Annotated in this window: 53 protein-coding genes and 1 pseudogene (1 of these 54 only partly in view); 32 read left to right on the top strand and 22 right to left on the bottom strand. The window is 63.5% G+C overall.

All coding sequences use genetic code 11. The features are described 5' to 3' along the window. The 3 genes from B0E48_RS06555 to ugpC all read right to left on the bottom strand — a co-directional run. A protein-coding gene (locus tag B0E48_RS06555) for a ParB/RepB/Spo0J family partition protein (RefSeq protein WP_168170304.1) crosses the window boundary here: on the bottom strand, window positions 1–8 show its 5' portion. Its footprint begins 862 nt before the window's first position; 8 of the gene's 870 nt are visible here — the first part of the coding sequence; the start codon lies at window positions 6–8; its stop codon lies off the left edge, out of view. A 3-nt stretch (window positions 9–11) separates the two neighbouring features. Then, window positions 12–881, bottom strand: coding sequence for a ParA family protein (locus B0E48_RS06550; protein ID WP_077517194.1), 870 nt, complete (start codon window positions 879–881; stop codon window positions 12–14). 69 nt (window positions 882–950) lie between these two features. After that, entirely contained in the window at window positions 951–2,042 is a 1,092-nt protein-coding gene (gene ugpC, locus B0E48_RS06545; RefSeq protein WP_077517250.1) for a sn-glycerol-3-phosphate ABC transporter ATP-binding protein UgpC, read from the bottom strand. Window positions 2,043–2,176: 134 nt separating this feature from the next. Here ugpC and B0E48_RS06540 point away from each other — a divergent pair, with 134 nt between their 5' ends. Further along, window positions 2,177–3,532, top strand: coding sequence for a GH1 family beta-glucosidase (locus B0E48_RS06540; protein ID WP_077517193.1), 1,356 nt, complete (start codon window positions 2,177–2,179; stop codon window positions 3,530–3,532). A gap of 11 nt (window positions 3,533–3,543) precedes the next feature. On the opposite strand, the gene rsmG is transcribed toward B0E48_RS06540, so the two are convergent. Both rsmG and B0E48_RS06530 read right to left on the bottom strand, forming a co-directional pair. Continuing rightward, window positions 3,544–4,173, bottom strand: coding sequence for a 16S rRNA (guanine(527)-N(7))-methyltransferase RsmG (gene rsmG, locus B0E48_RS06535; RefSeq protein ID WP_077517192.1), 630 nt, complete (start codon window positions 4,171–4,173; stop codon window positions 3,544–3,546). A 168-nt stretch (window positions 4,174–4,341) separates the two neighbouring features. After that, window positions 4,342–4,800 (bottom strand): SPFH domain-containing protein, encoded by a 459-nt coding sequence (locus tag B0E48_RS06530; protein WP_077517191.1) that lies wholly within the window; start codon window positions 4,798–4,800, stop codon window positions 4,342–4,344. A 681-nt stretch (window positions 4,801–5,481) separates the two neighbouring features. Between B0E48_RS06530 and B0E48_RS06525 the strand changes: the two genes are divergently transcribed. From B0E48_RS06525 to B0E48_RS06490, 8 genes are all read left to right on the top strand, one after another. Beyond that, entirely contained in the window at window positions 5,482–6,528 is a 1,047-nt protein-coding gene (locus B0E48_RS06525) for a LacI family DNA-binding transcriptional regulator (RefSeq protein WP_077517190.1), read from the top strand. A 39-nt stretch (window positions 6,529–6,567) separates the two neighbouring features. Then, window positions 6,568–9,600 (top strand): TonB-dependent receptor, encoded by a 3,033-nt coding sequence (locus B0E48_RS06520; RefSeq protein WP_077517189.1) that lies wholly within the window; start codon window positions 6,568–6,570, stop codon window positions 9,598–9,600. 120 nt (window positions 9,601–9,720) lie between these two features. Further along, entirely contained in the window at window positions 9,721–11,244 is a 1,524-nt protein-coding gene (locus tag B0E48_RS06515) for a tryptophan halogenase family protein (protein WP_077517188.1), read from the top strand. 80 nt (window positions 11,245–11,324) lie between these two features. After that, window positions 11,325–12,794, top strand: a complete 1,470-nt coding sequence (locus B0E48_RS06510) for a glucoamylase family protein (RefSeq protein ID WP_077517187.1) — start codon at window positions 11,325–11,327, stop codon at window positions 12,792–12,794. Window positions 12,795–12,835: 41 nt separating this feature from the next. Next, window positions 12,836–14,122: a sugar ABC transporter substrate-binding protein gene (locus B0E48_RS06505; RefSeq protein ID WP_077517249.1), complete on the top strand. Its 1,287-nt coding sequence runs from the start codon at window positions 12,836–12,838 to the stop codon at window positions 14,120–14,122. Next, the gene (locus B0E48_RS06500) at window positions 14,119–15,006 is read left to right on the top strand and encodes a sugar ABC transporter permease (protein ID WP_077517186.1); all 888 of its coding nucleotides are present in this window, start codon (window positions 14,119–14,121) and stop codon (window positions 15,004–15,006) included. The genes B0E48_RS06505 and B0E48_RS06500 overlap by 4 nt, the downstream gene beginning before the upstream one ends. Continuing rightward, window positions 15,003–15,824: a carbohydrate ABC transporter permease gene (locus B0E48_RS06495; RefSeq protein WP_077517185.1), complete on the top strand. Its 822-nt coding sequence runs from the start codon at window positions 15,003–15,005 to the stop codon at window positions 15,822–15,824. The genes B0E48_RS06500 and B0E48_RS06495 overlap by 4 nt, the downstream gene beginning before the upstream one ends. Before the next feature lie 91 nt (window positions 15,825–15,915). After that, a complete protein-coding gene (locus tag B0E48_RS06490) occupies window positions 15,916–16,428 on the top strand; it encodes a gluconokinase (RefSeq protein ID WP_077517184.1) in 513 nt (170 codons plus the stop codon). A gap of 3 nt (window positions 16,429–16,431) precedes the next feature. On the opposite strand, the gene B0E48_RS06485 is transcribed toward B0E48_RS06490, so the two are convergent. The 3 genes from B0E48_RS06485 to xth all read right to left on the bottom strand — a co-directional run bounded on the left by B0E48_RS06485 (window position 16,432) and on the right by xth (window position 18,826). Continuing rightward, entirely contained in the window at window positions 16,432–17,265 is an 834-nt protein-coding gene (locus B0E48_RS06485) for a pirin family protein (protein ID WP_077517183.1), read from the bottom strand. Between the two features lie 119 nt (window positions 17,266–17,384). Beyond that, the gene (locus B0E48_RS06480) at window positions 17,385–18,062 is read right to left on the bottom strand and encodes a YecA family protein (protein ID WP_077517182.1); all 678 of its coding nucleotides are present in this window, start codon (window positions 18,060–18,062) and stop codon (window positions 17,385–17,387) included. Next, window positions 18,059–18,826: an exodeoxyribonuclease III gene (gene xth / locus B0E48_RS06475; protein ID WP_077517181.1), complete on the bottom strand. Its 768-nt coding sequence runs from the start codon at window positions 18,824–18,826 to the stop codon at window positions 18,059–18,061. Before xth ends, B0E48_RS06480 begins: the two co-directional genes overlap by 4 nt. A gap of 335 nt (window positions 18,827–19,161) precedes the next feature. Here xth and B0E48_RS06470 point away from each other — a divergent pair, with 335 nt between their 5' ends. Then, on the top strand, window positions 19,162–19,371 hold the full coding sequence (locus B0E48_RS06470; RefSeq protein WP_007809889.1) for a cold-shock protein: 210 nt from the start codon (window positions 19,162–19,164) through the stop codon (window positions 19,369–19,371). Between the two features lie 116 nt (window positions 19,372–19,487). Here B0E48_RS06470 and B0E48_RS06465 read toward each other — a convergent pair whose 3' ends face one another. Then, window positions 19,488–21,545 (bottom strand): M3 family metallopeptidase, encoded by a 2,058-nt coding sequence (locus tag B0E48_RS06465; RefSeq protein ID WP_077517248.1) that lies wholly within the window; start codon window positions 21,543–21,545, stop codon window positions 19,488–19,490. Between the two features lie 142 nt (window positions 21,546–21,687). Between B0E48_RS06465 and B0E48_RS06460 the strand changes: the two genes are divergently transcribed. Together B0E48_RS06460 and B0E48_RS06455 are read left to right on the top strand one after the other, a co-directional pair. Then, window positions 21,688–22,221 (top strand): gamma carbonic anhydrase family protein, encoded by a 534-nt coding sequence (locus B0E48_RS06460; RefSeq protein WP_077517180.1) that lies wholly within the window; start codon window positions 21,688–21,690, stop codon window positions 22,219–22,221. Then, the gene (locus B0E48_RS06455; RefSeq protein WP_077517179.1) at window positions 22,221–22,550 is read left to right on the top strand and encodes a low molecular weight protein tyrosine phosphatase family protein; all 330 of its coding nucleotides are present in this window, start codon (window positions 22,221–22,223) and stop codon (window positions 22,548–22,550) included. The genes B0E48_RS06460 and B0E48_RS06455 overlap by 1 nt, the downstream gene beginning before the upstream one ends. Window positions 22,551–22,564: 14 nt before the next feature. On the opposite strand, the gene B0E48_RS06450 is transcribed toward B0E48_RS06455, so the two are convergent. The 3 genes from B0E48_RS06450 to aroE form a co-directional block, all read right to left on the bottom strand. Next, window positions 22,565–23,119 (bottom strand): energy transducer TonB, encoded by a 555-nt coding sequence (locus B0E48_RS06450; protein ID WP_077517178.1) that lies wholly within the window; start codon window positions 23,117–23,119, stop codon window positions 22,565–22,567. 111 nt (window positions 23,120–23,230) lie between these two features. Then, the gene (locus tag B0E48_RS06445; protein WP_305793698.1) at window positions 23,231–23,488 is read right to left on the bottom strand and encodes a YkgJ family cysteine cluster protein; all 258 of its coding nucleotides are present in this window, start codon (window positions 23,486–23,488) and stop codon (window positions 23,231–23,233) included. Between the two features lie 5 nt (window positions 23,489–23,493). Then, window positions 23,494–24,324: a shikimate dehydrogenase gene (aroE, locus tag B0E48_RS06440; protein WP_077517176.1), complete on the bottom strand. Its 831-nt coding sequence runs from the start codon at window positions 24,322–24,324 to the stop codon at window positions 23,494–23,496. A 229-nt stretch (window positions 24,325–24,553) separates the two neighbouring features. Between aroE and B0E48_RS06435 the strand changes: the two genes are divergently transcribed. Continuing rightward, the gene (locus tag B0E48_RS06435) at window positions 24,554–24,811 is read left to right on the top strand and encodes a hypothetical protein (RefSeq protein WP_077517247.1); all 258 of its coding nucleotides are present in this window, start codon (window positions 24,554–24,556) and stop codon (window positions 24,809–24,811) included. An 18-nt stretch (window positions 24,812–24,829) separates the two neighbouring features. On the opposite strand, the gene B0E48_RS06430 is transcribed toward B0E48_RS06435, so the two are convergent. Beyond that, window positions 24,830–26,314: a RimK family protein gene (locus tag B0E48_RS06430; RefSeq protein WP_077517175.1), complete on the bottom strand. Its 1,485-nt coding sequence runs from the start codon at window positions 26,312–26,314 to the stop codon at window positions 24,830–24,832. A 262-nt stretch (window positions 26,315–26,576) separates the two neighbouring features. Here B0E48_RS06430 and B0E48_RS06425 point away from each other — a divergent pair, with 262 nt between their 5' ends. Both B0E48_RS06425 and B0E48_RS06420 read left to right on the top strand, forming a co-directional pair. Further along, window positions 26,577–27,050 (top strand): N-acetyltransferase, encoded by a 474-nt coding sequence (locus B0E48_RS06425; RefSeq protein WP_077517174.1) that lies wholly within the window; start codon window positions 26,577–26,579, stop codon window positions 27,048–27,050. 143 nt (window positions 27,051–27,193) lie between these two features. Further along, the gene (locus B0E48_RS06420) at window positions 27,194–28,693 is read left to right on the top strand and encodes an efflux transporter outer membrane subunit (protein ID WP_077517173.1); all 1,500 of its coding nucleotides are present in this window, start codon (window positions 27,194–27,196) and stop codon (window positions 28,691–28,693) included. 27 nt (window positions 28,694–28,720) lie between these two features. On the opposite strand, the gene B0E48_RS06415 is transcribed toward B0E48_RS06420, so the two are convergent. Beyond that, a complete protein-coding gene (locus tag B0E48_RS06415) occupies window positions 28,721–29,410 on the bottom strand; it encodes a hypothetical protein (RefSeq protein ID WP_077517172.1) in 690 nt (229 codons plus the stop codon). Between the two features lie 118 nt (window positions 29,411–29,528). Between B0E48_RS06415 and B0E48_RS06410 the strand changes: the two genes are divergently transcribed. The 8 genes from B0E48_RS06410 to B0E48_RS06375 all read left to right on the top strand — a co-directional run bounded on the left by B0E48_RS06410 (window position 29,529) and on the right by B0E48_RS06375 (window position 36,172). Further along, window positions 29,529–29,708, top strand: a complete 180-nt coding sequence (locus B0E48_RS06410; protein WP_077517246.1) for a lipoprotein — start codon at window positions 29,529–29,531, stop codon at window positions 29,706–29,708. A gap of 13 nt (window positions 29,709–29,721) precedes the next feature. Beyond that, the gene (dapF, locus tag B0E48_RS06405; RefSeq protein WP_077517171.1) at window positions 29,722–30,570 is read left to right on the top strand and encodes a diaminopimelate epimerase; all 849 of its coding nucleotides are present in this window, start codon (window positions 29,722–29,724) and stop codon (window positions 30,568–30,570) included. A 93-nt stretch (window positions 30,571–30,663) separates the two neighbouring features. Then, window positions 30,664–31,353: a DUF484 family protein gene (locus tag B0E48_RS06400; protein WP_077517170.1), complete on the top strand. Its 690-nt coding sequence runs from the start codon at window positions 30,664–30,666 to the stop codon at window positions 31,351–31,353. Between the two features lie 6 nt (window positions 31,354–31,359). Beyond that, entirely contained in the window at window positions 31,360–32,262 is a 903-nt protein-coding gene (locus tag B0E48_RS06395; RefSeq protein WP_077517169.1) for a tyrosine recombinase XerC, read from the top strand. Between the two features lie 169 nt (window positions 32,263–32,431). After that, window positions 32,432–33,472 carry a glycosyltransferase family 9 protein gene (locus B0E48_RS06390; protein WP_254423886.1) on the top strand — a complete coding sequence of 347 codons (1,041 nt, stop codon included), beginning with the start codon at window positions 32,432–32,434 and terminating at the stop codon, window positions 33,470–33,472. 69 nt (window positions 33,473–33,541) lie between these two features. Next, entirely contained in the window at window positions 33,542–34,078 is a 537-nt protein-coding gene (gene hslV / locus B0E48_RS06385) for an ATP-dependent protease subunit HslV (protein ID WP_077517167.1), read from the top strand. A 78-nt stretch (window positions 34,079–34,156) separates the two neighbouring features. After that, complete coding sequence (gene hslU, locus B0E48_RS06380; RefSeq protein ID WP_077517166.1) at window positions 34,157–35,500, top strand: ATP-dependent protease ATPase subunit HslU; 1,344 nt, start codon at window positions 34,157–34,159, stop codon at window positions 35,498–35,500. A 51-nt stretch (window positions 35,501–35,551) separates the two neighbouring features. Continuing rightward, complete coding sequence (locus tag B0E48_RS06375; RefSeq protein WP_077517165.1) at window positions 35,552–36,172, top strand: hypothetical protein; 621 nt, start codon at window positions 35,552–35,554, stop codon at window positions 36,170–36,172. Between the two features lie 38 nt (window positions 36,173–36,210). Here B0E48_RS06375 and B0E48_RS06370 read toward each other — a convergent pair whose 3' ends face one another. After that, a complete protein-coding gene (locus tag B0E48_RS06370; protein WP_077517164.1) occupies window positions 36,211–36,900 on the bottom strand; it encodes a glutathione S-transferase N-terminal domain-containing protein in 690 nt (229 codons plus the stop codon). Between the two features lie 179 nt (window positions 36,901–37,079). Between B0E48_RS06370 and B0E48_RS06365 the strand changes: the two genes are divergently transcribed. The 3 genes from B0E48_RS06365 (at window position 37,080) to B0E48_RS17735 (ending at window position 38,847) form a co-directional block, all read left to right on the top strand. Then, window positions 37,080–37,520, top strand: coding sequence for a hypothetical protein (locus tag B0E48_RS06365; RefSeq protein ID WP_139350185.1), 441 nt, complete (start codon window positions 37,080–37,082; stop codon window positions 37,518–37,520). A gap of 114 nt (window positions 37,521–37,634) precedes the next feature. Then, the gene (gene rbsK, locus B0E48_RS06360; RefSeq protein WP_077517162.1) at window positions 37,635–38,528 is read left to right on the top strand and encodes a ribokinase; all 894 of its coding nucleotides are present in this window, start codon (window positions 37,635–37,637) and stop codon (window positions 38,526–38,528) included. Then, window positions 38,491–38,847 carry a hypothetical protein gene (locus B0E48_RS17735; protein WP_168170303.1) on the top strand — a complete coding sequence of 119 codons (357 nt, stop codon included), beginning with the start codon at window positions 38,491–38,493 and terminating at the stop codon, window positions 38,845–38,847. Before rbsK ends, B0E48_RS17735 begins: the two co-directional genes overlap by 38 nt. Here B0E48_RS17735 and B0E48_RS06355 read toward each other — a convergent pair. The 7 genes from B0E48_RS06355 to rpmH all read right to left on the bottom strand — a co-directional run bounded on the left by B0E48_RS06355 (window position 38,757) and on the right by rpmH (window position 47,690). Then, a complete protein-coding gene (locus B0E48_RS06355) occupies window positions 38,757–39,962 on the bottom strand; it encodes a restriction endonuclease subunit S (RefSeq protein ID WP_077517161.1) in 1,206 nt (401 codons plus the stop codon). The two genes, B0E48_RS17735 and B0E48_RS06355, sit on opposite strands and share 91 nt — an antisense overlap. After that, entirely contained in the window at window positions 39,959–42,373 is a 2,415-nt protein-coding gene (locus B0E48_RS06350) for a DEAD/DEAH box helicase family protein (protein ID WP_077517160.1), read from the bottom strand. Before B0E48_RS06350 ends, B0E48_RS06355 begins: the two co-directional genes overlap by 4 nt. A 99-nt stretch (window positions 42,374–42,472) precedes the next feature. Beyond that, a complete protein-coding gene (locus B0E48_RS06345) occupies window positions 42,473–43,705 on the bottom strand; it encodes a tyrosine-type recombinase/integrase (protein ID WP_077517159.1) in 1,233 nt (410 codons plus the stop codon). A 216-nt stretch (window positions 43,706–43,921) separates the two neighbouring features. Next, window positions 43,922–45,268 carry a tRNA uridine-5-carboxymethylaminomethyl(34) synthesis GTPase MnmE gene (mnmE, locus tag B0E48_RS06340; protein ID WP_077517158.1) on the bottom strand — a complete coding sequence of 449 codons (1,347 nt, stop codon included), beginning with the start codon at window positions 45,266–45,268 and terminating at the stop codon, window positions 43,922–43,924. Between the two features lie 78 nt (window positions 45,269–45,346). Then, complete coding sequence (yidC, locus tag B0E48_RS06335; protein ID WP_077517157.1) at window positions 45,347–47,074, bottom strand: membrane protein insertase YidC; 1,728 nt, start codon at window positions 47,072–47,074, stop codon at window positions 45,347–45,349. Between the two features lie 86 nt (window positions 47,075–47,160). Next, on the bottom strand, window positions 47,161–47,541 hold the full coding sequence (gene rnpA, locus B0E48_RS06330; RefSeq protein ID WP_139350184.1) for a ribonuclease P protein component: 381 nt from the start codon (window positions 47,539–47,541) through the stop codon (window positions 47,161–47,163). Between the two features lie 14 nt (window positions 47,542–47,555). Next, window positions 47,556–47,690, bottom strand: a complete 135-nt coding sequence (gene rpmH, locus B0E48_RS06325; protein ID WP_008211413.1) for a 50S ribosomal protein L34 — start codon at window positions 47,688–47,690, stop codon at window positions 47,556–47,558. A gap of 190 nt (window positions 47,691–47,880) precedes the next feature. Between rpmH and dnaA the strand changes: the two genes are divergently transcribed. From dnaA to B0E48_RS18170, 6 genes and pseudogenes are all read left to right on the top strand, one after another. After that, window positions 47,881–49,212: a chromosomal replication initiator protein DnaA gene (gene dnaA / locus B0E48_RS06320; protein WP_077517156.1), complete on the top strand. Its 1,332-nt coding sequence runs from the start codon at window positions 47,881–47,883 to the stop codon at window positions 49,210–49,212. Window positions 49,213–49,465: 253 nt separating this feature from the next. Further along, on the top strand, window positions 49,466–50,566 hold the full coding sequence (gene dnaN, locus B0E48_RS06315; RefSeq protein ID WP_077517155.1) for a DNA polymerase III subunit beta: 1,101 nt from the start codon (window positions 49,466–49,468) through the stop codon (window positions 50,564–50,566). Between the two features lie 95 nt (window positions 50,567–50,661). Next, window positions 50,662–51,741 (top strand): DNA replication/repair protein RecF, encoded by a 1,080-nt coding sequence (gene recF / locus B0E48_RS06310; RefSeq protein WP_077517154.1) that lies wholly within the window; start codon window positions 50,662–50,664, stop codon window positions 51,739–51,741. Window positions 51,742–51,837: 96 nt separating this feature from the next. Then, window positions 51,838–54,270: a DNA topoisomerase (ATP-hydrolyzing) subunit B gene (gyrB, locus tag B0E48_RS06305; protein ID WP_077517153.1), complete on the top strand. Its 2,433-nt coding sequence runs from the start codon at window positions 51,838–51,840 to the stop codon at window positions 54,268–54,270. Between the two features lie 253 nt (window positions 54,271–54,523). After that, window positions 54,524–55,810, top strand: coding sequence for a tetratricopeptide repeat protein (locus B0E48_RS06300; protein WP_254423885.1), 1,287 nt, complete (start codon window positions 54,524–54,526; stop codon window positions 55,808–55,810). A gap of 201 nt (window positions 55,811–56,011) precedes the next feature. Further along, window positions 56,012–56,256: pseudogene (locus tag B0E48_RS18170) on the top strand (energy transducer TonB); the annotation flags it as partial.

The raw sequence follows: 56,256 nt of genomic DNA, 5'->3' as shown, positions 1-56,256 counted from the left end.
GCAGCCATGCTTTATTCCTGATGGTTGGCGGCCGGCGCCTTGAGCGTCGGGCCGCTGTCGCCGTGCGCGGGTGCTGCCGCGGGCGGTTCAATGTCTTCGACCGGATCGGTGCGGGTCAGCGCACGCTCGCGCCGGATGATTTCGCCGGCCAGACCGATGTAGGCAATCGCTCCACGCGAACTGCGGTCGTAAAGATGGATCGGCTGCCCGTGGCTGGGCGCCTCGGCCAGGCGCACGTTGCGCGGGATGATCGAACGCAGCACCTTGTCGCCGAAATGCTGGGTGAGCTGGGCGGAGACCTCGTTGCCGAGGTTGTTGCGCACGTCGTACATGGTGCGCAGCAGGCCCTCGATCTCCAGCGTTGGATTCAACCGGTGACGTACCGCCTTGACCGTGTCCAGCAGGCTGGACAGACCCTCCAGCGCGAAGTACTCGCATTGCACCGGGATCAGCACGCCATCGGCAGCCGTCAGCGCATTCAGGGTGAGCAGGTTCAGCGACGGCGGGCAATCGATCAGGATGGTGTGGTAGTTCGCCGAGATCTTCGCCAGCAATTCCTTCAGCCGGTGCTCGCGCGCCAGCGCATCCATCAGCTTCAGCTCGGCGGCGGTGAGATCGCCGTTGCCCGGCAGCAGGTCGTAATGCGCATCGGTCGGCACGATCGCCGCGCTGATCTCCACTTCCTCCAGCAGCACCTCACAACCACCCGGCTTGGCATCGCGCTTGTTGATGCCCGAGGCCATCGTCGCATTGCCCTGCGGATCCAGGTCGACCAGCAATACCTTGCGCTTCGCGGCGGCCAGCGCAGCGGCGAGATTGACGGCAGTGGTGGTCTTGCCGACGCCGCCTTTCTGGTTGGCGACAGCGATGATGCGGGCCATGGATGGATAGCTACCGTACGCAGGAGAGGGTTTAGTGTAATGCCTCACTCCGCCGAGTGCCGGCCGCCCTCAGGCGTCGATCCGCGCGCCGCTGGCGGCATCGAACAGGTGCAGCCGCGGCGCCACCAAACCCAGCGGTACCGTGCTGCCCGGCTCGGGCAAGGCCCGCGGCGACACCCGTGAAACCAGCGCCTGCGCACCATGGCGCAGGTTGAGGAAAATCTCGTTGCCGACCGGCTCCAGCACCTCCAGCTGGGCGCTGAATGCGGCATCGCTGGCGTCCCGCGGCTGCAGATCCTCCGGGCGGATCCCCAGCACCACCTTACGGTCGCGCCACGGTTCCCAGGCCGATGCCTGTGGTGGTTCACCCAGCACGATATCGCCGTGTGCGGTGGCCAGCACCCAGCCGCGATCGTGGCGCAGCGTGCCGGACAGCAGGTTCATCGCCGGACTGCCGACGAAACCGGCGACGAACAGGTTGGCGGGTTTCCCGTAAAGATTCATCGGCGTGTCGATCTGCTGGATCACCCCGCCATCGAGCACCACGATGCGCTGCCCCAACGTCATTGCCTCGATCTGGTCGTGGGTGACGTAGATCATGGTGGCCTTGAGCTGGCGATGCAGCCGCGCGATCTCCACCCGCATCGACAGCCGCAGCTTGGCGTCCAGATTGGACAGCGGTTCGTCCAGCAGGAAGACCTTGGGGTCGCGCACCAGCGCCCGACCCAGCGCCACGCGCTGACGCTGTCCACCGGACAGTGCCGCCGGACGCGAGCTGAGCCGCGCCTCCAGCTCCAATGTCTTCGCCGCCGCAGCCACCCGCTGATCGATGTCGGCCTGCTTGTGCCCACGCAGCTTCAGGCCGAAGCCGAGGTTCTCGGCCACCGTCATGTGCGGGTACAGCGCATAGTTCTGGAACACCATGGCGATGTCGCGATCCTTCGGCGCCACCTCGTTGACCACCCGACCATCGATGCTGAGGGTGCCCCCACTTATCGTTTCCAGCCCGGCGATCATCCGAAGCAAGGTGGTCTTGCCACAGCCGGAAGGCCCCACCAGCACCAGCAGTTCGCCATCGGCGATAGCGAAGCTGGCCCCGGCCACACCGACGTTGCCGTTCGGGTAGACCTTGCGCAGCTGATCCAGGCGTACGGCGGCCATCGACATCTCCGGTGCAGTTGGCCACGATGGCCCGCCCTCGCCGGAGCATGCGCTTGTCTGCACAGCGGCGGGGCATTGGGCTATTCTGCCCGCGTAATCGTTTACATCAAGCACTTCGAGTTGCAGGGAGCACCATGACACGCCGCAGTTTCCGCTTTCCAGACGGCTTCCACTGGGGCGCTGCCACTTCGGCCTATCAGATCGAAGGCTCGCCGCTGGCCGATGGTGCCGGCCCCAGCATCTGGCAGCGCTTCGCGCATACGCCGGGCATGATGGTCAACGGCGATACCGGCGATGTCGCCTGCGATCACTACCGCCGCTACAAGGACGACGTGCAGCTGATGAAGGCGCTGGGCCTGCAGGGTTACCGCTTCAGCATCAACTGGGCGCGCGTACTGCCCGAAGGCACCGGTCGGATCAACCCGAAGGGGTTGGACTTCTATTCGCGACTGGTCGACGAACTGCTGGAAAACGGCATCGCGCCGAACGCCACGCTGTTCCACTGGGATCTGCCGGCCGCACTGGACGACCGCGGCGGCTGGCTCAACCGCGACATCGCACACTGGTTCGCCGAATACGCCGAGGTGATGTTCAAGGCGCTGGATGACCGTGTGCCGCGCTGGTCCACCCTCAACGAGCCGTGGGTGGTCACCGATGGCGGCTACCTGCACGGTGCGCTGGCGCCGGGTCATCGCAACAAGTTCGAGGCGCCGATCGCTGCGCACAACCTGATGCGCGCCAGCGGCGCCGGCATCCAGGCGTATCGCGCGCACGGCAAGCACGAGATCGGCGTGGTGTTCAACATCGAGCCGAAATATCCGCATTCGGACAGCGCCGAGGATCTCGCCGCGACCCGTCGCGCGCACGCCTACATGAACCAGCAGTTCGCCGATCCGGCGCTGCTTGGCAGCTACCCGCCCGAGCTGCAGGAAATCTTCGGCGAAGCGTGGCCGGATTTTCCGCAGGATGATTTCAAACTGACGAACCAGAAAGTGGATTACGTCGGCATCAATTACTACACCCGCGCTGTCGTGAAGCACGACCCGAAGGCGTATCCGCTGAAGGCCGTGCCGGTGCGCCAGCCGAACCGGACCCATACCGAGACTGGATGGGAAGTGTTCGAGCAAGGCCTCACTGACACGTTGACCTGGTTCAAGCAGCGCTATGGCGACATCCCGCTGTACATCACCGAAAACGGTTCCGCTTTCTACGATCCGCCGGTGGCCGAGAACGGCGTGCTCGACGATCCACTGCGCACCGGCTATCTGCGCAAGCACCTCAAGGCGCTGCACCGCGCGATCGACGCCGGAGTGAACCTGAAGGGTTATTACGCCTGGTCGTTGATGGACAACCTGGAGTGGTCGCTGGGTTTCTCCAAGCGCTTCGGGCTGTACCACGTCGACTTCGCCACCCAGCAGCGCACGCCCAAGGCCAGCGCGAAGCTGTATGCGCAGGTGATCGAGAGCAACGGCTGCGTGCTGGACGAATAACGCGTTTCAGATCAAACGCGACCGAGCACCAGCAGATGACGCTCGGCCGGCAAGCCCGGCACCGCCAGTTCATGCGTACTACGCACCACGAACCCCGCCGGGATGCCCGCCAACTCGTCATCCGGCCGCTTGCCCTTCATCGCCAGCCAGATCCCGCCCGGCGCCAGCAGATGGCCGCCCCAACCGAGCATGTCGGCGAGACTGGCAAACGCACGCGCGGTGACGCAGTCGTACTGGCCCTCGATGTCTTCCACCCTCGACTGCACGGCGCGCACACCTTCGAGCTTGAGCGCACGGATCGCCTCGCGCAGGAAGCGCACCTTCTTGCCATTGGAATCAACCAGCAGAATCTCGCGCCCCGGCGCGGCGATCGCCAGCGGAATGCCGGGGAGGCCCGGTCCGGTGCCGAGGTCGGCCAGCGTGGCGCCTTGCACATACGGCAGGATCGCCAGCGAATCGAGCAGGTGGCGGGTGATCATTTCCGCCGGATCGCGCACGGCGGTGAGGTTGTAGGCCGCATTCCAGCGTTCCAGCAAGGCCTGATAGTCGAGCAGCCGTGGTACCGCCTCAGCCGGCAGGGTGAGTCCCAAGGTGGCGATGCCTTGTTCCAGCCGAGCCTGCAAGGCGTCACGCGCTGCCATGGTGCTTCCTCTGTGTGATCCGGGGCCGGCAGTATCCGCGCCGGAGCGCGACGATGCCAGCGGCATCACGCCTGAAATTGGCAAAAGAAAACCCGCCGTAGCGGGTTTCAAGGCTCTCAAATCCCCTGTGGCGCGGACGCTCTCGGGCGCCCTGGCGCGATTCAATACTCAGGCTACATCCAGTTCGACCCGGGTCACCATCATGCCGCGTTCGCGCAATGCATGATTCAGCGATTGCTTCAGGCGTGCACCCAGGTCACGACGATCCGCGCGTTCGACTTCCGGCTCGTCATGCAAGGCATCGTGAGTCCCGCGGCGGATCAGCTGATCGACCTGTTCGAACACGGCATCGGCGCGTTCCGGCTCCAGCACCTGCCAGTACACCGTTCCGCGCACGTCATGCGCATCGGCCAGTGGCTCCTCGAAGCGCAGCATCTGACCAGACAGGTTGATCTTGTGCGCGACCCGATCCAGCAGCGGCAGCACCACGTGGATGCCCGGCTGCAGCAGCCTGGAGGGTTTGCCTCGGCGATACAGGCTGTACACCTGACCAGCCGGCACATGCCTGAGCGCGCTGGCGAGCAGCACGGCTAGAAGCGCAAAAAGCAGGGTCAGGAGGGTCATCATGGTATTTAAAAACAATAACTTGTCTGTAGTTTGTTCACTTGCTGCAGGAGGTTAAGGATACAGTCGCTTGAGTCTACAAATATTAACCCAGATTTAACGGCCTGACGGATTTTTTAACTATTCGGCAAATCCGCTGCGCCCGGAGGTGACCTTTTTTGTCTCATCAGGCTTCATCGGGTCAGTCCAGGCAGGGAAAACTGCCGTTTTGGAACCCAATGCCGCGCACATTGCGAGACCTGTTGTTGAGGAAGCATCAACCTTGCCAAAGCACGCCGATGCCGCTCCCTCTCAACGGGCCTGATCGACAAGGCAAGTCGATGGGCTATCGAAAAGCTGTCACTGGATCACTACGACGACGCGCCCGACGCGAACCGCATAGCTGGGTCGCGGAACGCGACATGGCGGCCGGTTATTCGCGACTGGCTCAACCATCCGGTTAACAAAGGTCGCGTCGGCATGACCGCGGCTTCTGCTCAGTTGCTGCGTCGCCGCAACCCTATTTCTCGGCTTTGATCGCTCTCCAGCCACGTATCCGGCGGCTTGCCCACTGCGCTTCCGGGTGGTATGCGAAAACCTTTTGCGCCGCAACAAAACTCTTGTTTACGAGTGCTTTACAACACGCCATGAAAACGATTACGTTGGCGCGGCGGCAGGGTTTCGATTCCATCGGACGACCCATTTATGGCGGCAACAACCATCAAAGACGTGGCGCGCGAGGCCGGGGTTTCCGTGGCCTCCGTTTCGCGTGCATTGAATGGCGGCGGCGGGGTCACCGCGGAAACCGGCCAGCGCATCCGCGAGGTTGCGAACCGCCTGCGCTATGTACCGCATGCGGCCGCGCGCACCCTGATCACCCGACGCACGCACACCATCGGTGCGCTGTTGCCGGATCTGCATGGCGAGTTCTTTTCCGAGCTGATCCGCGGCATCGATCTGGCGGCGCGCACGCGCGGGCTGCATCTGCTGGTTTCCAGTTCGCACGACGGTCTCGAGGATGCCGCCGCCGCCTTGCGCGCGATGCAGGGCCGCGTCGACGGCATGCTGATCCTCTCGGCACGCGTGGATGCGGCTTTCCTGCATGCCAACCTGTCGGCCGCGGTGCCCGCTGTACTGCTCAACAGCGCGGTGAAAAGCAGCGCGTACTCCGTTCTCAACATCGACAACCACGGTGGCGCGTGCGCGATGGTGCGACATCTGCTTGATGCAGGTCACACCCGCATCGCGCATATCGCCGGTCCGGCGGGCAACTTCGATGCACAGCAGCGCGAGCAGGGTTATCGCGAAGCGATGGCTGCCGGTGCACCGAACGAACCGCGGAATGTCATCGCTGGCGACTTCAGCGAGGAATCCGGCTATCGCGCCGGTCAGCAGCTGCTGGCGCAGAAGACACGCCCACATGCCGTGTTCGCGGCCAACGACATGATGGCGGTGGGCTGTTTGTACGCGTTTCGGGAGGCCGGCGTGAACGTGCCGCGGGACATCGCGCTGGCCGGGTTCGATGACATTCCTATCGCGCGCTACGTCACCCCGACGCTCAGTACGGTGCGCGTGCGCATCGCGGAGCTGGGCCGAAGCGCGCTGGAACATCTCGCCGAGCGGCTCGAAAGCACCGAACAGCCACCCACATCCGCGCAAACGCTCGGCTGCGAAATCGTCGTCCGCGAAAGTTGCGGCGCGAATCTCACCAAAGTGTCATCCGCACACACGCATCGTTCGTCAAAAAAGTAGCTACCGAAAACAAGTCAGTTGATATCCGGGAGGGGAACCATGAACACGCCCATGAACTTCAAGAAGAAACTGCTCGCCAACCTCATCAAGGCATCGGTAACTGCGCTCGCCGTCAGCACCTCGGTGCTTTCGATTGCGGCAAGCTCCGACGCCAACTTGCGCGGTCACGCCACCGCTGGCGCTGTGGTGACGGCCAAGCAGATTTCCACCGGTGCGGTAAGACGCACCAAGGCCGACACCGACGGCAGCTATGCGCTGGTCGGCCTGCCACCTGGCACCTATACGGTGGATGCCGGGCCGGGTACCGAAAGGACGGTCACGCTCAGCGTGGCCTCTACGGCCACCCTTAACTTGACCAATGCGCCAGCAGCATCGGCAACCAACGCGACCAACCTCAAGGCGGTGACGGTCTCCGCCTCCGCAATCAGCCTGCAGGAAGTGAAGACTTCCGAAGTAGGCACCGGGGTATCGCTGCATCAGATCAACACCACGCCTGAGGCTTCACGCAACTTCCTCGAGTTCGCCGACACCGTGCCCGGCATGGTGTTCACCCGGAATTCGGATGGCACCACCAGCCTGCGCTCCGGCGCACAGGCGAGCAGCGGGATCAATGTCTACATCGACGGCGTCGGCCAGAAAAATTACGTGTTGTCAGGTGGCGTCACCGGGCAGAACGCCAGTCAGGGCAACCCGTTCCCGCAGCTGGCGATCGGCGAATACAAGGTCATCACCTCCAATTACAAGGCGGAATACGACCAGATATCCAGCGCCGCGGTCACTGCCGAAACCAAGTCCGGTACCAACCAGTTCCATGGCGACGTGTTCGGCAGCTTCACCAATACCGTGATGCGCGCGGAGACACCCTTCGAGCAGTATGTGCACTTCAAGACCCCGTCGCATGAAAAGGATTATGGCTTCGACCTCGGCGGCCCGATCCTGCAGGACAAGGCACACTTCTTCATCGCCTACGAAGGCAAGGAATACGACACCCCGAAAACCGTGACGCCGGGTGTCTCCGGCTACAACAGCCTGTTGCCCGCTGACGTACAGTCGCAGATTGGACCGGTCGGCCTGCCGTTCAAGGAGAACGACTGGTTCGGCAAGGTCGACTTCGAACCGTCCGACAAGGACCGTTTCGAGATCAGCGGCCACTATCGCCACGAAACCTCCATCAGCGGCATCGGCGGTGTCGACACAGCATCAGCTGCGCTCAACACACTCAACACTGACAAGCGTTTGGACATCCGCTGGGATCACAGCACCGACAGCTGGTTCAACCGCCTGCAAGCCACCTATGAGGATGCGTTCTACACGCCGACGCCGGTGCTTATCGGTGACGGCAATGCTTATACGCTGACCGGAGCGCAGTTGAACACCACGATCCTGCAGACCGGCAATTCGCCGCTGGCCCAGCAGAACAAGGGCCAGAAAGGTCCGGCCTTGCAGGACGACCTGACCTTCAACGACTTCGAGTGGCATGGCGACCATGTGATCAAGATGGGCGTCAAGTACAAGGCGGTGAAGTTGACCGCGCAGGATGCGGGCGACTCCAACGCGCTCTACAACTATGCGGTCACTTCCGCTGGCACCGAGTCGATTCCGTACAAGGTGCAGTTCGGCTCGCCGACGCCGGGCCTGAGCCCGGTCGCCACCAGCTCGGACAAGCAGTTCGGCACTTATATCCAGGATGACTGGGCGATCGACGACCATCTGACTCTGAACCTTGGCGTGCGCTGGGACTACGAGGAGACCCCGTCATACCTCAACTATGTCACTCCGGCGAACGTGATCGCGGCATTCAACAGCCAAGATCCGAATGCACCGGCCGGGCAGACCTACGCGCAGACGCTGGCCAAGGGCGGCGTCAACGTCAACGACTACATCAGCACCGGCAACAACCGCAAGGCACCAAAGAACGAATGGCAGCCGCGCTTCGGTTTCTCCTATGACATCGACGGCGACGAAAACCACGTGGTCTTCGGCGGTGTCGGCCGCTCCTACGACCGTGACCTGTTCGAGTCGCTGCAGGTCGAGCAGACCAAGTCGGTACTGTCGCAGCCCACGCTCAACTTCAACACGCCCGATGTACCCTGCGTGGTCGGCCAGAACTCCTGCTACACATGGGATCCGTCCTACCTGAGCATTCCGACTCTGCAGGCCCTGGTTGCTGGAACCACCCTCGGCAAGGAAGTCGACATGGTCAACAACAACCTGAAGGCGCCGCACTCCGACCAGTTCAGCATCGGTATGCGCAACAAGATCGGCGACTGGAACACCAGCGTCACGTTCGCCGAGGTGCGCAGCTACGACGGCCTGGTCTTCACCCTCGGCAACCGCTATCCGAACGGCAGTTTCTGGCAGAACGGCAGTCAACCGTGGGGCAACGGCATCCCGGGTTTCGGCAGCCTGATCATCGGCAACAACGGCGTGAAAACCGACACTACCCAGCTGCTGTTGTACGCCGAAAAGCCCTATACCAAGGAATCGCACTGGGGCACGACGATCGCCTATACCTACAGTCAATCGCGTCAGAACAACGACAACAGCGATCCGACCGACCAATACGCGTTCGACTACGAGAAGATCGGCAACTATCCGTTCACCGGCTCCGGCGTTGCCAAGCACCGCCTGGTGGTCACCGGCACGCTGGATGGCCCATGGGGCTTCGTGATGGGCGCCAAGCTGACCCTGGCCACCCCGATTCCTGATCTCAACCTGGCCTGCTACGGAGCGCCAGCCACCAACCAGGACAGCAATGGCGTGGCCGGCAGCGGCTGCTACTCGGCCTCGGTGGTGCCACCGGGTGAGGGGCGCTTCCTGTTCGGCCCCAAGATCTTCGGTTATCGCGATCTCGACTTCCAGGCCACCAAGAACTTCAGGATCTACCATGCTCTCAACGCCTATGTCCGCGTCGACTTGATCAATGCATTCAACTGGGACAACTACGTCGATTATCTGGAAAGCTGGGGCACCGGCGGCGTGAAGAACAAGACCCCAGTAATCTTCAACCCGACCGGCGACATCACCGGTTACCCGCGCACGTTGAAGGTATCAATGGGCATAAACTTCTAGGCACGCTTGTGAAGGCTCATGCCGGCAACGGCATACCGGCCTGAAACAAAGCCCGCTCTGTGCGGGCTTTGTTTTGCGGCACTCCGCCGTGAACACCCTCTCACTACTCGCAGGCTTCGCATGACCGATCCTCGCATCAAGAACATTGTCATTGTCGGCGGCGGCACCGCCGGCTGGATGGCCGCGGCAGCGTTCGCCAAGGTACTCGGCCCCGCGTATTCGATCCGCCTGGTCGAATCCGAAGAGATCGGCATGGTCGGTGTCGGCGAGGGCACGGTGCCCCATCTCAAGCTGTTCAACGATCTGCTCGGCGTCCACGATATCGAGTTCATGCAGAACACGCAGGGCACCTTCAAGCTCGGCGTGCAGTTCAATGACTGGGGTCGCCTCGGTGATTCGTACATTCATGGCTTCGGCACGATCGGCCACGACGTGAGCCTGCTGCCGTTTCACCAGTTCTGGATCAAGGCGATGCAGAAGGGCGTGGCCTCGGAGATCGGCGCCTACTCGATCAATACGCTGGCGGCGCCGCGCGGCAAATTCATGACGTCGGCCACCGACGTACCTGCCAGTTCGCCGCTGGCGGATATCGCCTATTCCTATCAGTTTGACGCGACTCTGTATGCGAAGTTTTTGCGCGGCTACGCCGAAAAGCGTGGCGTGCGCCGCACCGAGGGCAAGGTCGCGCAGACCGTGCTACGTCCCGATGACGGCTTCGTTGAAGCAGTGGTGCTGGAGAGTGGTGAACGCATCGAGGGTGACCTGTTCATCGACTGCTCCGGCTTCCGTGGCCTGCTGATCGAACAGGCACTGCACACCGGCTATATCGACTTCACCCACTGGCTGCCATGCGATCGAGCGCTGGCCGTCGCCTGCGAAAAGGTCGAAGAACCCACGCCGTATACACGCTCCTCCGCGCGTCCGGCAGGCTGGCAGTGGCGCATCCCGCTGCAGCATCGCACCGGCAACGGCTACGTGTATTCAAGCGCGCATGTCAGCGATGACGAAGCTGCGGCGACCCTGCTCAAGCATCTCGACGGCAAGCCGCTGGGCGACCCGCGTCTGCTGCGCTTCACCACCGGCGTGCGCAAGAAATCCTGGAACAAGAACGTGGTCGCACTGGGCTTGGCCAGTGGCTTCCTGGAGCCGCTCGAGTCGACCAGCATCTACATGATCCAGTCGGGCATCGCACGGCTGCTCAACCTGTTTCCGCAGCGCGACTTCAGCGAGGTCGTGGTCGATCGCTACAACGCGCAAGCAAAGTTCGAGTACGAACACATCCGCGATTTCCTGATCCTGCACTACCACGCCACCGAGCGCGACGACACGCCGTTCTGGAACCAGTGCCGCACCATGTCGATCCCGGCGCAGCTGCAGGACAATATCCGCCTGTTCCGCGACAGCGGCCGTTTCTTCCGCGATGCCGAGGAAATGTTCGCGACGACCAGCTGGGTACAAGTGATGCTCGGTCAGCGCATCGTGCCGCGGGGCTACCATCCGCTGGTCGACCAGATGCCGGACCAGGAGCTGGCCAAGTTCATGGCTGGTGTCGGTCAGGTCGTCGCCAGTTGTGTCGATGCGATGCCATCACACCAGGCGTTCATCGATCGCCATTGCGTCGCGCCCAGTCTGGCGGTCGCCTGACCGTTTTCCCTGAGCCATCTGGCAGGCAACCGCGACGACGGCTCCACATCACCCATCCCCGCGATAAAGAGCGTTACACCATGTCCAACAAATTTTTCCGGATCCTGCATACCACCGTACTCACCACTGCTTTGCTGGTACTCGGCGCTGGCTGGCAGTCACCGGCCACGGCCAGAACCGCCGAGCATGGCTATGCCGCACTGCCCAGGCAGCAACAGCTGCTGGTCGACGACCTCGAGCAGCGCACCTTCGAATGGTTCTGGCACAGTGCGGACCCGAAGACCGGGCTGGTGCCCGACTCCTATCCCGGCCACTCGTTCTCCAGCATCGCGGCGGTAGGTTTCGGTCTGACCGCCTACGGCGTCGGCGTGGAGCGCGGCTATATCACGCGCGAGCAGGCGATCCAACGCACGCTCGCAACCTTGCGTTTCTTCAAGCAGGCGCCGCAGAACGACAGCGAGGACGATGCCGCCGGCTACCACGGTTTCTACTATCACTTCCTCGACATGCAGACCGGCAAGCGGGCGATGCGCTCTGTCGAATTGTCCAGCGTCGACACCAGCTTGCTGCTCGGCGGCGTGCTGTTCGCCGAGTCGTACTACGACCGTGCCACCCCGCAGGAAAGGGAGATCCGGCAGCTCGCCGATGCGATCTACCGCGAGGTCGACTGGAGCTGGATGCAGCCGCGCAAGCCGCTGATCAGCATGGGCTGGACCCCAGGCGGCAAGTTCATCCCGGCCGACTGGAAGGGTTATGACGAAGGCATGCTGGTCTACATCCTGGCGCTCGGCTCGCCGACCCATCCGGTCGAGCCCGATGCGTGGACGGCATGGCTATCCACCAACCCGCTGACCTGGGGCAAGTTCTACGGCCAGACCTTTCTCAACTTCGCGCCGTTGTTCGGCCACCAGTTCACCGAGGTCTGGGTCGACTTCCGCGGCATCCGCGATGCCTGGAGCCGCGAGCACGACCTCGACTACTTCGAGAACAGTCGTCGCGCCACCTATGCGCAGCGTGCCTACGCGATCGCCAATCCAGCCGGCTGGACTGGCTACGGCAAGAACGTCTGGGGCCTGACCGCGAGCAACGGTCCGGGCGATATGACGGTGGAAAGCAGTGCCGGCGAGCGCCAGTTCCATGGCTACACCGCGCGCGGTGCCGGCCTGGATTACATTTCCGACGACGGTACCATCGCGCCAACCGCGGCGGCCGGCTCGATCGCGTTCGCGCCGGAGATCGTGATACCTGCGCTGCAGGAAATGAAGCATCGCTATGGCGCGTCCATCTACGACCAATATGGCTTCGCCGATGCGTTCAACCCGAGCTTCCATACCAGGACCGACCTGCGCACCGGCAAGCTGGTGCCCGGCCTGGGCTGGGTCGACACCTTGCAGCTGGGTCTCGACCAGGGACCGATCGTGCTGATGATCGAAAACTGGCGCAGCGATTTCGTGTGGAAGGTGATGAAGAAGAATCCGTACGTGCGCAAGGGACTCGAGCGCGCCGGTTTCACGGGTGGCTGGCTGGGCACGGAAACCCCGGCGCAATGAGCCACAACAGTCGCCCGTGTCGACCGCTGCACCAGCGCTCGATGCGGTGCGGCTTGCTGCTGGCATGCGTTGTTCTATGCACCTCGCTCATCGGTGGTTGTGGACATGCCGCAGCGGAAAACCACGAGCTCACGTTCTGGACGATCGGCCGCGAAGGCGAGGCGATCGGCAAGTTGCTGCCGGAGTTCGAGCGCACGCATCCCGATATCCAGGTGAACGTGCAGCAGTTGCCGATGTCGGCGGCACACCAGAAACTGCTCACCGCGTTCGCCGGTGGTTCGACGCCCGACCTGACCCAGCTGGGCAACACCTGGCTGCCGGAAATGGTGGCGCTGGATGCGCTGGAACCATTGCAGAAACGCGTCGACCGTTCCACCGTGATCAGGCAAGACGATTACTTCGCCAGCATCTGGGCGACCAATGTCATTGATGACAAGCTGTACGGCGTGCCGTGGTACGTCGATACGCGACTGCTTTTCTACCGCAAGGATCTGCTCAAGGCCGCCGGCTTCAACGCACCGCCGCGTGACTGGGCCGAATGGCGGCACATGCTCGCCGCGCTGAGCGATCCGGCGCAGCATACCTACGGCATCCTGTTGCCGACCAACGAGTACGAGCAGCTGATGTCGCTGGCGTTGCAGGAGCCCGACCCCTTGCTGCGCGACGGTAGCCGCTATGGCAACTTCGAGAGCGCCGGCTTCAAGCGCGCGCTGACGTTCTACGTGGATACTTTCCGCCTGCACCAGGCGCCGGCGATCACCAATGTGGAAGCGGGCAACCCCTGGTCGGAATTCGGTCGCGGCGTCTACGCGTTCTATCTGTCCGGCCCGTGGAATATCGGCGAGTTCCGCAAGCGCCTTCCTGCCACGCAGCAGGACGACTGGTCGACCACACCGCTGCCTGGCCCGGACGACGCCGGCATCGGCGCGGCCGGCGGCTCCAGCCTGGTGATCTTCCGCACGGCGAAGCACAAGGATGCGGCGTGGCAGTTGATTGAATACCTGTCGCAGCCGCAGGTGCAGCAGCGCTTCTACGATCTGCTCGGCGACATGCCGCCGCGACGCTCATCTTGGGCTGGCGGTGCCTTGCATGACGACCCGAAGGCACGTGCGTTCCGCGAACAGCTGGAGCGGGTCAGGCCGACGCCGGCGGTGCCGGAATGGGAGCGCATCGCCAACGAGATGCAACTGGTCGCTGCGCAGGCGATTGCCGGTGAGCTGACGATCGACCAGGCCGCTACGGAGATGGATCATCGCACCGACCGCATCCTGGAGAAGCGTCGCTGGATTCTCGATCATCCGCATCCGATGGTAGGAGACGCCCGATGAACCCGCCACGCACCGCGTGGCTGTTCCTCACGCCCGCCCTGCTGGTGCTCGGCGTGTTCTTCCTGCTGCCGGTGATCGCCGCGCTGGTGCTCAGTCTCACCGACTACGATCTCTACGCGCTGGCGAATATCCACAACCTGCGCTTCGTGGCGCTGCATAACTACTGGGCGTTGCTGCAGCGCCCGCTGTTCTGGTCGGCGCTCGGGCACACGGTGTATTTCGTGGCGGTCGGCGTGCCGCTGTCGATGGGCACCTCGCTCGGCGCCGCGCTGCTGCTCAACTCGCCGCTGGCGCGGTGCAAGCCATTCTTCCGCACCGCGCTGTTCGCGCCGGTGGTGACCACGGTGGTGGCGGTGGCGGTGATCTGGCGTTATCTGTTCAACACCAAGTACGGCATGGCGAACTTCGTGCTCAGCCATCTCGGCATCCATCCGCTCGACTGGCTCGGCGATCCGCATTGGGCGATGCCGACGATCATCCTGTTCGCGGTGTGGAAGAACTTTGGCTACAACATGATCATCTTTCTCGCCGGCCTGCAGGCGGTTCCGCCCGATCTGTACGAGGCGGCACGCATCGACGGCGCCTCGGCATGGCGGCAGTTCCGCCACATCACGCTGCCGATGCTCGGGCCGACGCTGCTGATGGTGAGCATCCTCACCGTCTCCGGTTATTTCCAGCTGTTTGCCGAACCTTATGTGATGACCGAGGGTGGCCCGCTGCAGAGCACCACCAGCGTGCTGTACCTGATGTACGACGAAGGTTTCAAGTGGTGGAACCTCGGCTCCGCCTCGGCGGTGGCGTTCCTGCTGTTCCTGATCATGTTCGCGGTAACCGCGCTGATGCTGAAGCTGGCGCGCCGCGGACACGATGGAGAGCCCGCATGAATCCCCGCCTGGCCAAGGCCCTGATCAATGGTCTGCTGCTCGGCGGTGCGGCGGTGGCGCTGTTCCCGCTGCTGTGGATGCTGTCGGTGTCGTTCATGCAGCCGGGCGAGGCCAGTGCGTTGCCGCCGCCGCTGCTACCGGCGCACGCCACGCTGGGCAATTACCGCGAGCTGTTCGTGCATGCCGGCATGGGCCGCTACTTGCTCAACAGCCTCGCGGTCGCGAGTACGATCACCGTGCTGTCGCTGGCGTGCAACCTGCTGGCCGGCTACGCCTTCGCCAAGCTGCGCTTCGCCGGTCGCGAGCGGCTGTTCCAGGCGCTGATCGGCGCGTTGGTGATTCCGGCGCAGGTGGCGATGCTGCCGCTGTTCCTGCTGTTGAAGTACCTCGGCCTGGTCAACAGTTATGCCGGCGTGATCGTGCCGGGCATGGCCACCGTGTTCGGCATCTTCCTGGTGCGTCAGTACGCCCGCGGCATTCCGGATGAGCTTCTGGAGGCAGCGCGCATTGACGGAGCCGGCGAGTGGCGCATCTTCGGGCAGATCGTGCTGCCGCTGCTCAAGCCGATCATGGTGACGCTGGCGATCTTCAGCTTCCTCGCCGCATGGAACGACTTCATGTGGCCGCTGATCGTGTTGACCGGGCAGGAGCATTACACGCTGCCGATCGGATTGGCCTCGCTGGCGCGAGAGCACGCGCAGGACAGCGAACTGATGATGGCCGGTTCCGTGATCACCGTGCTGCCGGTGATCGTGCTGTTCCTGGCGATGCAGCGCTATTACCTGGAAGGGTTGCTGCTGGGGAGTGTGAAGGGCTGAACCGGCACGGCGGATGCCTCACGTTGCTGATCGCACATCGCCGGGAGTCGACTGGGTAGGCTCGCCGCATCAGCTGGGAGTTGCATCGATCATGTCATTGCGTGGTATCACCATCGTCGTCATGGGCGTCTCCGGCAGCGGCAAGAGCCAGGTCGGCACGGCGCTGGCGCTGGCCTGCGGCGTCGACTTCGTGGAGGGCGACGCGCTGCACCCGCCGGAGAATATCGCGAAGATGGGCACCGGCATGGCACTCACTGACACTGACCGCTGGCCCTGGCTGGACGCGATCGCAGCGGCGATCAGGATGCAGCGAGGCCACGGAGTTGTGGTCGCCTGCTCCGCCTTGCGTCGCGTCTACCGCGATCGCCTGCGCGTGGCCGACCCCTGGCTGCGTCTGATCTATCTGCGGGTACCCCGCACCGAACTGGATCGGCGCATGCGCGAACGCGATCACTTCATGCCGCCTTCGCTGCTGGACAGCCAGCTGGCCACGCTGGAGGAACCTGGCGTGGACGAGCAGCCGATCATCCTTGACGCGGGTGGCGACGAGGCCGCAACGGTCGCCCGAGTCTTGGCTGGGCTGGCTCGGGGAAGCGGGCCCTGAAGATCAGAACTTGCCGGCGCGGAAATCGGCAATCGCCTCGTGGATCTGCTCGGGTGTGTTCATCACGAACGGTCCGTAACGCGCCACGCTTTCGTTCAGCGGCTTGCCGGCGACGACCAGCAGGCGTGATGGCTGATCACCACCGCGCAGCTGCAGTTGCTCGCCTTCGGACAACACGCCGAGCTCGCTGCGCTGCAGCGACTCGCCCCCGACCAGTGCCGATTCGCCCTCGAACACATAGGCAAAGCCGTGATGCCCGGTCGGTAGATCCAGCGTCAACGACGCGCCGGGCTGCAGGCTGATGTCCAGATACACCGGTGCGGTGACGATGCCCTCAACCGGGCCGGTCGCGCCGGCCAGCTCACCGGCGATCACCTTCACCTCGACGCCTTCGGCCGGATGCACCACCGGAATCCGCTCGGGGCCGATGTCCTGGTAGCGCGGCGCGGTCATCTTGTCCTTCGCCGGCAGGTTCACCCACAGCTGGAAACCCCACATCAGGCCGTTTTCCTGCTGCGGCATTTCCGAATGCAGGATGCCGCGGCCGGCGGTCATCCACTGCACACTGCCGGGCGTGAGGTCGCCGCGGTTGCCGCGGTTGTCGCCGTGCTGCATGTGGCCGGCCAGCATGTAGGTGACCGTCTCGAAGCCGCGATGCGGATGTTCCGGGAAACCGGCGATGTAGTCGCCCGCGTCGTCCGAGCGGAACTCGTCGAGCAACAGGAACGGATCGAGCATGTCGAGTCCGGGCTGGCCAATGATGCGCTTCAGCTTCACGCCGGCGCCGTCGGAGGTGTCGGTGCCGCGGATGCGGCGGGTGATGCGGCGATCGCTCATGGGTGGCTCCAGTCAGAGATGTCAGACCACCAAGATGGCCCTGTTGCTGGGCTTATCCAAGCGCCATGGCCGGAACGGATCGTTCCATCCCGGCAACGCTGCGACGACCGACTAGGGCTTCAGTGCACCCAGTGTCCGCTGCGCTGACGCGGCGGTGAGTTGTCGTCAACGTCATCTGGCTTCTGCTGATGCACCATCGCCTCCACCTCGGCTTCGGTGACCGGCTTGGCCTGCCAGTACTGGTTGACCGCGCCGAGCACGGCCGGCACCTGCGACAGACACTCGTCGTATTCGTCCTCGCTGAGTTTCTCGAACTCGGTGTCGGCGCTGAGGATGCCTTCATCTACCGCCAATGCCATCACCGGGCCAAGCAGTTCCATCAGTTGCGGATCTTCGGCCAGGCGGGTTTCCCACAGGCTCGCGCGCAGGTCGATGCCGCGGCTGAAACCTTCGCACCAGCCGGCAGCGGACAGCATCGGGCCGGTTTCCTCTTCGACTTCGCCGAGAATCGGCTCGTAGGCGTCGACATCGAGTTCGGCACTGATCGAATCGTTGAGCTTGGCCAGCAGCGCCAACACGCGGTTGCCCTCGTCCTCGTCGGCGAACGGCTCGTGCAGCACCTCGTGCAGCCATTCGTCCGGCAGCACCAGCAGCGGACCAACCGCCAGCGCGCTGAGCAAGCCATGCACGCCGTCCAGCAACAAGTCGCCTTCGCCGGTATGCGCGCGCAGGTAGCGATCCAGCTCATCCAGTTCGTTGTCGTCCAGCGAACTGGGCCATTCGGTTTTTGCGGTCATATATCCAGTTCCAGCGTCACCGGCGTGTGGTCGGAAGGACGCTCCCAGCGACGCGGTTCGCGGTCGATAGCTGCCGCCCTGGCGGCCGATTTCAATGCCTCGCCGATCAGGATCAGATCGATGCGCAGGCCCATGTTGCGACGGAACGCGGCCTGCCGGTAGTCCCACCAGCTGTAGTGCTGAGCGCCTGCTTCGAACAGCCGGAAGCTGTCGTGCAGGCCGAGGTCGGTGATCGCCTTGAGGCCTGCGCGCTCGGGCGGCGAGCACAGGATGTCTTCGCCCCAGGCGACCGGATCGTAGACGTCGCGGTCGTCCGGGCAGATGTTGAAATCGCCCAGCACCACCAGGTTGGGATGGCGCTCCAGTTCTCGCGCGAGGAACTCGCGCACCTTGGCCAGCCAGTCCAGCTTGTAGGCGTATTTCTCATCGCCGACCGCCTTGCCGTTGACCACATACAGATCCACCACGCGCAACTTGCCGATGCTGGCGGCGAGAATCCGCCGCTGCGGATCGTCCAGGCCGGGGATGTCGGTGACGATGTCGGTGGGTTGTTCGCGCGCCAGGATCGCCACGCCGTTGTAGGTCTTCTGGCCCGAATACACCGCGCGATAACCGGCCGCAGCCAGTTCGTCGATCGGGAACTTGGCGTCCTCCAGCTTGGTTTCCTGCAGCGCCACGATGTCCGGCTGTGCGTCGGCCAGCCACTGGGTCAGATGCGGCAGGCGCACCTTCAGCGAGTTGACGTTCCACGAGGCGATTTTCATAGTGACATTGTAAGGGATGCGCCAGTCCGGGCCGCCAGAAACCGACAATGGGTAACGAATTGAGCTGTTTGGGCGACTTTCGTGGCCGCCCTTGCCGCCAGCAGCGAGCGAGCCGAAATGGCTCTGCAATGCGGTTTATCACGGGGATTTGTCCGGCTCTGGGAGCCCTGAGGGGGTTGCCGGAAAGGGTTTCGTATACGAAACCCACCGAAACCTTGCATTCCGGTGTATGCTGAGCAGGCAAGAGTCTGAGGAAACTCGGTATTCCTGCCCCTCTGCGGTAAAGTGCAAATCGCTCCGAGCCGCAAACCATCAATGCTTCAAAGGTATGTTACATGTCGGATCGTCAGAGCGGTACAGTCAAGTGGTTCAACGACGCCAAAGGTTTTGGCTTCATCACCCCGGAAAGCGGTGACGACCTGTTCGTGCATTTCCGCGCGATCCAGGGCACGGGCTTCAAGTCCCTGCAGGAAGGCCAGCGCGTCACGTTCGTCGTCACCAAGGGCCAGAAAGGCCTGCAGGCTGAGGAAGTCCAGGTTGCCTAATTCCTTCGGGAATTGAGCGATCTTGAAAAGCCCGCTTCGGCGGGCTTTTTTTTGCCCCAGGTTTCATCGCATCGCGCCGCCACACCGGACGGCGCGATGAAGCAGCGCGGCGCGCGTCAGGCCAGACCGTGACTACGCAGCAGCGCTTCCGGCTGCGGCTTCCTGCCGCGGAACGCCACGAAGCTCTCCAGTGCCGGGCGGCTTGCTCCCACCGCGAGGAATTCGCGACGGAAACGCTCGCCAGTGCTGCGGTCGATGACGCTGCCGTTTTTCCCTGCATGCTCCTCGAACGCGCTGAACGCATCGGCCGACAACAGTTCGGCCCACAGATAACTGTAGTAACCGGCCGCATAGCCGCCCGCGAAGATGTGGCTGAAACCGTGCGGAAAACGCTGCCACGCCGGTGGATGCAGCACGGCGACCTGCTTGCGTACCTGCTCCAGCACCGCCAGCGTGCGTGCGCCTTGCGCCGGGTCGTATTCGAGGTGCAGCAGGAAATCGAACAACGCGAATTCCAGCTGGCGCACCAGGAACAGGCCGGCGTGAAAATGCCGGGCGGCGAGCATGCGCTGGAACAGTTCATCCGGCAGTTTCTCGCCGGTCTGGTAATGCTTCGCGAACAGATCCAGCGCCTGGCGGTTCCAGCCGAAGTTCTCCATGAACTGGCTGGGCAGTTCCACCGCGTCCCACTCCACGCCATCGATACCACCGATCGACGGCAGCGCGATCTCGGTGAGCAGGTGATGCAGGCCGTGGCCGAATTCATGGAACAGGGTCAGCACGTCGTCGTGGGTGAGCAGGGCCGGCTTGCCCTCGGTCGGCGGCGCGAAGTTGCAGGTGAGGAAGGCCACCGGCAACTGCCGATTCGCACCGTCGTCGAAACGCGCACGGCAGACGTCCATCCAGGCGCCACCACGTTTGCCGTTGCGCGCGTACAGATCGACATAGGCACCGGCGAACACGCGCCCAGCGGCATCACGTACGTCGTAGTAGCGCACGTCCGGATGCCATACATCGACGCCGTCACGGGCGGCGAGGGCGATGCCGTATAACTGCGTGGTGAGGCCGAACAGGCCCTCGATCACCGCCGGCAGCGGGAAGTAGGGCTTCAGTTGTTCCTCGTCCAGCGCGTATTGCTGCTGGCGCAGCTTCTCCGAGGCGTAACCGACATCCCAGGACTCGAGATTGTCCAGTTTCAGTTCGGTATGCGCGAACTCGCGCAGTGTGGCCAGTTCCCGCTGCGCCACCGGCTTCGCGCGCTTGGCCAGATCATGCAGGAATTCCAGCACTTCGGCCGGCGAACCAGCCATCTTGGTCGCCAGCGATTCTTCCGCCGCGGTGGGAAAGCCGAGCAGCTGCGCGGCTTCGTGACGCAGCGCCATGATCTTCTCGATGCGCGCGCTGTTGTCGAACTTGCCCGCGTTCGGCCCCTGGTCGGAGGCGCGCGTCTGATAGGCCCAGTACACGCGCTCGCGCAAACCCCGGTTGTCGGCGTAGGTCAGCACGGCCTGCACGCTCGGCTGTTTCAGCGTGACCAGATAGCCGTCCAGATCCTGATCCTCCGCGTACTGGCGCAGCACCGCGAGACCGGATTCGGGAACACCGGTGAGGTCGCGCTCGTCGGTGATGTGCTCGTGCCAGGCTTCGCTGGCGTCGAGTACGGCGTTGGAGAATTCGGTGGAAAGCTTCGACAGCTCCACCCCGATCTCGCGGTAGCGCGAGCGCGCCGGCTCTTCCAGCGCCACACCGGACAGCTTGAAGTCGCGCAACGCATGGTGGACCAGCGCGCGCTCGGGGCGCGGCAGCGTGGCGAAGTCCGCCGCGTCGGCCAGTGCCTGCACCGCGGCATACAGGTCGCGGTTCTGGCCCAGTTCGATCGCGTGATCGGTGAGTGCTTCCTCGGCCGGCCCGTAGACCTTGCGCAACGCTTCGTTGTCGGCCACCGAGTGCAGATGGCTGACCGGTGCCCAGGCGCGTGCCAGCCGTTGCTCCAGTCGTTCCTGGGTCAACATCACGGTCGCGAAATCACGCGGTGCGCCGGGCGCGGTGAGCGCCGCGATGCCGGCGCGGTAATCGGCAAGAATCGTCTCGATCGCCGGTTCGACCTGCTCCGGGCGGATCTGCGAGAACGCCGGCAAAGCGTCGTCGGCCAGCAATGGGTTGTCGTGACTCATGAACGCTCCTTTTCCAGCCGCCAGCGTGGCGACCGCGCGAGACGAAATCAAGCGTGGCGATATGACCGCGTCCGGCAGGATGCCGACCCGCTCCACATGGACCCGCTCCACACCCGGGCGCGCCGGCCGCTACCATGCACGAATGAATCCTCTGCGCAGTTTCAAGGGCATCGCGCCCACCCTCGGCGAACGCGTCTACGTCGACCCCGCCGCCAGCGTGATCGGCGACGTGGTACTCGCTGACGACGTGTCGATCTGGCCCGGCACGGTGTTGCGCGGCGACGTGAACTACATCCGCGTCGGCGCCCGTACCAGCATCCAGGACGGCAGCGTCGTGCACGTCGCCCACGCCGGCCCATACGGCCCGGGTTTCCCCTGCCTGATCGGCGAGGGCGTCACCATCGGTCACGCCGCGGTGGTGCATGCCTGCATGATCGGCGACTACTGCCTGATCGGCATGCACGCCACCGTCATGGATGGCGCCGTGGTGAAGAAGTACGGCTTCGTCGGCGCCGGCAGCCTGATCCCGCCGGGCAAGGTGGTCGGCGAACGCGAGCTGTGGCTGGGCAATCCGGCCAAGTTCGTGCGCCTGCTCAGCGACCAGCAGATCGAGCAGCTGCACTACTCGGCCGACCACTACGTGCGGTTGAAGGACGCGTATCTGGTATCGGCCTGATGGCTGTACGTCGCGTGTTGTTCTTGTGCAGTCGCAATCGCCTGCGCAGCCCCACCGCTGAACAGGTGTTTGGCGCGTGGCCTGGCCTGGAAGTGGATTCCGCCGGTCTGGCCGAAGACGCCGAGGTGGTGCTGACAGCCGAGCAGGTGGACTGGGCAGAACTCATCGTGGTGATGGAATCCAGCCATCGGCGGCGCCTTCAGGCACGTCACGGTGCCCGACTCAAGGGCAAGCGGGTGATCTGTCTGGATATCCCCGACCGCTACGACTTCATGCAACCGGAGCTGGTTGACCTGTTGCTGAAAAGAGCTAGTCAGCTGTTGCGCTGACGTCTCGCATGCAATCACATCCCCGGCGTAAGCCCGGCATTTGCCTGCTGGATGCGCTCGGCTTCCGCTTCATGCCGCTTCGTTTCGATGTTGCGTGCGGCGGAGAGTTTGCCGCCAAGCAAGGCCAGGGTGAAGTTGTTGCTGTCGAACTCGCGCAGCAGGTCGATCTCCCGCCGCGCCTCGTCCAGATCGTTCTGGTTGATCCCGCGCTCGATCTCCTCGGATGCGCGTGGAAAGGACTCGCGCAAGGCTTCCTGCGCAGTCCGGTTCTGCGGCTCCAACTGCAGCACGCTGAGGTAGAACTCGTAGGCGTTGCTGCCGGCCGGTGCCACCAGTCGGCCGTCATGCATGGCATCACGCGCCAGCCCAAGCAGGATCTGGGTGCCGCTCTGCGCGCTGTCGTTGGATGCCGCCGCCACGCCGGATGGCGCCGTCCCGGCATCGAGCATGGATGCCTCGGCGGTGGCATGGCTGTACCAGAACACGCCACCGGCCAGCACCAGCAGAAGCACGACGGAAACGAGGACAGGCGCGTGATGACGCGCCGTGACTGAGAATGAGCGAAACATGACACCTGCTGCGTGAGGATGACCGCGCGCGGAAGCCGCCGTCACCGGCGCGCTCCCGGCGACTGGGGCGACGATAGCCATGCTGTGTTTCAGCCGTGTGGCGACATTGCTTCAGCGCGTGGCCGTGGCCGCTTCCAGTTGCGTCAGCCACGTCATCGCATGGTTACGATCCGATCCACACATCACCGGTTCGGCACGCAGACTGCCGCATACCGCGGGCCGCTCGGGTTGGCCGAAGATCGCGCAGCGGTTGTCCGCCGTCAGTTGCACACAGCGCACGCCGGCCGGCTTGCCCTGCGGCATGCCGGGAATCGGCGAACTGATCGACGGCGCGATGCAGCAAGCGCCGCAGCCGGGCCGGCAGGCCAGGGCGCTCACGCGGTCTGCCGACGCAGCTGCTGGTACACCGGCTCGGTCTCCGGCCGCTGGCCGTGCCACAGTTCGAACGCATCGGCGGCGGTTTCCACCAGCATGCCGAGACCGTCGAACGCGTAACGCGCGCCGGCGGTCTTCGCCCAGCTCAGGAATCCGCTGGCCGCGACGCCATAGGACAGGTCGTAGCAGAGCGCGCGGGCACCAACCAGCGAAAACGGCAATTGTAGCGACGCGCCCAGCACTCCGGCCGAGGTGGCCTGGATGATCAGGTCGTAGCTGCCAATGTCGGCCAGATCCTCCCAGTAGCGGGTGTGCGCACGCGCGGGCTCGCCGATCGCATCGGCCAATGCATCGGCGGCCTCGGGCGAGCGGTTGACGATGGTCAGCGTCTGCACGCCGGCATCCAGCAGGTTCCACGCCACGCCACGCGCGGCACCGCCAGCACCAAGCAGGAGCGCGGTATGGCCGCGCAGGTCGACGCCGTGGCGTTCGGTGATGTCACGCACCATGCCGGCGCCATCGGTGTTGTGCGCGGTCAAGCTGCCATCCGCGAGTCGGGTCAGCACATTCGCGCTGCCGGCACGTGTGGCTGCCTCGCTGCGCTGGTCAGCCAGCGCGAAGGCCGCCGCCTTGTGCGGCAGCGTGACATTCGTGCCGCGACCGCCATCCGCGAAGAAGCGCCGCACCGAAGCGACGAAGTCGGTCGGTGCCGCGTCGATCGCACGGTATTCCAGCGTAATGCCGAGCTGCTGTGCGAATGCGTGATGGATCTGCGGTGACAGGCTGTGGTTGATCGGATGACCGAACACGGCGAATTGAGCGGGTTGCATGCAGATTCCATGGGTGGGTGGCGGCACCCATTCTACAAGCTGAGGTTTTCGCGAGCTTCGTCCGAGCCGGCTCTTTGCGGGAGCGGCTTAAGCCGCGATAGCTCTCGCCGCATGATCCAATTCAAGCAGGAGCATCGCGACTGAAGTCGTTCCCACCGTGTGCCGGTCGCAGCCGGTGAGATGGACGCGCCGCAAGCTGCAGCTGTCATCTGCCGAATGGACACGCGACATGCATCCGCACTTACTGCCTAACCTCCATCACCAACACCTGCTGGGCGCCGCCTCATTGTGGCTGGTTGCCGGCAGTGTCTTGCTGCTGACCACCCTGGTCCCGCTGCGCACCGACCTGCTCGGATGGACGCCGACGTTCTGGCTGGTCGGCGCACCACTGGTCGTCCTGCTGGTGCTGGAACCGTCGCTGCCACGCCAGTTGCTGGCGCTGTGCAGGCCGCGGCGCCATGCGCCGTATCGCGCGGTGTGGCACTGAGCGTTTGCGGCCGCCGACTCAGCCGGTGATGCCCTGCCGCTTGCGTTCCATCCGGCGCAGGAACTCCTGCATGATCTGCAGGTACAGCGCATCGCCGAGATGGGCGTCCTCGACACCGGCGTCGATCGACGGGTTGTCGTTGACCTCGATCACCACCGGCTTGTTGCCGACCTGCTTGAGGTCGACACCGTAGAGTCCGTCGCCGATCGGCTGGGTCGCCTTCAGCGCCAGCTTGATCACCTCGGCCGGCGCGTCGCTCACCGCGATCGTCTCGAAGCCACCGGACTTCGCGGTGCCCTTGGCGCCGTGGTTGTAGATCTGCCAGTGACCGCGTGACATGTAGTACTTGCACGCGTACAGCGGCTCGCGGTTGAGCACGCCCACGCGCCAGTCGAATTCGGTATAGACGTATTCCTGCGCCAGCAGCAGGGCACTGTGCTGGAACAGACCGCTGGCCGCCTGCTCCAGGGCCTGCTCGCTTTCCACCTTGACCACACCGCGCGAGAACGAGCCGTCGGGGATCTTCAACACCAGCGGGAAGCCGAGCTTGGCGACGACGTCCTTCATGCCCTTGCTGTCGTCGCGGTAAAGAATCTCGGTGCGCGGCACGGCCAGCTTGCGCGACACCATCAAGTCGTTGAGGAAGATCTTGTTGGTGCAACGCAGGATCGAGGTCGGATCGTCGATCACCACCATGCCTTCCTTCTCGGCGCGGTGGGCGAAGCGGTAGGTGTGGTTGTCGCTGGCGGTGGTCTCACGGATGAACAGGCCGTCGTACTCGGCGAGGCGCTGGTAGTCGTTCTTGCCGATCGGGTCGACCTCGATGCCGAGTTCCTTGCCGGCCGCGATGAACGCCTTCAGCGCCTTCTTGTTCGACGGCGGCATCTGCTCGGCCGGATCGACCAGCATCGCGATGTCATAGCGGTACAGCTTGCGCGCGCGCGGCTTGCGCCACAGCTTCCTGGAGAAGCGGTCGAGCTCCTCGGCGAACGCATCTTCCTGCGCGTCGTCCAGCGTCTGCAGGCCGACCGGCTTGATCGAGCTGACCTGCCACACGCGGTCGCGCTCGAACTCGATGCGCAGCAGCGGGCAGGGGAATGATTCGAACACCTGGCGCGCCAGGTCCTGCAGCGCCGGGTAGGCGGTCTCGCCGAAATAGACCAGGATGCCGAAATCGGTGGTGTCGCGGCCGCCGGCGGGAAGAAAATTCGTCAGCTTGGTATTGAGATCCTCGATGTCCACGCCGTACAGCGAGCGCCGGCGCAGGTCGTTCACCGTGCGCACCGACGGCATCACCTTGTGCCCGCGCGCCTCGGCCAGCAGCGACACGTAATAACCGGTACCCAGGTACTTGTAGCTGCGGCACAGGTTGATCACGTGGGTGCGTTCGTCGTCGCCACCGACGGGCTCGCGCAGGTAATCCATCGCGCTCATGACGTCGACGGACGGATAGTAAGAGCCCCAGTCGGAGGCCTTCTCGACAACGATGACCAGACGGGTCATGGCACCACTCAGGTGATCCAGCTATGGCGGGATGCCCCTGCGCGCGGCGCGGCGGGACACACAAGGCGCGCAGTTTGGCACAGGGCAGACGCTGCACAAGGGTAAAGCACTGAAGCGTGAATAAACGGCATAGCCCATGATCAGGAGCAGGCCATGAACACGCGCAGCAGACGCCGCCGGCTGCTAGAGTCCGCGCGTGCTAATCACCCCACTCCATTTGTTGCACGAGTACGCGCGCCACGTCGCGCCGGAATCCCCAGGCATGCATCCAACCCCTGCCAGTGCCAGCGTGCGCGTGCGCCGTGCCGAATCGTCCGATCTCGATGACCTGGTGGCGCTGGAGGAAGGGACGTTCGACAGCGACCGGCTGAGCCGCACGCAATACCGCCGCCATCTGGACAGCGACTCGGCACTGGTGCTGGTGGCCAGTGCCAATCACCGCAACTTTCTCGGTACCGCGGTGGTGTTCTTCCGCAAGGGTAGCCGCGTGGCTCGGCTGTACTCGATTGCCAGCAAACCCGAAGCGCGCGGCAAGGGTGTCGGCACCGCGCTGCTGGATGCCGTGGAAGCAGCCGCCCGGCAACGCCGCTGCCACGCGCTACGACTGGAAGTGCGCGACGACAACGCCAATGCGGTGCGCCTTTACGAACGACACGGCTATCGGCACATCGGCCATTACCCGCATTACTACCAGGACGGCACGCATGCCTGGCGTTACGAAAAATCACTCGATTGAGTCGCCCGGCTGCGACCGCCTGCCCAGTCGCCTCGCCGCGGGCAGCACGGGTTTATCATGTCGGCGCGATCGAGGGGACATGGGAACGTCGCGACACCGCGTGCAGCGGTGAGTCCAATCGTCCTGCTTCGTGAGATTTCCCGATGTCCATGCGTATCCTGACTCTTGCCATCACGCTGACCCTGGCGCTCGCCGGCTGCGCGAGCAGTCGCGGCCTGCACCCCGACGGCCAGCTGACCGATCCGCAACACCTCGCCACCGAGCGCAGCCTCGCTGAAGTGAAGCTCACCCCGGCGGCATGGCCGGCGCAGGACTGGTGGATCGGTCTGGGCGATCCGCAGCTGTCGGCGTTGATCGACGAAGCGCTGAAGAACAATCCCGGCCTGGCCGCTGCTGATGCGGCAGCCAGACTGGCGCAGGCCCAAGTGCAAGGTGCCAACGCGGCGCGCGGCCCGCAGCTGAGCCTGGACGCCGCCGCGCCCGGTGCCCGGCTGTCCAGCAAGGATTACAGCTATCCGGTGGAGGACCTGGGCACGTTCGCCTGGGCCAAGTCGGCCACGCTCGACTTTTCCTGGGGGCTGGATCTGTGGGGCGGCAAGCGCGCCGCCTGGGAGGCCGCGCTGGGCCGCCGCCGCGCCGCCGAGATCGACGCGCACGCGGCACGCATCCAGTTGTCGGTGAACGTGGCGCGCGCGTATATCCAGCTTGGCTATGCGTTCGCCCAGCAGGACGTCGCCGACGCCGAACTGCAACGCACCGGCAAGGTGCTCGAACTGGCCCGCCGCTACCTGGCCGCCGGCCTGGGCTCGCCGCAGCAATTGCATCAGGCCGACTTCGCGGTGGCCAGCGCACAGCAGCAGAAGGCCCAGGTCGAACATGCCATCGATGCCGTGCGCAGCAGCCTGTCGGTGCTGCTCGGCCAGGGTCCTGACCGTGGCCAGCAGATCGCCCGACCGCGCGTGCTGAAGCCGGCCGATCTCGCACTGCCGGACAACCTGCCGGTCGATCTGATCGGCCGTCGCGCCGATCTGGTCGCCGCGCGCTGGCGCGTCGAAGCGGCTGGCAAGGAGATCAAGGCGGCCAAGACCGAATTTCTGCCGAATATCAGCATCAGCGCCATGGCTGGTTTCGTCGCGGTGGGCGACAGCAGCAACCTGTTCGAGCTGTCCTCGCGCACCTACGGCATCACCCCTGCGCTGAGCCTGCCGATCTTCGACGGCGGTCGGCGCCGGGCGAATCTGGCGGCAGCCGACGCCGGCTACGACGGGCTGGTGGCGCAATACAACGCGACCCTGGTGCGCGCGGTCAACGAAGTCGACGACGACTACACCGCACTCAAGTCGATGCAAACCCAGATTGCTGCTGAACAGCGAGCACAGCAGGACGCGCAGCAGGCCTGGAACGATGCGATGAAACTCTACAAGGGCGGCCTCGGCAGCTCGCTGGAAACATTGATCGCCCGCCAGCAGTTGCTGGCGGCGGAGCAGCGCATGGCCGCGCTGGACAGCCAGCAGATGGATCTTTCGGTGCAGCTGATCCAGGCGCTTGGCGGCGGTTACGACGCAGGAAATACGGCGGCGCTGCCGGCCGCAGATGCCGATGCCGCCAAGACGAGTACCGCCAGTCGCCCTTCGGGTCGCTGAGACGGGTTTCCTGCAAGCCGGGTGGGTTCAACCGCCAAGTGGCGAGCCTATCCGCTGCGCGGTTGCGTCATCCGGACGCGCCACCAGCGCGCCGGTACGCATCAGGCTGATGCTGTAGTGACCCTGATCGACCAGCGGCAGGAACGCGCCGCTGCCGTAGATGGTGTCGACTTCGGGCAGCCACTGCGGGTACTGCTTGCTGAGGTTGAGCAGGTCGAAGGCGCTGGCCTCGCCCAAGTCGATCACCGTGCGTGGCGCGCTCGCCTCCTGGGCGGCATCGTCGTAACGGCCGGACAACCGGTCGAGCCGGTACAGCGGCGGCAGTCCAGCCAGCAGCGCGGGCAGTTTCCACTTCAGCACCACCGCCTCGACGCGCCAGTCGTCACCGGACAACTGCACTTGCCGGGTGCTGCCGTCGGGCCAGCTCAGGGTGAGCGCCCAGCGCTGCGGTGAAAGGATGCGCGCGTCGATATCGACAACGGGAGTTTCTTCGCCGAGCAATCGATAACCGCGCAGCGCGATACCGGTGCCACCGAGCAGCAGGGCGAGCGCGCAACAGAGCAGGCACAGCAGCGCGCGCCAGCTCGCGGCAAGCCGACGACCGCTGTGCAGGTGCCGGCGCAACACCACCAGCTGCACCAGCGTCAGCAGCAGGAATACCGCCGCCAGCACCAGCAGCACGGTCATCGGCATGCGCAACAGCGCGCTCCAGTCCATCGTGTCTCTCCTCGTCGCCTCGAAGTGCGATCTGTCGTGCATCATAACGGCGATAACCTGCGCCGCGGCCGGTTCAGCAGGCCTCGCTATACTGCGACTGTCCACAGGAAACCTCGCCATGCGCCGATCCCTCTTGCTGCTGTCGCTTTGTCTTGTTGTCGCCATGCTGACCGGCTGCGGCCAGAAGGGCCCGTTGGTGTTGCCGCCGACCAAGCCCGCCACGGCATCGAGTACGGCAAAACCGCACACGCCGGCCCCGGCGGCCAGCAGCGCAACACCGGCCAGCGACCAGTACTGATCGCGACCGCCTCATGCAACTGCGCTTCTCGAAAATGCACGGCATCGGCAACGACTTCGTCGTGCTGGATTGCCGGCATCGTGGCTTCCCGCTGGATACCGCGCAGATCCGCGCGCTGGGCGACCGCCACACCGGTGTGGGTTTCGACCAGCTGATCAGCGTGGAACCGGCGCGCGATCCGTCCTGCGCGTTCTACTACGGCATCTGGAATACCGACGGCTCGCCGTCTGGCCAGTGTGGCAACGGCGTGCGTTGCGTGGCGGCGTGGCTGCATCGCGCCGGTGCACTCGCACTTGGCGACAGCGTCAGGCTTGAAAGTCCGTCCGGCCCGGTGACCGTGCGCCTGCTCGATGCGCACGAAGTCACCGTCGACATGGGCGAACCGATGTTCGAACCGGCGCGGATTCCGTTCGCCACCGCGCAGCCGGCGCCGCACTATGCGATCACGGCGGGCGACGCCACGCTGGAGATCGGCGCGGTATCGATGGGCAATCCGCATGCGGTGGTCGCGGTGCAGGATCTCGCTGACCCGGCACTGCAGCAACTTGGCCCGCTGTTGTCCGGTCACGAACACTTTGCGCAGGGTGCCAACGCCGGCTTCGTGCATAGACTCGATCGCACTCACCTGCGCCTGCGCGTGCACGAGCGCGGCGCCGGCTGGACGCTGGCCTGCGGCACGGGTGCCTGCGCGGCGATGGCAGTGCTGCATCAGCGCGGTGAAGTCGACGACCGTGTGCAGGTGGAACTGCCCGGGGGCACGCTGCGGATCGACTGGGCCGGCCCCGGCCACACACTGTGGATGACCGGGCCGGCCACGTTCGCGTTCGAGGGTGAATGGACGGTTCCAGGCGGCACGCCCTGACGTGCCGGTTGAAGCGCGCCCGCGTCCATCGCACACTCCAGCCTGACCGCACGTCTCTCGACGTGCCCTGCCATGGTTCGAGGACATCCGCGCATGACCGCCACCACCCTGCTCGACGACGCCACCCAGGCCCGTGTGGTCGCCGCCTATCTGAAGCGCCATCCGGAATTCCTCAGCGAATATCCCGACCTGGCGGCGAAACTGACCATGCCGCGCGAGCAGGGCGCGGTCTCGTCGCTGGCGGTGTATCAGCTGCAGAGCCTGCGCGACAAGAACGCCGAACTGGAACGCCGGCTGGCCGAGTTGATCGAGATCGCCGCCGAGAACGAGAAGCTGATGGAGCGCGTGCACGCGCTGACCGTGGCGCTGCTGCGCGCGAACACGATGGAAGTGACCGCGCGCACCGTGGCCGCCAAGCTCAGCGCGGATTTCCATACCGAGCAGGTACGTCTGCTGCTGTTCGGCGACGAACCGCAACTGCCGCGCGCCGAATGGCTGCAGCAGATCGCCGGTGGCGCCGAGGCGTTGCCGGAGTTTGCCGAATTCCTGCAGCACAGCGAGCCGGTCTCCGGACGCCTGTCCGCTGAAAAGCTCACCCGCCTGTTCGGTCCCAATGCCGGACAGATCCGCTCAGTCGCGATGATGCGGCTTGGCGATTCCGGCATCCTGGCGATCGGCAGCCACGATCCGGACCGCTTCCAGCCGGGCATGGGCACGCTGTTCCTGAAGATGATCGCCGCGACCATCACCGCCGCCCTGGCGCGCTCGCGGGATATTTCCTGAGCCAGCATGACGCCTGAGCAACAGGTCGACCGCTGGCTCGACCGCCTCGCCGGCGAGCGACATGCCTCGCCGCATACAGTCGCCGGCTACCGCCGCGACCTCGCCAAGCTGCTGCGTTTCATGCAGGCACAGCAGCTGAACTCGTTCGACGCACTCGATGCGAACCGGATGCGCAGCTTCATCGCTGGCGAACATCGCGGCAACACCGGCAAGGAGGATGGCCTGGCGCCGAAAAGCCTGCAGCGCCTGCTGTCGTCCTGCCGCAGCCTGTTCCGCCAACTCAATCGCGAAGGTCTGCTGGCCGGCGATCCGCTGCTCGGCGTGCGTGGGCCGAAGGTACGCCGCAAGCTGCCGCAAGTGCTTGATGTCGACGAGGCCAGCGCGCTGGTCGAGACCGACAGTGGCGGCAAGCTGGCCGTGCGCGACCGCGCGATGCTGGAGCTGTTCTATTCCAGTGGCCTGCGCCTGTCGGAGCTGGTCGGCTTGCGCTGGATCGACCTGAACCTCGATGAAGGCGAAGTGCGCGTGCTCGGCAAGGGCAGCAAGACCCGTATCGTGCCGGTCGGCCGCCATGCGCTCGCCGCGCTGCGAGCGCTCGGTGCGGAGCAGGGCATGTCGGCAGACAGTGCGGTCTTCCGCGGCCGCGGCGGTGCACCGATCAACCCGCGCACGGTGCAGCTGCGCATGAACAAGCTGGCGCTGCAGCAGGGCATCCCCAAGCACATCCATCCACATCTGCTGCGGCATACCTTCGCCAGCCACATGCTGGAATCCTCCGGCGACCTGCGCGCGGTGCAGGAGCTGCTCGGCCATGCCGACATCGCCACCACGCAGATCTACACGCACCTGGATTTCCAGCACCTGGCCAAGGTCTACGACGCGGCGCATCCGCGGGCGCGACGCAAGTAAGTGCGAAGATCTGCCGTCCGCTGAACAAGCCTGCCTAGGTAAGCAGTAATAAGCCTGCGGAAAGAATCCACCCGCGACAATACGCAACGTAACCTCCCAGGCGCCTGCCACCGTGACCCTTTCGGAAATACCACTTTCCGGCCCTGTTCCCGCAGTGCTCGATCACGTCGTGCGCCGGTCGCGTCGCCATCTGCTGGGCGTGGGCGAACTGCCACCCCGCGACATCTTCCGCATCCTGCTGCTGCGCCCCAACCATCGGCTTGGCAACACGCTGCTGCTGACCCCGCTGCTGACCGAACTGGAGCGGCGCTATCCCGGTGCCGAGATAGACCTGGTCACCGGCTGCGAGGCTGCCGATGAGGTGTTTGCCGGATTTCGCCAGGTTCGCCATATCCATCAGCTGACCCGGCGCCCGGGTCATCATCCCGTGCACCTGCTGCGCACCTTGCTGCGCCTGCGGCGCAACCGTTACGACCTGGCCATCGACAGCACCCGTGGCTCGCGCTCCGGCCGCCTGCTGCTTTTCCTCAGTGGTGCCCGCCATCTGCTCGGCCTGCCTTCCAGCAAACGCGAACTGCGCGATGGCGGCTCGGCCTGGCAAGCCGCGCTGACCCATGCACCCAGCCATTTTTCGCTGGACGGTGTCTACGCGCTGCGCTGTGCAATGGGGCTGCCATTCATGGACCAGGAACACACCTGGCCGCCCATGCGCATCCACCTGCGTGCAGATGAACAGGCGTGCGGCCGGCGCTTGCTGAGCGACCTGCTCGGCCACGAACCGGAGGGTGATCGTCAGATTGTCGCGCTGTTCCCGAATGCCACCGGCAACAAGCGCCTCTGCAGCGAATGGTGGCTGGCCCTGGTCGATGCGCTGCAGGCGGCCCATCCGCAGTTGAGCTTCATCGAGATGCTTCCCGCGCATGGCCAGTCGCAACTGCAACTGCGCTTTCCCGCCTTCTATTCCAGCAACGTGCGCCGGATGGCGGCCCTGCTCGCGCAATGCAACGGCTACATCAGCGCCGACTGCGGCGTGATGCACCTGGCCTGCGCCGCTGGCGTGCCCACGCTGGGACTGTTCACGCGGGACAACTTGACCCGCTATCGCCCGCGTGGCCCGCATGACGAAGCGCTGTGCGTGGCCGAACGCACGCCGACCGAAGTGGCTGCTGCTGCGGCACCGTTTCTGCAGGCGTTGCCCTGCCGAAGCTAGCAAGCATCGCTTGCAATCGACGCGGCCGATCCCTATCTAGTCAGCTCCTTCCCGGAGCAAGACACGACCATGGAATCTTTCCACGCCACCACCATCGTCTGCGTGCGCCGCGCAGGCCGCGTCGTGATCGGCAGTGACGGCCAGGTCACCCTGGGCAACACGGTGATGAAGGGCAATGCGCGCAAAGTGCGCCGGCTCGGCAAGAGCGGTGACGTCGTGGCCGGATTTGCCGGCGCCACCGCCGATGCATTCACCCTGTTCGAACTGTTCGAACAGAAGCTGGAAAAACACAACAACAACCTCACCCGCGCCGCGGTGGAAATGGCCAAGGAGTGGCGCACCGACCGCCGCTTCGGCCGGCTTGAGGCGATGCTGGCGGTGGCCGACAAGGAAGTCTCTCTGTTGATCTCCGGCAACGGCGACGTGGTGGAACCCGAACACGGTTTGATCGCGATCGGTTCCGGCGGCCCGTTCGCGCAGTCCGCCGCGATGGCACTGCTCGAAAACACCGAGCTGGATGCACGCACCATCGTCGAGAAGGCGCTGAAGATCGCCGGCGACATCTGCATCTACACCAATCACAACGTGTCGATCGAAGAGCTGTAAGCGCCAAGCGCTGCTTCCTTGCACACCGTTCGCGCACTTCGTTGCGCATCTCCAAACACGAACATCCCCGGTGACTCCATGTCCGAATTGACTCCCCGCGAAATCGTCAACGAACTCGACCGCTACATCATCGGCCAGCACGACGCCAAGCGCGCCGTGGCGGTGGCACTGCGCAGCCGCTGGCGGCGGATGCAGCTGGAGCCGGGCATGCGCGAGGAAGTGACGCCGAAGAACATCCTGATGATCGGCCCCACCGGAGTCGGCAAGACCGAGATCGCGCGGCGCCTCGCCACGCTGGCGAATGCCCCGTTCGTGAAAGTGGAGGCGACCAAGTTCACCGAGGTCGGCTACGTCGGCAAGGATGTCGAATCGATCATCCGCGATCTCGCCGACGTGGCGTACAAGCTGACCCGCGAGCAGGCGGTCAAGCGCGTGCGCACGCAAGCGGAGGATCGTGCCGAGGATCGCATCCTCGACGCCTTGCTGCCGCGCCGGCAGAGCACGCCGACCGACTGGAGCCACGATGCACCCGCCGTACCGGCGATCGACAGCGACACCCGCCAGAAACTGCGCAAGCAGCTGCGCGAGGGCGCGCTGGACGAGCGCGAGATCGAGCTGGATTTCGCCATGAACGTGGGCGTGGAAATCATGTCGCCACCAGGCATGGAGGAGATGGGCGCGCAGTTGCGCCAGATGTTCCAGAACATCGGCGGCGCCAAGACACAGCAACGGAAATTGGCGATCAAGCTGGCGCGGCCGATGCTGATCGACGAGGAAGCCGGCAAGCTGCTCAACGACGACGAGATCCGCGCGCAAGCGATGGAAGCGGCCGAGCAGAACGGCATCGTCTTCATCGACGAGATCGACAAGGTGGCGCAGCGCGGCGACCACGGCCACGCCGGGGTCAGCCGCGAGGGCGTGCAGCGTGACCTGCTGCCGCTGGTCGAAGGCTCCACCGTGTCGACCAAGTACGGCCCGATCAAGACCGACCACATGCTGTTCATCGCCTCCGGCGCGTTCTCGCTGGCCAAGCCGTCCGACCTGATCCCGGAACTGCAGGGCCGCCTCCCGATCCGCGTCGAGCTGTCCGCGCTCAGCGTGGAAGACTTCAAGCGCATCCTGCGCGAGCCGCACAACGCGCTGACCAAGCAATACACGGCGCTGCTCGCGACCGAAGGCGTGGGTCTGGAATTCGCCGACAGTGGCATCGACCGGCTGGCCGAGGTGGCGTTCCAGGTGAACGAGCGCACCGAGAACATCGGCGCACGCCGGCTGCATACCGTGATGGAGCGCCTGCTGGAGAAAATTTCCTACGAGGCCGCGGACAAGTCCGGCGAAAACTACAAGATCGACGCCGAACACGTGGATAAAAGCCTCGGCAGCCTCGTTCAGAACGAGGATCTCAGCCGTTACATCCTCTAGCGCTCATGAAGCTCTAACAAGCCGATCACCCCAATCTGTTAAAATCGGCTCGTGAGCAACATTATTGAACTGAAAAGCACCGGCCAGCGCGCCCAGCTGCGTGAAGCGCAGCAGACCCAGACCCTGGTGCGGCTGTGGCGCGAAGACCTCGAACACGGCAGCTTCTGCGGTTACGTGGGTGGCGTCGGACGCGAATTCTTCCTGCTCTGGGTCGTCGGCGACGGCATCACCTACGACGGTATGTACGTGATGCGCCATCGCGACATCTCCGAGCTGGAGTCGCCGGACAAGCACCATGTGTTCTTCGAGAAGGCGCTGGCGCTGAAGCACATCCTGCCACGGCCACCGCGCGGATTCCCGCTGGACAACATCCGTGAAGTTATCCAGGCCGCCGGCGCGCAGGCCCCGGTGATCGGCGTGCACGTGGACAGCGAGGACGAAGCCGAGGTCTGTTACATCGGCCGGCTGGCCAGCGTCGACGACGACGGTTTCTACATGCAGGAACTCAGCCCCGACGCGGAATGGATGCGCGAGGTTTCGTTCTTCGGCTGGGACGAGGTTTCCACCGTCAGCATCGAGGACAGCTACGCGCAGTCCCTGCTGGCCGTCGCCGGTCCGGCTCCGGAACTGCTGGCACCAGGCAGCCAGGAATCGGTCACCCGCATCGAGTGATCGATGGCGCTGGTTTTCAGCGCTATCTGAGATCCTGCCTATTTCTGTCCGAACAGGATCTTGCGTGCTTCCTCGTCCGTGCGCAGGTCGCTCTGTTCCTTGATCGTCTCGCCCAGCGCGTAAGCACGCTGCGTCGCCGGACGTGCACGAATGTCTTCGAACCAGCGCTTGAGGTGGGGAAACTCCTCCAGCGTCATGCCTTGTGCCTCGTACGGCACGATCCACGGATAGGCCGCCATGTCGGCAATCGTGTAGTCCTTGCCGGCGATAAAGGCACGGCCGTCCAGACGTCTATCCAGTACACCGTACAGGCGGTGCGTCTCGTTGACATAGCGGTCGATCGCATACGGGATCTTCTCTGGCGCATAGCGATTGAAATGATGGTTCTGGCCCAGCATTGGGCCGAGCCCACCCACCTGCCAGAACAGCCATTCCAGAACGACGTAGCGCTCGCGTGTCGAAGCAGGCATGAACTTGCCGGTCTTCTCCGCCAGGTACTGCAGGATCGCACCGGACTCGAAAATACTCAGCGGGTTGCCACCGCCCAGCGGATCGGTATCGACGATCGCCGGCATCTTGTTGTTCGGCGAAATCTTCAGATACTCGGGCTTGAACTGGTCGCCCTTGCCGATGTTCACCGGCTTGATCTCGTAGGGCAGGCCGGCTTCCTCAAGGAAGATGCTGATCTTGTGGCCGTTCGGCGTGGGCCAGTAATGCAGTTCGATCATCGCTCTTTCCTCGTATGCGCAGGTAAAGAATCGGGGCAGCGCCCTCTTATTCAAGCATCGATCGATGATGCAACCAGGCCATGGCAACGCTTGGCGAAGAAACCCGGAAGTCATCGTCAACGCACACACCGGATCTCGCGTTCAGAGCCATGCTGTCCACTCTTTTCGGAGATATCGCGATGAAACCTGTCCTTCGCGTTGCCTTGCTCGGCTTCGCCCTGTGTATTGGCGGCACCGGCGTCGCTGTTGCCCAACCTTTTCAGGACACGCCGACTTCCAACGACTCGGCCGCCACCACGCCCGTGCATCAAGCGCCAGATCCCCGGCGCCAAACCGCGCGACTTAGCCGCAAGCTCCAGCTGACGCCAGCGCAGGCCGCCAGGATCGAGCCGATCCTGCAGAGCCGACAGCAGCAGATGCAGCAGTTGCGCGCGGATAACACGCTGGCCCCGCGCGACCGCCGCACGAAGATGCGCTCGATCATGCAGGACAGCAACAACCAGCTGCAGGCCGTGCTCACCGACAGCCAGAAGCAGCAATACCAACAGATGCAGCAGCAGGCGATGCAACACCGTCAGGACAAGAAGAATTCGACTGACGACGATTCCGGCAAACAGTAAGGCGATCCTGCGCACCTCCATCGAAGGGCTGGCTCGTTGTCGGCCCTTCGTCTTTACTGCGCGACGCAATCGCTTATGCTCAACCCTTTCACGAAAAGATCGGCCTGGGATGTCATGACCCGTATCGTTGTCGTCGGTAGCATCAACATGGATCTGGTAACCCAGGCGTCGCGTTTCGTCGGCCCCGGTGAAACCATCCTCGGCGAACGTTTTCTCACCGTGCCCGGCGGCAAGGGCGCAAATCAGGCAGTCGCTGCAGCCCGACTGGGCGCCGAAGTGGCGCTAGTCGGCGCCACCGGCGATGACGCGTTCGCCCAGCAACTGCGTCAGGGTCTGGCCGCCGAAAATATCGACCTCACCCACACCGTCCAGCTCGACGATTACGCCAGCGGCACCGCATCGATCACCGTCGCCGGCGGCGAAAACCAGATCATCGTCGTCCCCGCTGCAAACGCGCGCGTGACCCCGGCGCAGGTCGAACAGGCGCAGTCATTGATCGCCCGCGCCGACGCCGTGCTGGTGCAGATGGAGATTCCGCTGGAGACCGTGGAAGCTACTCTGCGCGTCGGTCAGCGACTCGGCGTACCGGTGATCCTCAACCCGGCACCCGCGCAAAAACTGCCCGCGGATTGGCTGAAGCTCGCCCGCTACGTCACGCCGAACCAGCACGAACTGGCGATCCTGTTGGGCGCCGATCCTGATGAGGATTTCCGCACATTGATGCAGCACGCACCATGCCCCGTCGTACTCACCCGCGGCGCCGAAGGCGCGTGGTACCGCGAGCAGGGCGAACCGGTCCATCAATCCGGTTTCCAAGTCGACGTGGTCGACAGCACCGGCGCCGGTGATACCTTCAACGCCGCGCTCGCCGTGTTCCTGCATGAAGGCGTCGCTACCGCCGTGCGCAAGGCCTGCGCCGCTGCCGCGCTGTCGGTCGGCAAGCTGGGCGCGCAGGGCGGTATGCCGCAGCATGATGACGTTGAAAAACTGCTGGCCCGAACTGGCTAATCACTTCGATATCGACCATACCGAGGATATCCTCGAAATGGTCTGCCACGTGTTCGCCGCTGGTCTGGCAGGCCAACCGCGCACGTTCGATCACGGGCAGGAAGTGCCGGTACTCGGAGTATTCCAGCACCTTGGCCAGTTGACGGGCCTTCCAGTATTCATTGCCATCATCCAGATGACGGATGCCGTCAAAGGTGGCTTGATGCTGGTTGCCGATGTGCTTTCCGGTCATGGTGCATCTCCTTGTGTATTGACGGCCTGCGCCAGGATGCGCTGCGGCAAACCCTCGATCTCGGCCAGTTGTGCGACGACAGCTTGATGGGTGCAACCCACTTCGGCGAGTTGGGATTTCAGGCGCTTAACGATACGTGTTTGTTCATCCAAATCCGGCGCAGGGATCGCCAATGCATTTAGCAATGCGCCGTTCAAATTTGCCTGGTTGCCACCACGGCCGTCGGATAATCCGCGCAAATCTTCATACGAGGCCATTAGCCAGTGATACAGAAAATCTGTGTCCCAAGTGCCGTTGGGTAGAATGGCAAAGCACGCTTGGTTGGTGGTTGCCTCAACTTCTAAAACCGCTGATTGCCCACGCGTTTTGCCTTGCCCGTACATGGCAACGAGCACCGTTTTCGGTGGCAGCAACGTGAGCGAACATTCCTTCAATGCCTGACGCGAGATGGATTCTTCCGTCATCAAGATGGGGGCGAAGGCAACCTCGCCGGTTTTCACCCAAGGAATATCAGCCCGAGACCAATAGCGTTTGTCAGCCCGCGAAGGTGTGGAACCGCTTGTAGTCTTGGCCCAATCTCCTAGTACCTTTCGAGGGGCATCGTGCAGCGCATCGAAGGCCTGTCGCATAACACGTTTGCGCAGCAGGGCCACATCCCGCAACTGACCCTGCGCTGCCTTACGTGCGGTGGCGACCTCGCTTAGTTCGGCTTGCAGGCCGTCGGCGATTCGGCGTTGTTGCTCGATTGGCTTCCAGGGGATCTGGAAGTTTTCAACCATCTCCTTCGTCAGTGCTTGTCGCGTTGCTCCGGCTTGGTCTTGCCAAATCAAGGATTGAAAACTGGGAGTCGAAAGCACGGCTTCCACGTAGCCGGGATACAACGACTCGTCGCAACGGATAATGCAGACGTGCTGATTTACGTTGGCGGGACAAACTTCGTCGGGCACAAGGCAAACCCGCCCGATAGATGCACCAGTGATATTCAATAGAACATCGTTTCGGTCGACTTTTGAACCGCGCATTTCTTCGTCAATCTTCGCGGATATATAGACCAACCCCTCTTTCGAGAAGCTGCCCATCAAGACGTTTTGACTTCGGATGAGGGGGACACCACTCGTCGAATATGCGCGATAGCCGCCGGAAGGTGTCTGGCCACTACCGATTTTTGTCGTGCGATCGCCAAGGCGAACAAAGTTACTCATGCTCCAAACAACCTCGCCTTCGCGTCTTGCATCACATCCACCGGCCTGCCCAGCGTGCGCAGCGCATCAATACCACCGGCCTGCACGATCTCCGGCACATCCCACAAGGAAGGCGTTTCCAGCGCATCGGTGCCGCCCTGTGCAAACTGCGCGCCCAAGCCACGCAGCACGATGGCGGGATTTGCTGCCATGCCAGCGAACCAGGCGTTGTTGCCATCGACATAGGCGGCGCCACGCTCAGGTCTCTTCAAGGCGCGCGCTTTGTAGCCATGGTGGCCGAAGAAATCGTATAGGTCGAAGTCGCCCATCTTATCCACTTCGCGGATCACCTCAGGGCTGAGGTGGTCGCCCAGCAGGTGGTCGATCAACTGGCGGCGCTTTTGCGTGGTGATCCACAGCGCGCGGAAATCATTGAGGTTGTGCGCCTCGCGTAAGACGCGGGCGATCACTTCGCGCCGGTACTCGTCGACCGGCATTGGCGTGGCTTGGCCGTTGCGGTTGACGAGGATAAAGCGGCCCTGTGGCGTGATGCTGACGTACTGGCCGCGGATTTCCGCCACGCGCGGGCCATCGTCATACCCGCCTTCACCCCCATCGCCGCCATCACCGCCGCCTGTTCCGCCCGTACGCGGCGGCGCAGTGATGAACTCGGTGCCGAACAGGTCGGTGACGCCGGTGTAGTCGTACAGCCAGAACTTGTATTTCTTCGTTGGCTCGTCGATGCGCGTGCCGCGCCCGACCATCTGGTAGAACTTGATCGACGATTGCAGATAGCGGAAGAACACCACGGCATTCAGACGCTCGATGTCCACGCCAGCTTCCAGCAGGTCCACGGTGCAGGCGATGAAGGCACGCTCGCCGCTGCCGCGCATGATCTCGATCTTGTCCGAGCCGCCGCTGGCGGTGCACTTGAAAGCATAGTCATCTTTGCGGGTCTGACCGTTGGCCTTGCACCACGCGGCATAGAGATTGTTCATCTGCATCGACACACGGTCGGCGTGCAGGTCGCGGGTACAGAAGATGATGACTTTCTGTTCCGGACCGCCGTTCTCGCACAACAGCTTGAACAGGTCTGCGCACATCGCCGGCGTACGTAGGTCGATGAACAGTTCGTCGTCGAAGTCCTTGCCGGCGTATTCGTTCTTGGTCAGGTCTTCTTCGGTGAGCGGCTTGCCCGTCCTGATGTCGCGTACGCCCGCCGTGAGGATTTCCTCGCGGGTAAAGATGCGCGCGTCGATGTCGGCCTTGCGCTTGACGATCTCACAGGCAGCCAGGTAGCCGTCTTCCTGAGCCTGCCCCAAGGTGTATTCGTAGACCGGTTCCCCGAAATACTCCACGTTGTGCGCGGTAATTTGTTCGTCCTGAGCGATGGCTACGTCCTCCTCGCTGGATCTTTTATCGCGCTTGGGCGGATGCAGCTTGCGCGGCGTGGCGGTGAGACCGATGTGGATGGCGGTGGGGTTGCGGGTGAGCACCTGCGACCACTGGCCCCACGCCGAGCGGTGGCATTCGTCGATGATGATGACGGAGAACGCATCCTTGCCGTAATGATCGGTGAGGAAGCTGCCGTCGCCGTTCTCGTCGATGCCCAAGGTCTGGTACGTAGCGATCTGGATGCGGGCGTTGGCGGCAGCATTCTGCCCCCGCACGTTCTGCACGATGCGGGCATTGCCGCCAAAGGCCGCTTTGAGTTTGGCGTAAGCCTGTTCGCGCAGTTCGTCGCGATCGCACAGGAACAGCGCGGGTTTGGGCAGCAAGCCGGCTTGTCCCATCCGCCACAGCAGATTGGTGGCGATGATGGTCTTGCCCGCACCAGTGGCGAGCGTGAGAAGCACGCGCGGTTCATGGCCCGCCTGCCGTTCGACAATGATCTTCTCGAACGCCGCGCGGATAGCCGCATCCTGGTAGTAACGGCTCAGGCTCCACGCCGGGCTGTCGGCCTGAAACAGCAACGCGGCTTCGGGCGTTCTTAGGTCGATACCTTTGTCATGCGCATAGCGGGTGCACAGATCGGCGTGATGGGGAAAGTCATCCAGCGGAAACGGGCCGGTCTGCTGACCACTGGGTTTGTCGTAGTCACCATAGAGATGGCCGTTGCTGGCAAAGACGTACTGCACGTCAAATCGCTGGCAGTCGGCATAACCCTTGGCCTGCTGCATGCCCTTGAGCGGGTCTTCGCTTTCCCTCTTGGCTTCCAGCACGGCCACCGGCATGGGGCTGGGCATGTTGCCCACCTGCACGCACAGAAGGTAGTCAGTGCGACCCGAGCCTTTGCGTCGACGCCCCTTCGGGCCGGTCGGTTCCACCGGCGCTGGGGTTTCCAGCTTGATGCGCTGCGGGTCGGCGTAGCCTTTGACACGCAACACCGGGTCAATGAGGTGAAAGCGGGTTTCTTCTTCGTTGAATGCCACCAGCCACTCCCCAAGCCTGTTCCTGGCATGTGTTCCAGAATCCAAGGGCAAGGATAGCGGAAGCGCCGGAGTGGTTTGGCGGGGAAATCTGGAATCGGCTCAGGCGGCGGGCAGGTAGCGGCCGAAATTTCCAATGACGACGTTGCGACCCTCCTCGATCTGCGCGTCCACAAAGTTGGACCACCATTGCAGCATTTCCTTTCGCTGCGACAGGTACTCGGCGCGGTTGTAGACACCGCGAACGCCCTTCTGCTCATGGGCCAATGCCTTTTCCACCCAGTCGGAGTTGAACCCCGCTTCGTGCAAGTGGGTGGACGCAGTACGGCGGAAGTCATGGATAACGAAATCCCTCACCTCCAGATTCAGGCTGCGGACCACGTTGTTAAGCGTGGACTTTGCGATGGGCTGCCTGAGGCTGCCCCGGCTAGGCAACACCCATTCAGAGCCGCTGGAAAGGACACGCAACTCCTGGAACATCGCCACCGCCTGCTCTGACAAGGGAACGAGGTGCGGCTTGTCCTTTTTCATCCGTTCGGCGGGAATGTTCCATTCGGCCTTGTCGAAGCCGAGTTCTTCCCAACGCGCCTCCAGCAGTTCGGATTTCCGCACCATGCACAGGATCAGTAAGTGCAAGGCCAACTTGTACTGCCGCTTGGCGGACGACTGGTAGATGCCACGAAGCAATCGGCCAATTTCCTGCGATGACAAGGCAACGTCACGGCTTCGGGCGGTAGCAATAAACCGCGCTTCCACCGCCGCCGCGGGGTTGAACTGTATTTTCCCGCGCGCAATGGCATAGGCGAACAGGCGCTTCATCGCGTTGCGCGTATGCAAAGCCATGTGGTCGGCGCCACGCGCCTTGATCGCGTCGGTGACCTTCAACACATCCTCAACTCTGACCTCAGCCACCGGTTTGTCGCCAATGGCTGGAAGCACGTCCTTGTTCAGGATACGGCGGATGTTTCTGGGTTCGCTGTTCGTCCGGTTGACGACATCGGCAAACCAGGCTTCGGCAAAGGCCCGCACCGTATCCTTTTCCGCTTCGGCGGCAGCGGTCTTCTCTGCCTGCTTCGCTCGGGCAGGCGATTGACCACGCACGATTTTGGCCCGGCATTCATCACGCCAGCGTCGGGCTTCGACCAGCGAGTACGCGGGGTATTCGCCTAGCGTGATCTTCTCTTTCTTGCCGTCGCGCCCGCCTATCCGGTATTGCATGCGCCAGACCTTTTTGCCGGTCGGCTGTACCTCGACGTACAGGCCATTTCCATCGGCAACCTGGAAAGAGCGTTCCTTGGGTTGCAGCCGTTGAAGCTTGGTATCCGTCAAAGCCATGTCGTGCCCCTTGAGTGCTTGGGAGTCGGCGCGTGCCCCATGAAGATGAACATTCGATCCAAATGGGGCGCATTTCTGCCGCACTTGGGGCACCTATGGGGGCACGCTAACAAGGCTTCCGCTGGAACGCAATGGCACCGTGTAGACGAAAAACCGCGTAAAAGAAGGGGTTTTTAGCGAGTCATCGGAACCAACGGGAAGCCGTCGGAACCGATGCTACTTGCCTATGCAGAACGAACCGAAGATCGCGCCGAGCAGATCATCGCTGCTGTAGCTACCCGTGATTTCACCGAGCGCGTGTTGCGCGTGGCGCAGCTCCTCGGCGGCGAGTTCGCCCGCGCGGCTATGTGTGAGCACGCTGGCAGCGTGGTCGAGATGCGCTTGTACTTGTTCAAGTGCCTGCACGTGACGGCGACGTGCGCTGAACGCGCCTTCGCCGCTGCCGGCACCAGCCAGTCGCTTGAGGTGTTCGCGCAAGGTGTCGAGGCCTTCGCCGGTTTTCGCCGAAGCCCACAGCCATAGCGCGCCTTCACGCGATTCGTGATGCGCATGCGCATGATCGCGATCGATCTTGTTGATCAGCACCAGCCGTTCGACGCTCGCTGGCACCGCGGAAAGCAAGGTGAGATCAGCGATGGCGTGTTCGGCATCGGTGACCAGCAAGGCCACATCCGCGCGCTGCAGTTCGCCATGCGCGCGGCGCACGCCTTCGCGTTCGACTTCGTCATCTGTCTCGCGCAGGCCGGCGGTGTCGGCCAGTTCCAGCGCGATGCCGTCGAGGCTGAGGCTTTCACGCAGCACGTCGCGGGTGGTACCAGCGGCAGCGTTGACGATCGCACGATCGCTGCCGGCCAGCGCGTTGAGCAGGCTGGACTTGCCGGCGTTGGGGCGACCAATGATTGCCACGCGCAGACCATCGTTGAGGCGCAAGCCACGTTGTGCTTCACGCAGCAGCTCGGCCAGTTCGCTACGTACGACTTGCAGCTGCTGGCCGATCCCTGGATCGGCGAGAAAGTCGATTTCCTCTTCCGGAAAGTCGATCGCCGCCTCGATGTGCACACGCAACGCGATCAACAATTGCAGCAATACCTCGACCTTGCGCGAGAACACACCTTCCATCGACTGCAGCGCGGCACGCGCGCCGGCCTGCGAACGCGCCGCGATCAGGTCGGCCACCGCCTCGGCCTGGGCCAGATCGAGCTTGCCGTTGAGGAAGGCGCGCTCGGTGAATTCACCTGGCCGCGCCAGTCGCGCGCCGAGCTCGCAGACGCGGCGCAGCAGCAGGTCGAGCAGCACCGCGCTGCCGTGGCCCTGTAGTTCCAGCACGTGTTCGCCGGTGTACGAGGCAGGAGCAGGGAAGTGCAGCAGCAGGCCGCGATCGAGCAGAGCGCCGGCGGCATCGCGGAACGCGGCGAAGTGCGCGTGGCGCGCTTGCGGCACACGGCCGAGCAGGGTCTGCGCGATCGCCGGCACCTTGGGGCCGGACACGCGCACCACGCCGACACCAGCCGCGCCGGGCGCACTGGCAATCGCGGCAATCGTCTCGGCGGTATGGTCGGACATGGTGCGCTGACTCTAAACGAAGTCAGCCGCGACGGTGACCGTGCGCGGCTGACGAGGTGTGCTCGATCAGGAACGGACTCAGGCCGCCTTGACGGTGTCGTCCCGATCGACGTGATGGGTGACCCACCACTGCTGACACAGACCGACCAGGCCGTTGACGGCGTAATACAGACACAGACCGGCGGGGAAGAACGCAAACATCACCGTGAACAGCAACGGCATGACCTTCATCATCTTCGCCTGGGCCGGATCCATGCCGGCAGCGACCGGATTCAGCCACTGAGTGCCCAGCATCACCAATGCGTAGATGATCGGCAGGATGTAGAGCGGATCGTGCGCGCTAAGATCCGGAATCCACAGGAACGGTGCATGGCGCAGTTCCAGGCTGTAGGTCAGTACGTAATACAGGCCATAGAACACCGGCATGGTGATCAGTACCGGCAGGCAGCCGCCCATCGGGTTGACCTTCTCCTTCTTGTACAGCTCCATGGTGGCTTGCTGCATCTTCTGCTTGTCGTCGCCGTAACGCTCCTTGAGCGCCTGGATGCGCGGTGCCAGCTTGCGCATCTTGGCGCTGGACTTGTACTGCACCGCCGTCAGCTTCCAGGTCAGGCCCTTGATCAGCAGCACCAGCAGGATGATCGCCACACCCCAGTTGTGCGCGATCCCGTCCAGGAAGGACAACACTCCGTGCATCGGCACGGCGATCAGCTTGAACATGCCGTAGTCGATGGTCAGATCCAGCCCCGGTGCGACCGCGTCCAGCGTGCCCTGCACATTCGGACCGAGGTACAGGCGCGCCTCGCTGGTGGTGCTCTGGCCCGGAGCCACGCTCAGTGCGGGGCCGACCGCACGGATCAGATAGCGCGGCTGCGCACTATCGGGGTTGATCGTCTCGGTGACGTAGTGATCGGTCTGGTCGGCCGGCGGAATCCACGCGGCGAAGAAGTACAGCCGCAGCATCGCCGCCCAGCCACCCTTGATCTGGCTGTCGAGCTGATCCTTCGGTTCCTTGAAATCCTTGAACGGCAACTTCTGAAACTTTTCGCCGGTGTACCAGGCGGCGCCCTGGAAGCTGCGTGATTCCGGGTTGGACATATTGGTCAGCCAGTTGCCGGTATGCGGCGGCTCGACCCGCAGCAGCTGCTGGTAGGCATTGCCGCTCCACGGCTTGTCGGCGCCGTTGTCGATGCGCTGGCTCAGGTCGATCACGTAGCTGCCGCGCTTGAAGCTGTAGGTCTTGGTGACCTTGAGCCCGGCGGCGTCCTGCCAGGTCAGGTCAACCTTCAGTTCGTTCTGGCCATCGGCCAGCGTGTACGCGGTTTGCGCGCTCTGGAACACGGCCTGATGGTTCGGCTGATCCTGAGCGGCGGTGTCACTGCTGCTGACCAGGCCGTTCTGCGCGACGAAATATTCCGCCTGCTCGTTGTCCAGCAGCACGGTCGGCGCCGGATTCGGCTCCTTGCGGGTGCGCGGTGCGTTCGGGTACGCCAGCAGATCCGCATGCACCACACTGCCGCCGCGGGTATCCACGGTCAGGTGCAGCACGTCGGTGGTGATGGAGATCAGTTGCGCCGGTGCGTGGCTGGCATCGCTGCCGATCGCGGCGAGCTTGTTGGTGTCGGCGCTGGTCGACGGGATGGCGCCCGGCACGCTGCCATCGGCGGCCGCCGGGACGCCGGCGCTGGTGGATGCGCTGGCGACTGCCGCCGGCGGTGGCGGAGCGTAGTCCTTCTCCCAGGCCAGGAACAGGAAATAGGCCACGGCCAGCAGGGCGAACATGAGGAAGGTGCGCGTTTGATTCATCGCGTAACAAATCCGGGTAACGCCACGACTGTTGAACGCCGCGGAGGGCAAAAGGAAAAGGTCAACGCACGATTGTGGTGGTGGCGTCAGCCCGCTTCAATGGCTGCAGCGCTCTCGGACGGCTTTGTCAGCAGCTTTTTCCACAGCCCGTCGAGCTCGGCCAGCAATTGCGGGCCGGGTACGCCGGCCGCCTGCTCACGCGCCATCACCATCAGGTCGATCGCCGGCAACTGGTGGCGGATGCGCCGGAACGATTCGCGCAGCAGCCGCTTGATCCGGTTGCGCTCCACCGCGCGTTTGGAGACACGCTTGGAGATCGCCAGTCCGAGCCTGGCATGGCCCAGTTCGTTGTTGCGATAACGCAAATGAAAACAGCGGCCGCCTGCGCGTCCGCTGCTTGTCCGCAAGGCGGCAAAGTCACCAGGCCGACGTAACCGCGCCTCGCGCGGCAACCCGGCGGCAACCATGGCCGGTGCTCCGCTTACGGGATCAGGCGCTTGCGACCCTTGGCGCGACGCGCGTTGAGGATCTTGCGACCGTCGGCAGTGGCCATACGGGCACGGAAACCGTGCGTGCGGGCGCGCTTGAGCTTGCTGGGCTGGAAGGTCCGCTTCATGGCTTACTCCGAAGGGAATGTGGATAAAAAGGTCAGAAAGTATGTCGGGTATCCGGCACTGCTGTCAAATGGCATTTGACCGTGACCTGTGGATAGCCATGTGGATATCTTGCGGTGGGCAGGCGGATGCAGCTGCTAGACTAGTCCATTCCCAGCGCGCAAGCGCCAAGCTAAGTGGCTGATTTTATCCATGAGTGATCTGTGGCGGCGCTGCCTTGAGCGTCTCGAAGGCGATCTGAGCGCCGAAGACCTGCATACCTGGCTGATGCCGCTGCAGGCGCGCGACGAAGCCGACTCGCTGCAGTTGTTTGCGCCCAATTCCTACACGCTGGATACCGTGCGCGAGCGTTATCTGCCGCGGATCGAGGCCGTGTTGCTGCTGTTGACCGGGCAGGCATGGCCGGTACGGCTGGATGTGGGGTCCAGCTCGGCGCGGGCCGCGCCGATGGTCAAGGCCGCTGCGACACCACGCGCCGCGCCAGTGCCGGCCGCGCCCGCGTTCAACCACAATCTCGATCCGCACTACACCTTCGAGACCTTCGTCGAGGGCAAGTCCAACCAGCTCGGCAAGGCTGCCGCGATGCAGGTGGCACAGAACCCCGGTCGTGCCTACAACCCGCTGTTGCTCTACGGCGGCACCGGTCTGGGCAAGACCCATCTGATGCACGCCGCCGGCAACCTGATGCGTGAACACAACCCGCAGTGCAAGGTGATGTACCTGCGCTCGGAACAGTTCGTCGGCTCGATGATCGAGGCCTTGCGCACGAAGAGCATGGACGAGTTCAAGCGGCGCTTCCGTTCGGTCGACGCGCTGCTGATCGACGACATCCAGTTCTTTGCCGGCAAGGACACCACGCAGGAAGAGTTCTTCCACACCTTCAATGCACTGTTCGAATCCAAGCAGCAGATCATCCTGACCTGCGACCGCTACCCGAAGGAAGTGGACAAGCTGGAGCCACGCCTGAAATCCCGGCTGGGCTGGGGCCTGAGCGTGGCGATCGAGCCACCGGACTTCGAGACGCGCGCGGCGATCCTGCTGGCCAAGGCGCATGAGAAGGGCGTGGCGGTGGACGAGAACGTGGCGATGCTGCTGGCCAAGCGCATCCGCTCCAACGTGCGCGATCTCGAGGGCGCGTTGAACACGCTGGCCGCACGCGCGAATTTCTACGGCAAGCCGATCACCACCGCTTTCGCCGAGGAAACCCTGCGCGACCTGCTGGCCACGCATGCCCAGGCGATCACCATTCCGAATATCCAGAAGATCACCGCCGAGTATTTCAACGTGCGGCTGCAGGACCTGCTGTCCAAGCGCCGCGTGCGCTCGCTGGCACGGCCGCGCCAGATCGCGATGACACTGTCGAAGGAGCTGACCGAGCACAGCCTGCCAGAGATCGGCGAGGCATTCGGCGGCCGTGACCACACCACCGTAATGCACGCCTGCAAGACGATCCGCAAATTCATCGAAACCGACCCGCGCATGCGGCAGGATTGGGAACAGTTGATCCGCACGCTGACCGGCTGAAGCCGGTTTCCGGGCGCGCGCAAAATTTATGGATAACCGGAGCCCGAAGCTGTGGATAATAGGTGGATGGATTCATCACTGAAGTTATCCACAAATAGCCCACCGTGAGATCGCAGCTTCAGACACAGCCTGATTTTCATTCAAGCTGCTGATTCTTAAAGAAATAGTGAAATAAAAAAGTTACCCACAGCGCCTACTACAACTACTAAACTTCTTTTAAAAGACAGAACAGCAGAGAAGGGGAAGCCAAGCCATGCAATTCAGCATCCAACGAGAAGCGCTGCTCAAGCCACTGCAACAGGTGGTGGGCGTCGTGGAACGCCGCCAGACGCTGCCCGTGCTTGCCAACCTTTTGGTCAAGGTGGCCAACAAGCGGCTCTCGCTGACCGGTACCGACCTGGAAGTCGAAATGGTGGCCACCGCCGATGCCGAGAAACTAGCTGACGGCGAAATCACCATTCCAGCGCGCAAACTGTTCGACATCGTGCGTGCGCTGCCGGACGGCGCAAAGATTGATTTGAAGCTCAATGGCGATCGCGTGGCGCTGAATGCCGGCCGTAGCCGTTTCACGTTGACCACCCTGCCTGCCAGCGAATTCCCCACCATCGATGAAATCGAACTGGTGGAGAAGGTCAGCCTGCCCGAGGAAGTCCTGCGCGACTTGATGGAACGCACCGCGTTCGCGATGGCAAATCAGGATGTGCGCTATTACTTGAACGGCATGCTGCTGGATCTGCAAGAACATACCCTGCGCTGCGTGGCCACCGATGGCCATCGTTTGGCAATGAAGGAAACCCAGTTGCAGAGCACGGTGACCACGCGCCGCCAGATCATCATTCCACGCAAGGGCGTCAACGAGTTGATCGGATTGCTGGAAACCGGTGATGGCCAGGTCGAGCTGGAGTTCGGCCGCAACCATCTGCGCGTGCGTCGCGGCGATGTGGTGTTTACCTCCAAGCTGATTGATGGCCGTTTTCCGGACTACGAAGCAGTGATTCCGCTCGGTGCCGACAAGAACGCTGTGCTGGACCGTGAGGTACTTCGGGGCGCCCTGCAGCGTGCTGCGATTCTTTCCAACGAGAAATATCGTGGCGTCCGACTGGAACTGTCGCCGGGCAAGCTGCGCATCGTGGCGCACAACCCGGAGCAGGAAGAGGCGGTCGAGGAAGTCGAGGCGGATACGCATGTGTCGGATCTGGCGGTCGGCTTCAACGTTGGCTACCTGCTCGATGCGCTGGCCGCGCTGCGCGGCGACAAGGCCCGGCTCAGCCTGCGCGACGCGCAGTCCAGCTGCCTGGTGCAGGAGCACGACAACGAGCACGCGCGCCACGTCATCATGCCGTTGCGGCTCTGACGGCTACTGCATGGTCGTTGCGATCTGCAGTAAAAACAGACAACGCCGGGGCGGCCAACAGGTTCCCCGGCGTTCTTGCATGTGGAGCCGCGCCAATGCGGCTTGAACAGTTGCGCATCCGCGGTTTGCGTTGCCTGACGGATATCGGCATTGCGCTGGATCCCGCCATCAATGTGTTCGTGGGCGCGAATGGGGCGGGCAAGACCAGCGTGCTGGAAGCCGCCTTCCTGTTGTCGCATGCCCGTTCATTCCGTAGCGGGGCAAGAGAGGCGCTGCTTCAGCGAGGCGTATCGCAATTATCAATATTCGCCGAATTGCGCCATGCCGACGAGCGCCCCTGTCGGCTTGGCCTTGGCCGTGATGGTGCGCGCTGGGAAGCCAAGGTGGACGGCGAAGGCGTCACGATCGGGCAACTGGTGCACGAATGCGCCGTGGTCTGCTTTGAACCCGGCTCGCATGCGCTGATCGCCGGCGCGGCAGAGGAGCGCCGGCGTTACCTTGACTGGGGTGTGTTCCACGTGGAACACGACTTTTTGTCCAGCTGGCGGCGCTACCAGCGTGCGCTGAAGCAACGCAACAGCCTGCTCCGTTCGGCGGCGACTGCTGCCGACGAGCTGTTCGCGCCGTGGGAGGCGGAACTCGCACAGTCTGCCCATCAGATCGACCGGCAGCGCCGTGCCTATCTGGATCTGTTGCGCCCCAAGCTGCTTTCCAGCATCGACGGCTTGCTGCCGGAGCTCGGTCAATTGGAATTGCGCTATCGCCGCGGCTGGTCCGAGGATGTGGATTTGGCCCAGCAGCTGCGCGAACAACGGGGCAGGGATCTGGCGCGGGGACATACGACGCTCGGCGCGCATCGGGCCGACTGGTCGATCGCGTTTGAACAGGCGCCGTTGCGCGAACACCTTTCTCGCGGTCAGGAGAAGCTCACAGCCTTGGCTTGCATGCTGGCGCAGGCTGAGTTGTATGCGGAACGCCGCGGTGAGTGGCCGGTAGTGTGTCTGGACGACCTCGCCTCCGAACTCGACCAAGCCCATCAGGCTGCCGTAGTGGCGCAGCTGACTGCGGCGCGCGCGCAGGTGTTGCTGACCGGCACCGAGGTGCCGCAGGCCTTGCGCGAGCTCTCCAAGCGCGTGTTCCACGTGGAACAAGGTCAGCTGACGCGCCTGCTATAATCGGAAGGTTGCCTCTCCCAAGAGTGCATAACCCTTAGCCCGGCCATTCACGGCGCCGTGTCGGGCGGGTCGCTGGCGCCAGGAAACGGTCGACGCATGAACGAATCCCTCAACGAATCCCACTACGATTCGAGCAACATCAAGGTATTGAAAGGCCTGGAAGCGGTGCGCAAGCGCCCCGGCATGTACATCGGCGACACCGATGACGGCACCGGCCTGCATCACATGGTGTTTGAGGTCGTCGACAATGCGATCGATGAGGCGCTGGCAGGCTATTGCGACACGGTGATCGTCACCATCCTCGAGGATGGCTCGGTCAGCGTCAGCGACAACGGTCGCGGCATTCCGGTCGACACCCATCCGGAAGAAGGCCGTTCCACCGCCGAAGTGGTGATGACGGTGTTGCACGCCGGCGGCAAGTTCGACGCGAATTCGTACAAAGTCTCCGGCGGCCTGCATGGCGTGGGCGTGTCGGTGGTGAACGCGCTGAGCGATCACTTGTGGCTGACGATCTACCGCGACGGTTTCGAGCATCTGCAGGAATATTCGCTCGGTGAGCCGCTGTATCCGCTCAAGGTGGTGGGCCCGTCGAGCAAGCGCGGCACGCTGGTGCGTTTCCTGCCCAGCCCGGCCACGTTCACCAGCAACATCGAATTCCATTACGACATCCTGGCCAAGCGCCTGCGCGAGCTGGCCTTCCTCAATTCGGGCGTCACCATCGACCTGTATGACGAGCGGGGCGAGGGTCGGCATGACACGTTCGCCTACGAGGGCGGCATCCGCTCGTTCGTGCAGCATCTGGCGCAGCTGAAAACCGCGCTGCACCCGAACGTGATCAGCCTGGTCTCGGAGCAGGACGGCATCACCGTGGAAGTGGCGATGCAGTGGACCGACTCCTACCAGGAGTCGATGTACTGCTTTACCAACAACATCCCGCAGCGCGACGGTGGCACCCATCTCACCGGTTTCCGCGCGGCGCTGACCCGTTCGCTGCAGAGTTACATCGAAAAGTCCGGGCTGGCCAAGAACGCCAAGGTCACCCTGTCCGGCGACGACATGCGCGAAGGCATGATCGCCGTGCTGTCGGTCAAGGTACCCGACCCGAAATTCTCCTCGCAGACCAAGGACAAGCTGGTCTCGTCCGAGGTGAAGACGGTTGTGGAGCAGGTCGTCAACGAGAAGCTCGGCGAGTTCCTGCTGGAGCATCCGAACGAGGCCAAGGCAATCGCCTCCAAGGTGGTCGACGCCGCACGTGCCCGTGAGGCGGCGCGCAAGGCGCGCGAGATGACCCGCCGCAAGGGCGCGCTGGACATCGCCGGCCTGCCCGGCAAGCTGGCCGATTGCCAAGAGAAGGATCCGGCCCTATGCGAATTGTTCCTGGTCGAGGGTGACTCCGCTGGCGGTTCCGCGAAGCAGGGCCGCAACCGCAAGACCCAAGCCGTGCTGCCGCTGAAGGGCAAGATCCTCAACGTCGAGAAGGCGCGTTTCGACCGCATGCTGGCCTCGGCCGAGGTCGGCACGCTGATCACCGCATTGGGCACCGGCATCGGCAAGGACGAGTACAACCCGGACAAGCTGCGCTACCACCGCATCATCCTGATGACCGATGCGGACGTCGACGGCTCGCATATCCGCACCCTGCTGCTGACATTCTTCTATCGCCAGATGCCCGAGCTGATCGAGCGCGGCCACATCTACATCGGGCTGCCACCGCTGTACAAAGTCAAGCAGGGCAAGCAGGAGCTGTACATCAAGGACGACACCGCACTGAACGATTACCTGATCTCCAGCGCGGTCGACAACGCGGCACTGACCTACAGCCCGGAGGCTCCGCCGATCACCGGCGAGGCGCTGGAAAAACTGTTGCGCGGCTACCAGCAGGCACAGGATCAGATCGCCAAGCTGTCGCATCGTTTCGACGTCACCATGTTGACCGCCTTGCTCGAGCACACCCCGCTGGAACCAGCCTTGTGGGCCGAGCCGGCTGCGATGCAGGCGTGGCTGCAACAGGCCGAGCGGCGGCTGGCCGCCAGTGGTCTGGGCAAGCCCACCTACAAGTTGTCGCTGCGTCCGGCACACGCCGAGCAATTGGCTGCCATCGAGGTGGTCCGCGAACAGCACGGACTCAGCCACACCTGGTTTCTGCCACAGCCCTTCTTCAGCAGCAACGAGTTCCGACCGATCCTGGCCATCAGCCAGCAGATTGCCGGCATGATCCAGCCCGACGCGGTAGTGCGCCGGGGCAATGCCTCGCGTGGCGTGCTCAGCTTCGTCGAGGCGCGCAACTGGCTGCTGGACGAGGCAAAGAAGGGCCGCAGCATCCAGCGCTTCAAGGGCCTCGGTGAAATGAACCCGGAGCAGCTGTGGGAAACCACGGTGAACCCGGAAACCCGCCGCATGCTGCAGGTCGGCGTCGAGGACGCGATCGCCGCCGACCAGATGTTCTCGATGCTGATGGGCGAGGCGGTGGAACCGCGTCGCGACTTCATCGAAGCGAACGCGTTGAAGGTCGCGAATCTGGATATCTGACGGGTTTGTACAGCGCCAGCTGCACGCCTGTTGTGCGGGTGTGTCGCTGGCCGCCGCGCGTTTGCATTGCTGGGAATCACCACGAAGCTGCGGCAAAGTCGCATTCAGCAGCATTGAGCGCCTAGTAAACGCCAAGTAATTGATTTTTAACAATCTTTTATGCGGCGGTGCGACTTGTTATCACTTGTCTGCTCGGGTTACGCTGCGCAATCCCCCGCGTCATTAGTGACGCGCACACTAGATGAGGATCACCATGAAGCATGCCCGTGGGTTGACGATGCTGGCGAGTTCGGCCCTGCTGCTGACCTTTGCCGCTAGCCCGGCACTGGCGAGTGACACTGCCAAGCCCAAGCAGGAAGTGCTGTATCCCAATGCCACCCGCGTTGCGCCGAAACTCGATCTGACCAATCAGAAAGAACAGAAGCAGCTCAATGAAGGTCTGGATGCGGTCACCGCCGGTGACAAGGCGAAGGCCGAGCAGACACTGCAACCGCTGGTCGATGGCAGCAAGAGCAAATATGCCCAGGCGCTCGCCCTGCAGGGCTTGGCCACGCTCAAATACCAGGACGGCGACTACAAGGGTGCGATCGCGCTGCTGCAGCAATCGCTGGCCAATGGGGTGCTGCCGAACGACACCTACTTCCAGCTCGAATACATGCTGGCGCAGTTCCAATTGGCGGACGAGCAGTACCAGGCATCGCTGGATACCATCACCAAGTGGCGCGCCGAGGGCAAGAAGGAAACCGCCAGCTCCTATGCGACCGAAGGCAACGACGACTACCGCTTGGGCAAGTACCCCGAAGCGATTGCCGCGATCAAGAAGGCACAGTCGCTGACCGACAAGCCAGATGCGAGCTGGAATCAGATTCTGATGGCCAGTTATGCCGAATCCGGCCAGGGCGACCAGGCCGCGCAGATGGCGCAGCAGAATTATGAGGCCAACCCGAATGACCCGCAGGCGCTCAACAATGCCGTCGCGGTGCTGATGCAGGCGCAGAAGAATCCCGAAGCGATCCAACTGATGGAGAAGGCGCGCGCCAACGGAACGCTGAAGACCGAAACCAACTACGTGAATCTGGGCAAGCTGTACCTGATCACCGGTCAGTCCAAGGACGATCCCAAGCCAGACGCGATCAAGGCGACCCAGGTGCTCGAGGAAGGCATCAGCAAGGGCGTGATCACCACCAGCTCGGACAACGAGATGCTGCTTGGCCAGGCTTATGAGATGGCGGACAACGTCAGCAAGGCGCTGGATGCCTATGGCAAGGCCTCGGCGACGGCTACCGATGGCGAGGCCTCACTGCGTGCAGGCCAGTTGCTGCTGACCGAAAGCAAGTACAGCCAAGCCAAGAGTCAGATCCAGCAGAGCATTGACAAAGGTGTGAAGCACAAGGGCACCGCCTACATGCTGCTGGCCGAGAGCGAGCGTGGCCTCAAGGACAAGCCGGCGGCGGTGGCCGCGATGAAGCAGGCCGCCCAGCAGCCGGAAACGGCAGAGAAGGCCAAGGCGTGGTTGAAGAAGGCTGGCGCTGGCAACTGATGCCGGACTGCGCAACCGTGGGGCGGATGGACGTCTATCCAATTACCCCACGGATGCTATACAAAAGTCATGTGCTGTTGTACCGTTGAAAACCTTTCCCTGCGTCACCACAGCGGCGAGTTCCGTCCAGGCAACAGACGGGTTCGAGATACGCCCTGTGGCAACGTTCTCTTCCGATTGACTAGCTTCAGACAGTGACAGATGGCCTCTAGTAACGAAGAAATCGGGCGCGAGCCGTTTAGCTGGAAACGCACCTGGGCATTGGCAGTTGCCATCGGGCTGCATGCCTTTGCGTTTCTGTTGCTGGTGGCGCCGATGGCGCCGCCAAACCAGCATCACAAAGAGAAAGAAAAAATTGTCCAGGTGAACTTCATCGAGCCGCCACCGCCGCCACCGCCGCCGCCACCGCCGCCGCCGGAGCCGCCGAAGCAGCCGCCGCCGAAGAT

The organism is Rhodanobacter sp. C03, from assembly GCF_002001175.1.
Lineage (GTDB): Bacteria > Pseudomonadota > Gammaproteobacteria > Xanthomonadales > Rhodanobacteraceae > Rhodanobacter.
This window is presented reverse-complemented; position numbering and strand designations above follow the sequence as displayed.

What these genes read in the sequence shown, in the direction of transcription:
- B0E48_RS06550 (WP_077517194.1), bottom strand. Translation starts at nt 881, where the DNA reads ATGGCCCGCATCATCGCTGTCGCCAACCAGAAAGGCGGCGTCGGCAAG.
- ugpC (WP_077517250.1), bottom strand. Translation starts at nt 2,042, where the DNA reads ATGGCCGCCGTACGCCTGGATCAGCTGCGCAAGGTCTACCCGAACGGC.
- B0E48_RS06540 (WP_077517193.1), top strand. Translation starts at nt 2,177, where the DNA reads ATGACACGCCGCAGTTTCCGCTTTCCAGACGGCTTCCACTGGGGCGCT.
- rsmG (WP_077517192.1), bottom strand. Translation starts at nt 4,173, where the DNA reads ATGGCAGCGCGTGACGCCTTGCAGGCTCGGCTGGAACAAGGCATCGCC.
- B0E48_RS06530 (WP_077517191.1), bottom strand. Translation starts at nt 4,800, where the DNA reads ATGATGACCCTCCTGACCCTGCTTTTTGCGCTTCTAGCCGTGCTGCTC.
- B0E48_RS06525 (WP_077517190.1), top strand. Translation starts at nt 5,482, where the DNA reads ATGGCGGCAACAACCATCAAAGACGTGGCGCGCGAGGCCGGGGTTTCC.
- B0E48_RS06520 (WP_077517189.1), top strand. Translation starts at nt 6,568, where the DNA reads ATGAACACGCCCATGAACTTCAAGAAGAAACTGCTCGCCAACCTCATC.
- B0E48_RS06515 (WP_077517188.1), top strand. Translation starts at nt 9,721, where the DNA reads ATGACCGATCCTCGCATCAAGAACATTGTCATTGTCGGCGGCGGCACC.
- B0E48_RS06510 (WP_077517187.1), top strand. Translation starts at nt 11,325, where the DNA reads ATGTCCAACAAATTTTTCCGGATCCTGCATACCACCGTACTCACCACT.
- B0E48_RS06505 (WP_077517249.1), top strand. Translation starts at nt 12,836, where the DNA reads ATGCGGTGCGGCTTGCTGCTGGCATGCGTTGTTCTATGCACCTCGCTC.
- B0E48_RS06500 (WP_077517186.1), top strand. Translation starts at nt 14,119, where the DNA reads ATGAACCCGCCACGCACCGCGTGGCTGTTCCTCACGCCCGCCCTGCTG.
- B0E48_RS06495 (WP_077517185.1), top strand. Translation starts at nt 15,003, where the DNA reads ATGAATCCCCGCCTGGCCAAGGCCCTGATCAATGGTCTGCTGCTCGGC.
- B0E48_RS06490 (WP_077517184.1), top strand. Translation starts at nt 15,916, where the DNA reads ATGTCATTGCGTGGTATCACCATCGTCGTCATGGGCGTCTCCGGCAGC.
- B0E48_RS06485 (WP_077517183.1), bottom strand. Translation starts at nt 17,265, where the DNA reads ATGAGCGATCGCCGCATCACCCGCCGCATCCGCGGCACCGACACCTCC.
- B0E48_RS06480 (WP_077517182.1), bottom strand. Translation starts at nt 18,062, where the DNA reads ATGACCGCAAAAACCGAATGGCCCAGTTCGCTGGACGACAACGAACTG.
- xth (WP_077517181.1), bottom strand. Translation starts at nt 18,826, where the DNA reads ATGAAAATCGCCTCGTGGAACGTCAACTCGCTGAAGGTGCGCCTGCCG.
- B0E48_RS06470 (WP_007809889.1), top strand. Translation starts at nt 19,162, where the DNA reads ATGTCGGATCGTCAGAGCGGTACAGTCAAGTGGTTCAACGACGCCAAA.
- B0E48_RS06465 (WP_077517248.1), bottom strand. Translation starts at nt 21,545, where the DNA reads ATGAGTCACGACAACCCATTGCTGGCCGACGACGCTTTGCCGGCGTTC.
- B0E48_RS06460 (WP_077517180.1), top strand. Translation starts at nt 21,688, where the DNA reads ATGAATCCTCTGCGCAGTTTCAAGGGCATCGCGCCCACCCTCGGCGAA.
- B0E48_RS06455 (WP_077517179.1), top strand. Translation starts at nt 22,221, where the DNA reads ATGGCTGTACGTCGCGTGTTGTTCTTGTGCAGTCGCAATCGCCTGCGC.
- B0E48_RS06450 (WP_077517178.1), bottom strand. Translation starts at nt 23,119, where the DNA reads ATGTTTCGCTCATTCTCAGTCACGGCGCGTCATCACGCGCCTGTCCTC.
- aroE (WP_077517176.1), bottom strand. Translation starts at nt 24,324, where the DNA reads ATGCAACCCGCTCAATTCGCCGTGTTCGGTCATCCGATCAACCACAGC.
- B0E48_RS06435 (WP_077517247.1), top strand. Translation starts at nt 24,554, where the DNA reads ATGCATCCGCACTTACTGCCTAACCTCCATCACCAACACCTGCTGGGC.
- B0E48_RS06430 (WP_077517175.1), bottom strand. Translation starts at nt 26,314, where the DNA reads ATGACCCGTCTGGTCATCGTTGTCGAGAAGGCCTCCGACTGGGGCTCT.
- B0E48_RS06425 (WP_077517174.1), top strand. Translation starts at nt 26,577, where the DNA reads ATGCATCCAACCCCTGCCAGTGCCAGCGTGCGCGTGCGCCGTGCCGAA.
- B0E48_RS06420 (WP_077517173.1), top strand. Translation starts at nt 27,194, where the DNA reads ATGTCCATGCGTATCCTGACTCTTGCCATCACGCTGACCCTGGCGCTC.
- B0E48_RS06415 (WP_077517172.1), bottom strand. Translation starts at nt 29,410, where the DNA reads ATGGACTGGAGCGCGCTGTTGCGCATGCCGATGACCGTGCTGCTGGTG.
- B0E48_RS06410 (WP_077517246.1), top strand. Translation starts at nt 29,529, where the DNA reads ATGCGCCGATCCCTCTTGCTGCTGTCGCTTTGTCTTGTTGTCGCCATG.
- dapF (WP_077517171.1), top strand. Translation starts at nt 29,722, where the DNA reads ATGCAACTGCGCTTCTCGAAAATGCACGGCATCGGCAACGACTTCGTC.
- B0E48_RS06400 (WP_077517170.1), top strand. Translation starts at nt 30,664, where the DNA reads ATGACCGCCACCACCCTGCTCGACGACGCCACCCAGGCCCGTGTGGTC.
- B0E48_RS06395 (WP_077517169.1), top strand. Translation starts at nt 31,360, where the DNA reads ATGACGCCTGAGCAACAGGTCGACCGCTGGCTCGACCGCCTCGCCGGC.
- hslV (WP_077517167.1), top strand. Translation starts at nt 33,542, where the DNA reads ATGGAATCTTTCCACGCCACCACCATCGTCTGCGTGCGCCGCGCAGGC.
- hslU (WP_077517166.1), top strand. Translation starts at nt 34,157, where the DNA reads ATGTCCGAATTGACTCCCCGCGAAATCGTCAACGAACTCGACCGCTAC.
- B0E48_RS06370 (WP_077517164.1), bottom strand. Translation starts at nt 36,900, where the DNA reads ATGATCGAACTGCATTACTGGCCCACGCCGAACGGCCACAAGATCAGC.
- B0E48_RS06365 (WP_139350185.1), top strand. Translation starts at nt 37,080, where the DNA reads ATGAAACCTGTCCTTCGCGTTGCCTTGCTCGGCTTCGCCCTGTGTATT.
- rbsK (WP_077517162.1), top strand. Translation starts at nt 37,635, where the DNA reads ATGACCCGTATCGTTGTCGTCGGTAGCATCAACATGGATCTGGTAACC.
- B0E48_RS17735 (WP_168170303.1), top strand. Translation starts at nt 38,491, where the DNA reads ATGATGACGTTGAAAAACTGCTGGCCCGAACTGGCTAATCACTTCGAT.
- B0E48_RS06355 (WP_077517161.1), bottom strand. Translation starts at nt 39,962, where the DNA reads ATGAGTAACTTTGTTCGCCTTGGCGATCGCACGACAAAAATCGGTAGT.
- B0E48_RS06345 (WP_077517159.1), bottom strand. Translation starts at nt 43,705, where the DNA reads ATGGCTTTGACGGATACCAAGCTTCAACGGCTGCAACCCAAGGAACGC.
- mnmE (WP_077517158.1), bottom strand. Translation starts at nt 45,268, where the DNA reads ATGTCCGACCATACCGCCGAGACGATTGCCGCGATTGCCAGTGCGCCC.
- yidC (WP_077517157.1), bottom strand. Translation starts at nt 47,074, where the DNA reads ATGAATCAAACGCGCACCTTCCTCATGTTCGCCCTGCTGGCCGTGGCC.
- rnpA (WP_139350184.1), bottom strand. Translation starts at nt 47,541, where the DNA reads ATGGTTGCCGCCGGGTTGCCGCGCGAGGCGCGGTTACGTCGGCCTGGT.
- rpmH (WP_008211413.1), bottom strand. Translation starts at nt 47,690, where the DNA reads ATGAAGCGGACCTTCCAGCCCAGCAAGCTCAAGCGCGCCCGCACGCAC.
- dnaA (WP_077517156.1), top strand. Translation starts at nt 47,881, where the DNA reads ATGAGTGATCTGTGGCGGCGCTGCCTTGAGCGTCTCGAAGGCGATCTG.
- dnaN (WP_077517155.1), top strand. Translation starts at nt 49,466, where the DNA reads ATGCAATTCAGCATCCAACGAGAAGCGCTGCTCAAGCCACTGCAACAG.
- recF (WP_077517154.1), top strand. Translation starts at nt 50,662, where the DNA reads ATGCGGCTTGAACAGTTGCGCATCCGCGGTTTGCGTTGCCTGACGGAT.
- gyrB (WP_077517153.1), top strand. Translation starts at nt 51,838, where the DNA reads ATGAACGAATCCCTCAACGAATCCCACTACGATTCGAGCAACATCAAG.
- B0E48_RS06300 (WP_254423885.1), top strand. Translation starts at nt 54,524, where the DNA reads ATGAAGCATGCCCGTGGGTTGACGATGCTGGCGAGTTCGGCCCTGCTG.